Origin of the sequence: Micromonospora sp. NPDC004551, assembly GCF_040609975.1 — a bacterium.
In the GTDB taxonomy this organism is placed as follows: domain Bacteria; phylum Actinomycetota; class Actinomycetes; order Mycobacteriales; family Micromonosporaceae; genus Micromonospora.
On sequence record NZ_JBEXLM010000044.1, the window covers coordinates 1 to 46,453 of the forward strand.

Annotated in this window: 40 protein-coding genes; 11 read left to right on the plus strand and 29 right to left on the minus strand. The window is 73.7% G+C overall.

Features of this window, described 5'->3' with window-relative positions:
• Positions 1–116: 116 nt before the first annotated feature.
• Positions 117–2,633: an aminopeptidase N gene (gene pepN, locus ABZW14_RS31530; protein WP_355353925.1), complete on the minus strand. Its 2,517-nt coding sequence runs from the start codon at positions 2,631–2,633 to the stop codon at positions 117–119.
• 66 nt (positions 2,634–2,699) lie between these two features.
• On the opposite strand from pepN, the gene ABZW14_RS31535 reads away from it, so the two are divergent.
• Complete coding sequence (locus ABZW14_RS31535) at positions 2,700–2,918, plus strand: DUF397 domain-containing protein (protein ID WP_355353928.1); 219 nt, start codon at positions 2,700–2,702, stop codon at positions 2,916–2,918.
• 10 nt (positions 2,919–2,928) lie between these two features.
• Here the strand turns inward: ABZW14_RS31535 and ABZW14_RS31540 are convergent, their stop codons facing one another.
• Positions 2,929–3,318 (minus strand): hypothetical protein, encoded by a 390-nt coding sequence (locus tag ABZW14_RS31540; protein WP_355353931.1) that lies wholly within the window; start codon positions 3,316–3,318, stop codon positions 2,929–2,931.
• Positions 3,319–3,554: 236 nt separating this feature from the next.
• Here ABZW14_RS31540 and ABZW14_RS31545 point away from each other — a divergent pair, with 236 nt between their 5' ends.
• On the plus strand, positions 3,555–4,802 hold the full coding sequence (locus ABZW14_RS31545; protein WP_355353934.1) for a cytochrome P450: 1,248 nt from the start codon (positions 3,555–3,557) through the stop codon (positions 4,800–4,802).
• On the opposite strand, the gene ABZW14_RS31550 is transcribed toward ABZW14_RS31545, so the two are convergent.
• The 6 genes from ABZW14_RS31550 to ABZW14_RS31575 form a co-directional block, all read right to left on the minus strand.
• Positions 4,803–5,339, minus strand: coding sequence for a dihydrofolate reductase family protein (locus ABZW14_RS31550; protein ID WP_355353937.1), 537 nt, complete (start codon positions 5,337–5,339; stop codon positions 4,803–4,805).
• Positions 5,340–5,411: 72 nt separating this feature from the next.
• Positions 5,412–5,870 carry a hypothetical protein gene (locus tag ABZW14_RS31555; protein WP_355353940.1) on the minus strand — a complete coding sequence of 153 codons (459 nt, stop codon included), beginning with the start codon at positions 5,868–5,870 and terminating at the stop codon, positions 5,412–5,414.
• A gap of 2 nt (positions 5,871–5,872) precedes the next feature.
• On the minus strand, positions 5,873–8,320 hold the full coding sequence (locus tag ABZW14_RS31560) for a molybdopterin-dependent oxidoreductase (protein ID WP_355353943.1): 2,448 nt from the start codon (positions 8,318–8,320) through the stop codon (positions 5,873–5,875).
• Positions 8,321–8,323: 3 nt separating this feature from the next.
• The gene (locus tag ABZW14_RS31565; protein WP_355353945.1) at positions 8,324–8,854 is read right to left on the minus strand and encodes an HPP family protein; all 531 of its coding nucleotides are present in this window, start codon (positions 8,852–8,854) and stop codon (positions 8,324–8,326) included.
• Between the two features lie 62 nt (positions 8,855–8,916).
• On the minus strand, positions 8,917–10,095 hold the full coding sequence (locus tag ABZW14_RS31570; RefSeq protein WP_355353948.1) for a zinc-dependent alcohol dehydrogenase: 1,179 nt from the start codon (positions 10,093–10,095) through the stop codon (positions 8,917–8,919).
• A complete protein-coding gene (locus ABZW14_RS31575; RefSeq protein ID WP_355353951.1) occupies positions 10,092–10,733 on the minus strand; it encodes a cyclase in 642 nt (213 codons plus the stop codon). The genes ABZW14_RS31570 and ABZW14_RS31575 overlap by 4 nt, the downstream gene beginning before the upstream one ends.
• A gap of 140 nt (positions 10,734–10,873) precedes the next feature.
• Between ABZW14_RS31575 and ABZW14_RS31580 the strand changes: the two genes are divergently transcribed.
• Positions 10,874–11,992 carry a glycosyltransferase family 2 protein gene (locus ABZW14_RS31580; RefSeq protein WP_355353954.1) on the plus strand — a complete coding sequence of 373 codons (1,119 nt, stop codon included), beginning with the start codon at positions 10,874–10,876 and terminating at the stop codon, positions 11,990–11,992.
• An 88-nt stretch (positions 11,993–12,080) separates the two neighbouring features.
• Here the strand turns inward: ABZW14_RS31580 and ABZW14_RS31585 are convergent, their stop codons facing one another.
• From ABZW14_RS31585 to ABZW14_RS31595, 3 genes are read right to left on the minus strand one after another with little or no spacing between them, the layout of a single operon-like run.
• Positions 12,081–12,731 (minus strand): DUF3618 domain-containing protein, encoded by a 651-nt coding sequence (locus ABZW14_RS31585; RefSeq protein ID WP_355353957.1) that lies wholly within the window; start codon positions 12,729–12,731, stop codon positions 12,081–12,083.
• Positions 12,728–13,192, minus strand: a complete 465-nt coding sequence (locus ABZW14_RS31590; RefSeq protein WP_355353960.1) for a phage holin family protein — start codon at positions 13,190–13,192, stop codon at positions 12,728–12,730. The genes ABZW14_RS31585 and ABZW14_RS31590 overlap by 4 nt, the downstream gene beginning before the upstream one ends.
• A gap of 31 nt (positions 13,193–13,223) precedes the next feature.
• A complete protein-coding gene (locus ABZW14_RS31595) occupies positions 13,224–14,006 on the minus strand; it encodes a hypothetical protein (protein ID WP_355353963.1) in 783 nt (260 codons plus the stop codon).
• Between the two features lie 201 nt (positions 14,007–14,207).
• Between ABZW14_RS31595 and ABZW14_RS31600 the strand changes: the two genes are divergently transcribed.
• Entirely contained in the window at positions 14,208–14,690 is a 483-nt protein-coding gene (locus ABZW14_RS31600) for a DUF4383 domain-containing protein (protein ID WP_355353966.1), read from the plus strand.
• A gap of 124 nt (positions 14,691–14,814) precedes the next feature.
• A complete protein-coding gene (locus ABZW14_RS31605; RefSeq protein WP_355353969.1) occupies positions 14,815–15,474 on the plus strand; it encodes a DUF6766 family protein in 660 nt (219 codons plus the stop codon).
• A gap of 9 nt (positions 15,475–15,483) precedes the next feature.
• Here ABZW14_RS31605 and ABZW14_RS31610 read toward each other — a convergent pair whose 3' ends face one another.
• From ABZW14_RS31610 to ABZW14_RS31660, 11 genes are all read right to left on the minus strand, one after another.
• On the minus strand, positions 15,484–15,933 hold the full coding sequence (locus ABZW14_RS31610) for a GNAT family N-acetyltransferase (RefSeq protein ID WP_355353972.1): 450 nt from the start codon (positions 15,931–15,933) through the stop codon (positions 15,484–15,486).
• 70 nt (positions 15,934–16,003) lie between these two features.
• Entirely contained in the window at positions 16,004–17,464 is a 1,461-nt protein-coding gene (gene obgE, locus ABZW14_RS31615; protein ID WP_355353975.1) for a GTPase ObgE, read from the minus strand.
• Between the two features lie 89 nt (positions 17,465–17,553).
• Positions 17,554–17,808 carry a 50S ribosomal protein L27 gene (rpmA, locus tag ABZW14_RS31620; protein ID WP_013288010.1) on the minus strand — a complete coding sequence of 85 codons (255 nt, stop codon included), beginning with the start codon at positions 17,806–17,808 and terminating at the stop codon, positions 17,554–17,556.
• 11 nt (positions 17,809–17,819) lie between these two features.
• Entirely contained in the window at positions 17,820–18,134 is a 315-nt protein-coding gene (gene rplU, locus ABZW14_RS31625) for a 50S ribosomal protein L21 (RefSeq protein ID WP_018787289.1), read from the minus strand.
• 187 nt (positions 18,135–18,321) lie between these two features.
• Positions 18,322–18,795, minus strand: a complete 474-nt coding sequence (locus ABZW14_RS31630; RefSeq protein WP_355353978.1) for a hypothetical protein — start codon at positions 18,793–18,795, stop codon at positions 18,322–18,324.
• A gap of 117 nt (positions 18,796–18,912) precedes the next feature.
• Complete coding sequence (locus ABZW14_RS31635) at positions 18,913–21,984, minus strand: Rne/Rng family ribonuclease (RefSeq protein ID WP_355353981.1); 3,072 nt, start codon at positions 21,982–21,984, stop codon at positions 18,913–18,915.
• A gap of 132 nt (positions 21,985–22,116) precedes the next feature.
• Positions 22,117–22,836 (minus strand): TIGR03936 family radical SAM-associated protein, encoded by a 720-nt coding sequence (locus ABZW14_RS31640; protein ID WP_355354030.1) that lies wholly within the window; start codon positions 22,834–22,836, stop codon positions 22,117–22,119.
• Between the two features lie 245 nt (positions 22,837–23,081).
• A complete protein-coding gene (gene mycP, locus ABZW14_RS31645) occupies positions 23,082–24,446 on the minus strand; it encodes a type VII secretion-associated serine protease mycosin (protein ID WP_355353984.1) in 1,365 nt (454 codons plus the stop codon).
• A gap of 10 nt (positions 24,447–24,456) precedes the next feature.
• Complete coding sequence (locus ABZW14_RS31650; RefSeq protein WP_355353987.1) at positions 24,457–25,896, minus strand: hypothetical protein; 1,440 nt, start codon at positions 25,894–25,896, stop codon at positions 24,457–24,459.
• Between the two features lie 14 nt (positions 25,897–25,910).
• A complete protein-coding gene (locus ABZW14_RS31655; RefSeq protein WP_262282015.1) occupies positions 25,911–26,351 on the minus strand; it encodes a hypothetical protein in 441 nt (146 codons plus the stop codon).
• A 179-nt stretch (positions 26,352–26,530) separates the two neighbouring features.
• Positions 26,531–28,516, minus strand: coding sequence for a TIGR03960 family B12-binding radical SAM protein (locus ABZW14_RS31660; RefSeq protein ID WP_355353990.1), 1,986 nt, complete (start codon positions 28,514–28,516; stop codon positions 26,531–26,533).
• Positions 28,517–28,735: 219 nt separating this feature from the next.
• Here ABZW14_RS31660 and ABZW14_RS31665 point away from each other — a divergent pair, with 219 nt between their 5' ends.
• Both ABZW14_RS31665 and ABZW14_RS31670 read left to right on the plus strand, forming a co-directional pair.
• Positions 28,736–30,337, plus strand: a complete 1,602-nt coding sequence (locus ABZW14_RS31665) for a hypothetical protein (protein ID WP_355353993.1) — start codon at positions 28,736–28,738, stop codon at positions 30,335–30,337.
• An 88-nt stretch (positions 30,338–30,425) separates the two neighbouring features.
• Positions 30,426–31,895 carry a cryptochrome/photolyase family protein gene (locus tag ABZW14_RS31670; RefSeq protein ID WP_355353996.1) on the plus strand — a complete coding sequence of 490 codons (1,470 nt, stop codon included), beginning with the start codon at positions 30,426–30,428 and terminating at the stop codon, positions 31,893–31,895.
• 4 nt (positions 31,896–31,899) lie between these two features.
• Here ABZW14_RS31670 and ABZW14_RS31675 read toward each other — a convergent pair whose 3' ends face one another.
• The 3 genes from ABZW14_RS31675 to ABZW14_RS31685 form a co-directional block, all read right to left on the minus strand.
• A complete protein-coding gene (locus ABZW14_RS31675; protein ID WP_355353999.1) occupies positions 31,900–32,589 on the minus strand; it encodes a lysophospholipid acyltransferase family protein in 690 nt (229 codons plus the stop codon).
• Positions 32,590–32,718: 129 nt separating this feature from the next.
• Entirely contained in the window at positions 32,719–35,865 is a 3,147-nt protein-coding gene (gene ileS, locus ABZW14_RS31680) for an isoleucine--tRNA ligase (RefSeq protein WP_355354002.1), read from the minus strand.
• Positions 35,866–36,237: 372 nt separating this feature from the next.
• A complete protein-coding gene (locus tag ABZW14_RS31685) occupies positions 36,238–37,794 on the minus strand; it encodes an alkaline phosphatase D family protein (RefSeq protein WP_355354004.1) in 1,557 nt (518 codons plus the stop codon).
• A gap of 200 nt (positions 37,795–37,994) precedes the next feature.
• On the opposite strand from ABZW14_RS31685, the gene ABZW14_RS31690 reads away from it, so the two are divergent.
• Positions 37,995–38,435 (plus strand): carboxymuconolactone decarboxylase family protein, encoded by a 441-nt coding sequence (locus ABZW14_RS31690; RefSeq protein WP_355354006.1) that lies wholly within the window; start codon positions 37,995–37,997, stop codon positions 38,433–38,435.
• Positions 38,432–39,319 carry an RNA polymerase sigma factor SigJ gene (gene sigJ / locus ABZW14_RS31695; RefSeq protein WP_355354009.1) on the plus strand — a complete coding sequence of 296 codons (888 nt, stop codon included), beginning with the start codon at positions 38,432–38,434 and terminating at the stop codon, positions 39,317–39,319. Before ABZW14_RS31690 ends, sigJ begins: the two co-directional genes overlap by 4 nt.
• A gap of 58 nt (positions 39,320–39,377) precedes the next feature.
• Here the strand turns inward: sigJ and ndk are convergent, their stop codons facing one another.
• Complete coding sequence (gene ndk / locus ABZW14_RS31700) at positions 39,378–39,803, minus strand: nucleoside-diphosphate kinase (RefSeq protein WP_355354012.1); 426 nt, start codon at positions 39,801–39,803, stop codon at positions 39,378–39,380.
• Between the two features lie 144 nt (positions 39,804–39,947).
• On the opposite strand from ndk, the gene ABZW14_RS31705 reads away from it, so the two are divergent.
• Entirely contained in the window at positions 39,948–41,189 is a 1,242-nt protein-coding gene (locus ABZW14_RS31705) for a VOC family protein (protein WP_355354015.1), read from the plus strand.
• Between the two features lie 4 nt (positions 41,190–41,193).
• Here ABZW14_RS31705 and ABZW14_RS31710 read toward each other — a convergent pair whose 3' ends face one another.
• The 3 genes from ABZW14_RS31710 to ABZW14_RS31720 are packed head-to-tail and all read right to left on the minus strand — an operon-like array spanning position 41,194 to position 45,598.
• Complete coding sequence (locus ABZW14_RS31710; RefSeq protein WP_355354018.1) at positions 41,194–41,652, minus strand: DUF4233 domain-containing protein; 459 nt, start codon at positions 41,650–41,652, stop codon at positions 41,194–41,196.
• Positions 41,649–42,983, minus strand: coding sequence for a folylpolyglutamate synthase/dihydrofolate synthase family protein (locus ABZW14_RS31715; RefSeq protein WP_355354021.1), 1,335 nt, complete (start codon positions 42,981–42,983; stop codon positions 41,649–41,651). Before ABZW14_RS31715 ends, ABZW14_RS31710 begins: the two co-directional genes overlap by 4 nt.
• Positions 42,980–45,598, minus strand: a complete 2,619-nt coding sequence (locus ABZW14_RS31720) for a valine--tRNA ligase (protein ID WP_355354024.1) — start codon at positions 45,596–45,598, stop codon at positions 42,980–42,982. Before ABZW14_RS31720 ends, ABZW14_RS31715 begins: the two co-directional genes overlap by 4 nt.
• A gap of 70 nt (positions 45,599–45,668) precedes the next feature.
• Between ABZW14_RS31720 and ABZW14_RS31725 the strand changes: the two genes are divergently transcribed.
• A complete protein-coding gene (locus ABZW14_RS31725) occupies positions 45,669–46,346 on the plus strand; it encodes a hypothetical protein (protein WP_355354027.1) in 678 nt (225 codons plus the stop codon).
• The last annotated feature ends 107 nt before the right edge of the window (positions 46,347–46,453 follow it).

Sequence of the window (46,453 nt, forward strand, 5' to 3'; positions counted from 1 at the left end):
GTATGTCTTCCGCCACCCCGCGATCGTCGGCCGGGGCCCCCCGGCGGTCGGGGGGGGCCGCCGGCCGTCCCCCGGGCCGCGCCGGGCGGGGCACCCCGCCCGGCGCGGTCACCGGGTCAGGCGCCCGCGGCGGCCCCCGCGGTCCGGGCGACCAGGGCGCGACGCAGGTCGTCGTCCAGGTCGACGACCCTCCGGCGCAGCCCCGGCGTGAGGTCGTCGCGGGCCAGCAGCGCCGCGGCCAGCTCCCGGGTGGTCTGGGCCACGGCGAAGCGGGGGAAGGCCAGGGCGGCGACCCGGTCCGCCGTCCAGGGGGTACGCAGCCGCGCGGCGGCCGGCATGTCGGCGAAGTACCGCTCGACGTAGCCGGCGGTCAGCTCGGCCTGCTCGGGCTGCCAGAAGCCCTCCGCGGTCGCCTCGACGAGGCGGTTGGAGAGCTCGGTGTTGTGGATGACGATCTCCCAGGCGGCCCGCTTGGCGTCGGGGTCGGGCAGCGCGGCCCGGCAGCTCGCGGCCCGCTCGGCGCCGGTGGCGCTGCGGTCGGTGGCCGCCTCGGCGGCGATCTCGGGCTCGCCGGCCGCGCCGAGCACCACGAGCCGGTGCAGCAGCGCCCAGCGCAGGTCGGCGTCGACCGCGAGCCCCTCCGGCACGCCCTCGCCGGCCAGCCAGCCGGCGAGCAGCCCGGTGTCGGTGGTGGCGTCGATGAGCCCGCGGGCCGCGGCGAGTTGCAGCGAGCCGCCGGCCGGGGCGCCGGCCAGCAGGGTGGCGCACGCCCCGGCGATGCGGAGCAGGGCCGCATCGCGGGCCAGCGGGTCCAGGTAGCGGTCGACCAGGTTGCGGCTGAGGGTGAGCACGTCCTCCGCGATGATCACCTCGGTCTCGGCGGGCAGTGCCGCCGCGATCAGCGCGACCACCGAGGTCACCGGCCGTTCGCCGTCGGTGGCCGCGTCCAGTGACTCGCCCCAGAGCAGCGCCCGGGCCAGCGGGTCGGCCAGCCCGGGGAGCACCATCGGCACGGCATCCGCCGAGGCGGGATCGAGCCGGATCTTGGCGAAGGTGAGGTCGCCGGCGTTGGGCAGCAGCAGGCCGGTGGCCGGCTGCCCGACCAGCTCGGCGAGCACGGTGCGGCCCCGGTCGGCGGCCGGGTCGATGTCCACCTCGAAGTGGTGCACCGGGGCGCCGGCGACGTGCCGGGCCACGCCGATGCGGTGCGGGCGCAGCACCGGATGGGCCTCCGGCGCGGTCTGCACCACCGCCGCCTCGGTCCACCGGCCGTCGGCGTTCACCGCGGTCTCCATGCGCAGCGTGTTGACCTGGGGCCGGCGCAGCCAGCGCTCGGCCCAGTCGGCCAGGTCGCGCCCACTGGCGGCGCTCAGACTCTCCAGCAGGTCGGCGAGGGTGGCGTTGCCGAACCGGTGCTTGGCGAAGTGCGCGTTGAGGCCGGCCAGGAACGGCTCGTCGCCGACCCAGGCGACCAGCTGGCGCAGCACACTGGCGCCCTTGGCGTAGGAGATGCCGTCGAAGTTGAGCAACGCCTGGGCGGCGTCGGCCACCTCCTCGGGGGCCACCGGGTGGGTGGAGGGGCGCTGGTCGGCCGCGTAGCCCCAGGCCTTGCGGCGCATGGCGAAGGTGGTCCACGCCTGGGTGAAGCGGGTGGCCTCGGCCGTGACCCGGGTGCCCAGGTATTCGGCGAAGGACTCGTTGAGCCACAGGTCGTCCCACCAGCGCATGGTGACCAGGTCGCCGAACCACATGTGCGCCATCTCGTGCGCGATGGTGGTGGCCCGCAGCTCCCGCTGGCTGTCGGTGACCGCGGAGCGGAAGATGTAGTCGTCGCGCAGGGTCACCAGGCCCGGGTTCTCCATGGCGCCGGCGTTGAACTCCGGGCAGAACGCCTGGTCGTACTTGCCGAACGGGTAGCGCTCGCCGAAGAGCTGGTGGAACCGGTCGAGGCACTGCCGGGTGACCGTGAAGATCTCGTCGGCGTCGGCGTCCAGGTGCGCGGCGAGGGACCGGCGGCAGTAGAGGGCGAGCGGGATGCCGTCGTGCTCGTCCTGCCGGACGTGCCAGGGGCCGGCGATCAGCGTGACGAAGTACGTCGCCAGCGGCGGGGTGGGCGCGAACTCCCAGCGCCCGGGCGCCGGACGGTCGGCGACCTGGCCGTTGGCGGCCACCGTCCACTCCGGCGGGGCGGTCACCGCGAGGGTCACCGGGGCCTTGAGGTCGGGCTGGTCGAAGGCCGCGAAGATGCGCTGCACGTCGTCGAGAAAGGACATGGCGTAGAGGTAGGTCTCGCCGTCGGCCGGGTCGACGAAGCGGTGCATCCCCTCGCCCGTGTTCGAGTAGGCCATCTCGGCGCTGACGGTCAGCGTGTTGCTCGCCGCCAGCCCGGTCAGCGGCAGCCGGTTGTCGGCGAGCAGGGCCGGGTCAAGATCCTGGTCGTTGAGGCGTACGCCCAGCAGGCGCAGGGGTTTCACCTCGGCGAAGGTGTCGGCGCCGGGGGCCGCCCGGAACCGGATGGTGACGGTGGAGCGGAACCGCTCGGCGTCGCCGGTCAGGTCGAGGTCCACCTGGTAGGACTCGACGGTAATCAACGCGCCACGCGCGGTCGCCTCTACACGGGTCAGGCTCGGCATCCGCTTATCCTGCCCGATGGGGCCCGAGCGGGCTCCCCCGATACGCGTGGCGATGGAGGAACAACGATGGGTCAGCACCCCAAGGGCGATTTCGACCTGTCTCGCGCGGTCTGGCAGCGGGCCGAGGGCGACACGTCGGACAGTGCGGTCGAGGTGGCCTTCGTCGGCGACCTGATCGGGATGCGCAACTCGGCCGAGCCGGACGGGCCGGTGCTCGTCTTCACCCAGGACGAGTGGGACGCCTTCGTGTCGGGCGCCCAGGACGGCGAGTTCGACCTGGACTGAGCCCGCCCGCTCAGTCACCGTCGCCCCAGCCGAGCCCGCCGGGGCCGGGGGCGTGGTGGAAGCCGGGGTGGCCGGCCACGTCCGCGCAGCGCTCGCCGTCGGGGCCGACCGCCCCGCAGAACAGCCGCTCCGCGCGGTGCCACGCGTCGGCCGGGGACAGCGCCGCGGCGCCGAGCGCCAGCTCCGGGCGGAGCAGGCCGAGCGCCTCGGCGTACGCGACCGCCAGCTCCCGCGCGACGGTCGGGTCGGCCGCCTCGAAACCTAGGTGAACGGTGAAGTGCCGGCGCGGCCGGGCCGCGGCACGCCGGGGCGGCCCGACCAGCGGCTCCTCCCGGTCGCCCCGCCGCAGCCCGGTCACCGCCCGCCGGTGCCGCCGGTGTGCCGTCCTGTTGTCCCGCATCCGTCCTCCCCGTTGCCGGTGGCCGCCCCGCCGGAGTGGCGCCGGCGGGGGCGGGGCCGGCCGCCGCCGGCCCCGCACCGAAGCGAACCAGCTTTTCCGCGCCCTGGGAGGGGCCAGCTTCCGCACTCGGCGCTGGCCCCCTCCCCCGGCGTCACCGGGCGAGGATTCGCCGGTGCCGGCCCGGGTAGGTACCGCAGCGACCGCGCAGGGTCGCCGAGCCGCGTCAGGAGCAGCCGATGAGCACCATCCCGAGCGACCGCAGCCCGGAGAGCACGCTGGCGTTCCTCCGCGAGGGCTACCGGTTCGTCGGCGCGCGGTGCGACCGCCTCGGCACCGACGTCTTCCAGACCCGGCTGCTGCTGGAACCGACGATCTGCCTGCGCGGCCGCCCGGCGGCGGAGCTGTTCTACGACAACGAGCGCTTCGTCCGGCGCGGCGCCATGCCGATGCGGGCGCAGCGCACCCTGACCGGCGTGGGCGGCGTCCAGGGCCTCGACGGCGCCGAGCACCGGAGCCGCAAGGCGATGTTCATGTCGATCATGACGCCGTCGGCGATCCGCCACCTCGGGCAACTCTTCGACGACGAGTGGCGGGCCCGGATCCCGGCGTGGGCGGAGGCCGGGCCGGTCGTGCTCTACGACGAGGTCGGCCGGATGCTGACCCGGGCGGTCTGGGCCTGGGCCGGGGTGCCGCTGGCCGACGCCGACGTGCCCCGCCGGACCGCCGAGATGCACGCGATGATCGACGGACCGGCCGTGGTCGGCCCGGCGCACTGGCGGGGGCGGCTCGGCCGCCGCCGCGCCGAGCGGTGGGCCGGCGAGGTGATCGAGCGGGTGCGCTCCGGCGCCCTGCCGGCGCCGGAGGGCAGCGCGCTGCGGGTCGTCGCCGAGCACCGGGACGACCAGGGCGACCTGCTGGCCCGCCGGATCGCCGCGGTCGAGCTGCTCAACGTGCTCCGCCCGACGGTCGCCGTGGACCGCTTCGTGGTCTTCGCCGCGCTGGCGCTGCACGACCACCCGCACTGGTGCGACCGGATCCGCGGCGACGACGCGGCGGCCGAGAGCTTCGTGCAGGAGGTACGGCGCTACTACCCGTTCTTCCCGGTGGCCGCGGCCCGGGTCCGGCGCCCGTTCGAGTGGCAGGGGTACGCCTTCCCGCAGGGCCGGCGGGTGCTGCTCGACCTCTACGGCACCAACCACCACCCGCAGCTCTGGCCGGAGCCCGAGCGGTTCCGGCCGGAGCGGTTCGACGGCTGGCGGGGTGACCCGTTCCGGCTGGTGCCGCAGGGCGGTGGCGACCACCTCACGGGCCACCGCTGCGCCGGCGAGTGGGTGACGATCGAGCTGATGAAGCGGGCGGTCGGCAACCTCACCGGGTCGATGAGCTACCGGCTGCCGCCGCAGGACCTCGCCCTGGCCCTCGGCCGGATGCCCGCCCTGCCGCCCAGCCGCCTGGTCGTCGACGGCGTACGCCGAACCGCGTGATCACCGCCCCACCTCGAACCGGAGGTCGGTGATCTGCCCGGAATCGTCGCAGCGGATCTTGTGGAGCGCCACCGCACCGAGGTCGGGGCTGTCGAAGAGGCGTACGCCGCCGCCGAGCAGCACCGGCACGAGGTGCACGACCAACTCGTCGAGGAGCCCGGCCCGGATGCACTGCCGCGCCACGTCAGCGCCGAACACGCCCACGTCCCGGTCACCGGCCGCTTCCCGGGCGAGGTCGGCGGCCTTCGCGACGTCGCCGGAGAGGTAGGTGACCCCGTCGAGGGGCTCGGCGGGCCGGTGCGTCAGCACGAAGACCGGCCCGGACCAGGCGCCGCCGTAGATGGCCCGGGCCCCGGCGCCCGGTCGGTTGCCGAGCTCCAGGCCGCGCCGGCCGGAGAGGATCGCGCCGGTGCGGCGCATGGTCTCCGCCCCGAGCGGGCCGGCGGAGCCGTAGCCGAACATCCACTCCGCCGAGTCGTCCGGCGGTGCGATGAACCCGTCCAGCGACATGGTGACGTGCCAGATCATCCGCGCCATCGCGCCTCCTCGCGCTGGCCGCCCCCGGCGGGCGGGGCCGGCGCCAGTGTCACCCGGGGGTGCGACAGGCGGTCACTCCGCGACCACCAGCGCCTGCGGGGCGGCCTGCTTCATCCGGGTACGCAGCCACTTGAGCTGCATCGCGGTCTCCTGCTCGCACGCCTTGACCACGCCGAGCAGGTCCTCGTCGCGGGCCCCGTACGCGGCCTGCCCGACCACGGTCCAGCAGATGTCGCACTCGGCGGCCATGAGATAGAGGTCCTGGAGGTCGCGGAGCAGCCCGATCGGCCCGGTACGCGTGCCGGAGAACAGCTCGGAGTGCAGCCGGTCCGGCTCGGCCGGTGCCTCCTCGGCGTACCGGCGGGCGAAGGGGGCCAGCCTCTCCGCGTGGGTACGGCACTGGATGGCCAGCTTCTCGCAGGTGTGGAAGACGTCCGGCTCCTCCGCGTGCGCCTCGCCCACCTCGGTGAACGCGTCGCCGAGCCGTTCCTGGGCCTTGTGCAGCAGGCCGAGATAGTGCGCCAGGTGCATGGTCACTCCCCCCTCGACGGCGCCTCGGCGGCCGGCCCGCCGACCGTGGCCGGGATTCCGGAGCCCTCCGGCGGGGCGGAGCCGCCCACGGTGGGGGCGGGCGAGGGCCGGCCGCCCGAGTCGGCCTCCTTCACCACCCGCACCGCCGCCACCTTGAAGATCGGTTGTTTGGAGACCGGGTCCCAGGCCGTGATGGTCAGCTCGTTGGCCGCCCGGTCGTGCCGCCCCTCGCCCGGGGCGGTGCCGTCGGCCGCGTCCCAGTAGCCGTAGTGGAAGGGCAGGAAGACGACGCCGGGGCGTACCCCGCAGATCCGGGCCCGGGCGCGGACGACGCCGCGCGGCGACTCGATCCGGAGCAGGTCCCCCTCGGCGACGCCGAGCCGGACGGCGTCGGCCGGGTTGACCTCCACCCACGACTCCGGGGCGGCGTGCACGAGCTGGGTGGCCCGGCCGGTCTTGGTCCGGGTGTGGAACTGGTAGACCGTACGGCCGGTGGTGAGCAGCAGCGGGAACTCCCCGCTCGGCACCTCGGGCGACGGCTGGTAGGGCGTGGCGTGCAGGAACGCCCGCCCGCCGGGCTGCTTGGCCCGGTACTCCCCGGGCAGCAGCTCGGCCCCGGTGGCCAGGTCGTGACCGTACGACTCGCAGTAGTCGGGGTCGGTGTTGAACACCCCGTCGGTGTAGAGCCGCTCGGTGCCTTCCGGGTGCTCGGCGGTGCACGGCCACTGGATGCCGCCGGTGCGCAGCCTGTCGTAGGTCATGGCGGTGTAGTCGCAGGGCCGGCCGCGGGAGCACTCCTTCCAGGCCTCGAAGACCTCCTCCGGCCCGGTCCAGGTGATCAGCGGGTTCCCGTCCTTGTCGCGGAAGTCCATCCGGTGGGCGTAGTCGAGGAAGATGTCCAGGTCGGGGCGGGCCTCGCCGGGCGGCTCGACCGCCTTGTCGGAGATGTGCACGGTCCGGTCGACGCTGGTGAACGTGCCGGTCTTCTCGCCCCAGGTGGCGGCCGGCAGCACCACGTCGGCCAGCTCGGCGGTCTCGGTCAGGAAGAGGTCCTGCACCACCACGAGCAACTCCGGGTTCGCCAGGATCCGGCGGATCCGGGCCAGGTCGGGCAGGGAGACCGCCGGATTGGTGGCCGAGATCCACAGCAGCTTGATCGAGCCCTGCTCGGCGTACCGGAAGATCTGCATGGCGTGCGTCGGCGGCGCCCAGTGCGGGATCTTGTCGACCTCGACGTTCCACAGCCGGGCCAGCTGCGCGATGTGCTCCTCGTTGGCCCAGTTGCGCAGGCCGGGAAGGTCGCCGTCGGCGCCGCACTCCCGGTTGTTCTGCGCGGTGGGCTGGCCGTTCATCTGGTAGAGCCCGGCACCCGGCCGCCCGAGCATGCCGCGGATCAGGTGCAGGTTGTTCACCTGGCAGGAGGCCGCGGTGGCCTGGTTGGACTGGTAGAAGCCCTGGAGGACGGTGGAGAGCAGCCGTTCCGACCGCCCGAGCAGCTCGGCGGCGCGCTCGATGTCGGCGGCCCGCAGGTCGCAGATCTCGGCGACCTTCGCGACCGGGTAGTCCTCCACCACCTGGCACAGCTTCTCGAAGCCGAGCGTGTGCGCCTCGACGTAGTCCTTGTCGTACCAGCCGCGGTGGATCAGCTCGCGGAGCAGGCCGTTGAGCAGCGCCTGGTTGGTGCCGTTGCGCAGCGCCAGGTGCACATCGGCCTCCCGGGCCACCGGGGTGGCGCGCGGGTCGACCGCGAGCATGGCCGGCGGATTCGGCCCGCGCCGCCGGTCCAGCATCCGCATCCAGAGCACCGTCTGGGTCTCCGCGACGTTGTGCCCCCACAGCGCGATGGCGTCGCAGTGGTCGACGTCGGTGTACGACCCGGGCTGCCCGTCGGTGCCGAAGGACGCCTTGAGCGCCGCGGCGGCGGTGGCGGTGCAGAGCCGGGTGTTGCCGTCCATGTGCGGGGTGCCGATACCGGCCTTCCCGATCACCCCGAGCGTGTAGTACTCCTCCAGGAAGAGCTGACCGCTGGTGTAGAAGCCGAAGTGCCCCCAGCCGCCCGGGCCGTCCAGCAGTTCCTTCGACCGGGCCACGATCCGCCCCATGGCGGTGTCCCAGTCGGTCTCGACCAGCCGGTCCCCCTCCCGCACGAGCGGCCGGCGCAGCCGGTCCGGGCTGTGGTTGGCCTGCCAGCCGTAGAGGTCCTTCGGGTCGACCCGGCCGTGGTTGATCCGGTCCCCGGCGCGGCCGCGGACCCCGACGATCCGGTCGTCGCGCACGGCGATGTCCATGGCGTCGCCGTTGGAGTGCAGGATCGAGGCGCTGGGCACCCAGCGCTGCACGTCGGCCTCGGTGTGCCCGTCGGCGAGGAAGGTGTCCACCCGCACCGGCCAGCGCTCGCCCGGCCCGTACGGCGTGCGCGGCCCCCAGGGGTCCGCGATCCGGTCCACCACGGTTCATCCCTCCTTCGGCGCCGCCCACAGCGGCATCGGCCGGCCGGTCGCCCGGTTGAACAGCAGATCCACCACGGTCATCAGCAGCACGGCGCCGAACGCGACGACGAGCTGGCCCGGGGTGTGCAACAGCCCGAGGCTGACGATCAGTGTGGTCGCGCCGGCCGGTGGGTGCGCGGCCTTCAGCAGCACCAGCACCGCGGCGGTCACGGCGAGCGAGCCGGCCGCGGCCACGATCCGCGCCCCGGACACCCCCTCCTGAAGGGCGGACGGCCGGTCGGCCAGCCCGGTGACCACCAGGAACGCGTACCCGGCGAGCAGCGCCACCAGGTGCCCGACGACCGTGTTGCGGGGCGAGGACTCCGGCTTGCCGGGCTGCTCGACGTGCAGCATGATCGCCGGCCCGAGGCTGGGGAACAGCCACGGCTGCCGGGTCAGCAGGGCGACCGCGCCGGCCACCACCACGGCGACCGCGCTGCCGGCGAAGGCCCGCGCGGCGGGCCGGGACGGCGTCTCATCGATCTCGGGGGGCATGGCTGGTGCTGTACCCTGCCGCGGGATTTCGAATCGACGCACGTCCCGGCGATCGCGCCCGGTCAGGCCGCCTGCGGGTGCAGCACGGTCCGCAGGCAGCCGTCCTCCTTCTTCTGGAAGATCTCGTAACCCCGCGCCCCCTCCTCCAGGGACATGGGGTGGGTGGCCAGGTAGCCGGGATCGATCTCGCCGATCGCGATCCGGTCCAGCAGCATCGGGATGTAGCGCTGGGCGTGCATCTGCCCCATCCGCAGCACCAGCGCCTTGTTCATGGCCGCACCGAGCGGGAACTTGTCCACCAGGCCGCCGTACACCCCCACGATGCTCACCGTGCCGCCCTTGCGGCAGGCCATGATCGCCTGCCGGACCGAGGTGGGCCGGTCGGTCTGGAGCCTTGCGCTCTGCTTCGCCTTGTCGTAGGCGTAGGTCGGCCCGACGTCGTGGGCCTCCATGCCGACCGCCTCGATGCAGGCGTCGGGCCCGCGCCCGGCGGTCAGCTCGCGCAGCGCCTCCAGCACGTCGGTCTCCGCATAGTTGATCGTCTCGACGCCGAGTCGCTGCGCGGCCGTGGCCAGCCGTTCCGGCAGCCGGTCGATGACGATCACCCGCTCGGCGCCGAGGATCTGCGCGGACCGGGCGGCCATCTGGCCCACCCCGCCGGCGCCCCACACGGCCACCACCTCGCCGCCCTTGAGGCCGCAGAAGTCGGCCGCCATCCAACCGGTCGGCATGGCGTCGGAGGCGAACACCACCGAGTCGTCCGGCACCCCGTACGGCACGGTGAACGCGCCGACGTCGCCGAACGGCACCCGGATGTACTCCGCGTGGCTGCCCGAGTAGCCGCCGGCCGCGTGCGAGTAGCCGAGGATGCCGGCCGGCGAGTGGCCCCAGAGCTTCTCGGTGAAGACGGGCTGCGGGTTGGAGTTGTCGCACAGCGAGTACTGCTCGGTGCGGCAGTACCAGCAGCCGCCGCAGGCCACCACGGAGCCGACCACCACCCGGTCGCCGACCTTGATCCGTTGCACGTCGGGGCCGGTCTCCACCACCTCGCCCATGAACTCGTGGCCGAGGATGTCCCCCTCCCGCATGGCCGGCAGGTATCCGTTGATGAGGTGCAGGTCGGAGCCGCAGACGCTGCTGGCCCGCACCTTGACGATGATGTCGCCGCCCGACCGCACGGCCGGGTCCGGCACGTCGCGGACGGCCAGCCGGCCGACGCCCTCCCAGCACAGCGCCCTCACGGCCGGCCTCCCGCCATCAGCTTCTCCCGGACCCGGTCGGTCGCCTGCTCCTGCTTCGGGCTGCGCCCCGACGGGTCGTGCCGGGTGTCCAGCACCTGCCCGGTCTCGATCAGGGACTTGATCCGGCGCAGGCCGCTGCGCAGCGCGAGGTCCGGGTCGTCCCCGCCGACCAGGCCGAGCGCCCGGCGTACCGGGCCGGACCGCCAGCGCAGCTCGGCACGGATCTCGGTGCCCCGGTCCTGCGGCGCGGGCACCAGCTCGACCCGCCCCTGCTGGGCCACCGGCCCGTCGGTGACCCGCCAGCTCAGCCGGCCCGGGCCGTCGACGGTGATCTCGGCCCGCCATTCGGTGCCGCCGCCGGCCGGGTCGCTCGCCACGCAGCGCCACCGGTTGTCGTCGAGCTGCTCCAGGGTCGCCCACTCGGCGAGACCCCGGTCCAGCCGTGCCCGGTCGGTCCAGAAGCCGATCACCGCGTCCACCGGGCGGTCCACCGTGATCCCCCGGTGGACGACGTACCAGCCGTCCGCCCGGTCGGGTTGGTGCCGGCGCCGTCGGCGGGCCACCACCCGGCCGACTCCGAGCGCGGTCACCGTGGCGGCGCCGGCCAGCGCCCACCTCGTCGCGTTGCTGCTGCTCATCACGTCTCCTCCACCGGGGGCGCCTCGGACCGCCCGCATGCCGGTGCGCTACCCGGCCCGGAGGCGTCGAAACGGTAAAACGGTTTGATCACCCAAATTTCGGGCACGCTGCCGTCCCGCCAGACCGAGAGGGGCGCGCCATGGCCTTCGACCCCAGCGAACCCGGCCGGCACCGGCCGCCCGGCGGCGACCCGGAGGCGCTCGCCCGCCTCGACCCCGGCGCGGCGGCCGCGCCGGACCGGCTCCCGCTGGCGTACGTCCTGCCGTTGCCCGCGGACTCCGACACCGGCGGCAGCGGGCTGACCGGGTACCTGCGCGAGCTGAGCCGCTGGGTGGACGTGATCGTCGTGGACGGGTCGCCGCCGGAGCGGTTCGCCCGGCACGCCGCCGCGTGGCGCGGGCTGGTGCGGCACGTCCCGCCCGATCCCGCGCTGCGCGGGCGTAACCCCACGGTGCTCGGCGTGCTGACCGGCGTGGCTCTGGCCCGTCACGAGCACGTGGTGATCGCCGACGACGACGTCCGCTACGACCTGGCGGGGCTGCGCGCCGTGCACGGCCTGCTCGAACGGGTGGACCTGGTCCGGCCGCAGAACCACGTCGACCCGCTGCCCTGGCGCGCGTGGCGGGACACCGGCGGGACGCTGCTGCGCCGGGCGGTCGGCGGGGACTCGCCGGGCACCCTCGCGGTGCGCCGGAGCACCTTCCTGGCGATGGGCGGCTACGACCCGGACGTGCTCGCCGAGAACCTGGAGCTGGTCCGGACGGTCCGCGCGTACGGCGGCGCCACGGCGACCCCGGCCTGGCTGTACGTGCGCCGGCTCCCGCCGACCGCCGCGCGACGGGCCCGGCGGGCGTACGACGAGTCGGCCCGGCCGGGATGGCGGCTGGCCGCGCTGGCGGTGCTGCCGGCCGCGGCGGCCGTGCTCGCCGCCCGCCGGCCGGGGCTGCTGGTGCGGGCCGGCGCCGCGACGGTGGCCGTGGCGGAGCTGGGCCGGCGACGGGCCGGCGGCGCCCGGATCTTCCCGGCGCACACCACGCTCGCGGCGCCGCTCTGGCTGGTGGCACGCGGGGCCGGCGCCTGGCTCGCCGTGGGCCGGCGGCTACGCGGCCGCGGGCGCGCCGGGGACTCCGGTCAGGCCGCGAACTCCACCCGGGCGCTGCGCCGGCGGCTCGCCGAGCGCCGCCCCGACGACCTGGTGCTCTGGGTGGAGACCGGCGTCCCGCCGGCCCCGGTCCGGGCGGAGCGGCTGCCGCGCTGAGCGGGCGACCCCGCACGCGACAGCTCGCGGCCACTTCCCGGCGTGCTGCCGGGCGTGGCCGCGAGCTGCGGCGTGCGGGTGTCGGTGATCAGTACCGCACCTGGTCGCGGGACTGCTGCGCGGTGTCCCTGACGTCCTGCGCGGCCGACCTGGTGTCGTCCTTGACGGCGTGCACGGCGTCCTGCGCGGTGGCCTTCACCGACTCGGTGGCGTGCTGCGCGGGCTCGCGCAGCTCCTCCTTCAGCTCCCCGGCGACCTCGGTGAGCTTCTCCTTCACCACGCCGCCGTGCTCGGCCGCCTTCTCCTTGACCTGCGCGGCGACCTGCTGCTCGCGGCGGGTGGCCGGGATCAGCGAGGAGACCAGCATGCCGACGCCGAAGGCGATCACGCCGGCCGCGATCGGGTTGCCCTCGGACTTCTCCCGCAGCACCTGCGGAGCCCGGTGGGCGGCGTCGCCGACGGTCGAGGCGGCGGCGTGCGCCTTGTCGCCGACGGTGGACGCCGCCGAGGAGGCGTGGTCGCCCACCGAGTGGGCTGCGTGGCCGGTGCTGTGGCCGAGATCCGAAGCGGTTCCCATCACCTTGTCCTTCACGTTCGTCAGCGCGCTGCGGACGCGCTGCTTGCGGTCGTCGACGATGCGGCTCGGGCTGACCTTGTACGCCAGGGCGTCCACGTCCGAGCTCAGGTTGCTGCGAGTGGCTTCGATCTCCCGGCGGATCTGGTCGGGGTCGGTGCTCATCGGTTGACTCCCTCCGGGTGCGGCTTGAGCGCGTCGGGGATGCGCTGCACGCTGTCGTTGGTCTGCTTGAGGCCGCGGATCCGCTCGGCGTTCTTCTTGGCCATCGAGTAGAGGACCGCGGCGACCACGGCCCAGATCACGGCCACGATCAGCGCGGCCAGACCGGAGTCCATCACGTTGTCCAGGAACTGCCAGATCGCGATGGAGACGAAGAGCGCCACCATGTAGCCGCCGAAGCCGGCGCCGCCGAAGAGGCCGGCGGCCTTGCCCGCCTTCTTCCCCTCCTGGCGGATCTCCGCCTTGGCCAGCTCGACCTCCTGGCGCATCAGCGTGGAGAGGTCCGTGGTGACCTGGCGCATCAGCTCGCCGATGGAGCTGCCCCGGACCTCGTCCGCGGTGTGCGGCGCGCCCGCCGCGGTATAACCGGAGTCCAGTCCGGACCCCTGCGTCGGCATGCTCATGCCGTCGCCTCCCTTCTGCCGGTCAGGCCGTTCACGGACGGTTGACGCCGCTCGACGGCACACCCGGCAGCGGGTCGGTCCGGCTCGGCGGGGGCAGCGGCTGGCCGGTGCCACCCTCCGGGTCGGCCCAGGTGTTCGGGGCGCCGCCGGCCGGGTAGGTCGCGCCCGGCGCGGAGTAGCCCGGGTCCGGCTCGGCGTACGTGCCGGGGGTCGGGTCGAGGTAGCCGCCCGGCGGCACCTGCTCCGGCACCGCCCGCGAGGTCGGGATGACCGCGGTCCGGTCCGGGTCGTACGACGGCTGCACGCCGTTGCCGTCGCCGACGGCCGCGATGTTCCGGGTCAGCCGGCCGGCGACCACGCCCAGCAGGGCGGCGCCGACCAGGAACGTGCCCGGGTTGCGGCGGGCGTAGTTCTTCACCTCGTTGAGGAGGTCGCCCGGCTCGCGCTGCTCCAGCCAGCCGGCCACGCCGTGCACGCGATCGGCGGCCTGGTGGGCCAGCTCGGTGACCGGGCCCGCGCCGCCGCCGTTCTGCGCCATCGAGCGCATCTCCTCGGCCAGCGAACGCAGCCCGCTCGCCGCGCGCTGCTGCTGCTGGCTGGTCTGGGCGGTCACCTGGTTCCGGGCCTCACCGTAGAGGTTGCGGGCCTGGCGCTTGGCCTCGCCCACCACCTCCTGGCCCTGCTCCTTGGCGGTCTGGGCGACCGCGCCGCCCGCGTTGGCGGCCTCGTTGCCGACCTGGCGGGCCTGGTCACGGACCCCGCCGCCGTTGGTCGACTCGTAGGTGCCGGACGAAGATGAGAGATCGTAAGTCATGATGTCCCTTCCGCTCGGAATTCGTAGCGGTTGTGCTCGGGGGATCACACCGGCGTTGCTTGCCGGCGTGTCGGAATCCCTACCCCCGGTCGCCGGGTCCATGCCTGATTCGTCATTTCTCTGCGGCGACGCCCCGCCCTGGTCACACAATGGAGGGTCTGCCCGCTCCGGGCGTCGGTGAGCTCCACGGAGGTGACAGCGATGGCACGTGACGTGCGCGGACGCGCCGCGGCCCGGTCCCGGCCGCCGATCCAGAAGGTCGCCCTCGCGGTGGCCGCCGTCTTCGTGCTGATCGGTGTGCTCGGCTTCGTCCCCGGCTTCACCACCCACTACGGCGACCTGAAGTTCGCCGGCCACCACTCGGAGGCCAAGCTCATCGGCCTGTTCCAGGTGTCGATCCTGCACAACCTGCTGCACCTGCTCTTCGGCCTGGTCGGCCTCGTGCTGGCCCGCCGGGTCGCCGGGGCGCGGCTGTTCCTGGCCGGCGGGGGCGCCGCCTACCTGGGCCTCTGGCTGTACGGCTTCGCCATCGACCGGGAGACCGCCGCGAACTTCGTGCCGTTCAACGACGCCGACAACTGGCTGCACCTCTTCCTCGGCTTCGGCATGCTGGCGGTGGGCCTGCTGCTCAACAACGAGGTGGGCACCGGCGGGCGCCCGGACACCCCCCTCGACCGGCCCTGACCAGTACCGTCACCCGTTCGGACGGCATCGGCCGCGACGCACCGGGCCCACGTTTGCCCGTTCACCGGTGGGGGCACCAGGACCACCACGGGGAGTGACCCCGGTGGGACGAGGAGGTCCGGCGATGCCACGTTGGTTGCGGGACAACGCGCTCACGGTCGCCATGCTCGGCGCGTTCGTGATCTTCCTGCTGTTGCAGAGCGTGTTCGGCTGGCAGGTGCACAACGAGGAACTGGCCGAGTACGGGTCCGCGCCGCTGAGCTGGTGGACGTACCTGGGCACCGGGCACTTCGCCGAGGCGGTCTTCGAGAACTGGGAGTCGGAGTTCCTCCAGATGGGCGGCTACGTGCTGCTCACCGCGTACCTGGTGCAGAAGGGCTCGGCCGAGTCGAAGCCGGAGGGTCAGACGGATCGGCCCGAAGACGACCCGCGGCGCGCGACCCCGGACTCCCCCTGGCCGGTGCGGGCCGGCGGCCTGCCGCTGGCGGTCTACCGGAACAGCCTCTCCATCGCGCTGTTCATGATCTTCGCGGGCTCGTTCCTGGGCCACCTGTTCGGCGGCGTGGCCAACTACAACGAGGAGCAGGCGTTGCAGAGCGGGGCCGCCCCGATCAGCGCGTGGCAGTTCCTCGGCACCAGCGACTTCTGGTTCCAGTCGATGCAGAACTGGCAGAGCGAGTTCCTCGCCGTGGGCGTGCTCATCCTGCTCAGCATCGTGCTGCGCCAGCACGCCAGCCCCGAGTCCAAGCCGGTCACCGCGGCCCACGCCGAGACCGGCGCGTAGGGATCCGCCTCAGGCGGCGACCGGGAGCCGCTTGGCGAAGCACACGCTGTACGGGTTGTCGACGTACTCGCCGTAGACCGGGATCGGCTGGTAGCCGCAGGACCGGTAGAGGCCGACGGCGGCGGGGAGGTAGGTGCCGGTCTCCAGGCACACGGTGGTGTGCCCCTGCCGGAAGGCCAGCTCCTCCAGGGCGGCCAGCAGCTGCCGGGCGATCCCCCGCCCCCGGTACGCCGGCCGGACGTACATCCGCTTCAGCTCGCCGGTGCCGGCGTCGAGGGCCTGGAGGCCGCCGCAGGCGACCGCCCGGCCACCCTCGACCACCGCCAGGTAGTGGATGTCGTCGTGGGTGACCGTCACCTGCCCGTCCAGGCCGCCGTCGGCCTCGCGCAGCTCGCGCTGCTGGGCGGTGACCAGGGCGGCGATCTCGGGATCGGTGGCGGGACGGGATTCGATCAGCATCCCGCCACGGTAGGTCGACCGGATTTCACGGAGGTTTCCGGCCAACGTCCCGAACACGGACGGAGCGGAACTAATCCCAGTCCTCGTCGTCGGCGTCGTCCTGCGGGGCGGCCTCCACCTCGTCCTCCCGGCGCACCCGGCGCGCCTTGCGGGCGGCCAGCCGCTCCGCGGCGGAGGCGCGGGTCGACTTGTCCTCCAGCCGGACGTCGGTACCCCGGTTGCCGGGAACGAAGTCGACCCCGGCGTAGAGGGTCGGCTGCCAGTCGAACTCCCGGTCGCCGATCCGGACCAGGTCGCCCGCCTGCGCGCCGGCCTTGGCCAGCTTCTCCTCCACGCCGAGGCGGGCCAGCCGGTCGGCCAGGTAGCCCACGGCCTCGTCGTTGTCGAAGTTCGTCTGCTTGACCCAGCGCTCCGGGCGGTTGCCCACGACCGTGAAGGACCCGTCCTCCTCGGCCTGGATGGTGAAGCCGGTGTCGTCGACCGCCTTGGGGCGGATCACGATCCGGGTCGGCTCGGCCGGCGGCGCGGCGCGGCGGGACTGGTCGACCAGCTCGGCCATCGCGTACGTCAGCTCCCGCAGCCCCTCCCGGGTCGCGGTGGAGACGTCGAACACCCGGAAGCCGCGGGCCTCCAGGTCGGGCCGGACGATGTCGGCGAGGTCCCGCCCGTCCGGCACGTCGATCTTGTTGAGCGCCACCAGGCGGGGGCGGTCGGCCAGACCGCCGTACTGGGTCAGCTCCGACTCGATGGCGTCGATGTCGGCCAGCGGGTCCCGGCCCGGCTCCAGCGTCGCCGTGTCGACCACGTGCACCAGCACGGCGCACCGCTCGACGTGGCGGAGGAACTCCAGGCCCAGGCCCTTGCCGGTGGCCGCGCCCGGGATGAGCCCCGGCACGTCGGCGACCGTGAAGGTGTGGTTGTCCACCCGGACGACACCCAGGTTGGGCACGAGCGTGGTGAACGGGTAGTCGGCGATCTTCGGCTTGGCCGCGGAGATCACCGAGATCAGCGACGACTTGCCGGCGGAGGGGAAGCCCACCAGGCCGACGTCGGCGACGCTCTTCAGCTCGAGCACCACGTCGAGCCGGTCGCCGGGCTCACCCAGCTCGGCGAAGCCGGGGGCCTTGCGCCGGGCGTTGGCCAGCGAGGCGTTGCCCCGGCCGCCGCGGCCGCCCCGGGCCGCCTCGAACGTGGTGCCGACGCCGACCAGGTCGGCCAGCACCTCGCCGTCGAGGGTCTGCACCACGGTGCCGTTCGGCACCTTGATGACCAGGTCGTGCCCGTTGGCGCCGTCCCGGTTCGAGCCGGCACCGCCCTTGCCGTTCTCGGCCTTCATGTGCGGCCGGAAGTGGAAGTCGAGCAGCGTGGTCACCTGCGGGTCGACGACCAACGAGACGCTGCCGCCGTGCCCGCCGTTGCCCCCGTCGGGCCCGCCGAAGGGCTTGAACTTCTCCCGGTGGATGGAGACACAGCCGTGCCCGCCGTCGCCGGCCTGCATGTGCAGGACGACCCGGTCAACGAACGTCGTCACGATGCGATCCTTCCAGCGGGACACCGCCCCGCATCTGAAAAAGCGAAGCGGGCCGGGACCCGAGGTCCACGGCCCGCAACGCCTGCGAATTACTGCTGCGGCACGATGCTGACGGTCTTGCGACCGCGCTTGGTGCCGAACTGGACCGAGCCGGCGGCCAGCGCGAACAGCGTGTCGTCGCCGCCACGGCCGACCAGGTCACCGGGGTGGAACTTGGTGCCACGCTGACGGATGAGGATCTCACCCGCGCTGACGACCTGACCACCGAAGCGCTTCACGCCGAGCCGCTGGGCCGCGGAGTCGCGACCGTTACGCGAGCTGGACGCACCCTTTTTGTGAGCCATTGGAGGACGACCTACTTCCCGCTGGAGATGCCGGTCACCTTGACCTGGGTCAGCGGCTGGCGGTGACCCTGGCGCTTGTGGTAGCCGGTCTTGTTCTTGAACTTGTGGATCCGGATCTTCGGGCCCTTGGTGTGCGCGGCGATCTCGCCGGACACCGCGACCTTGGCAAGCTTCGCCGCGTCGGTCACCAGGTCGTCACCGTCGACGAGGAGCACCGCGGTGAGCTTCACCGCGTCGCCGGGGGCACCGGCGAGCTTCTCGACCTCGATCACGTCGCCCTCGGCGACCTTGTACTGCTTGCCGCCGGTCTTGACGATCGCGTACATCGGAGGCGGACTCCCTGTCGTTGAGGCTGCTAGCGTCTTTACCCACCGTTACCGGTCGGTCGTTCCCACGGCGTCTCGCCGGGAGCCGTGACACCGGCGGCGCGGGCACGCGGGAACTCGGCACACCAAAGTGCGCCGCAGGCAAGCGTACGCCATACCCGGCCCGCCACCCAAACCGGGCCGCCGGTCAGGCCGGACAGAGCTCGTCGAGCCGGCCCTGGAGCCGGTCGAACTCCGTCTCGTCGATCGCCTGCACGTCGGTGCCGAGCCCGCCCACCTCGGCGGCGAGGTCCGCCAGCAGCGTACGCAGCCGCGGGTCGCTCGCCTGCCCGGACTGCTCCCGCAGCGCGTCCCGCCAGCCGGCTAGGGCCGTCTCCGCGTCCTTCCGGGCGGCGTCCGCGGTCTTGCGGTCGCCGCGGCCGGTGGCGCGCAGCATCTCGGCCAGCTTGAACACGTACGTCTGCACGGCTGCGGAGCCGGCCTGTTTGGCGCGGGCGCAGACACCCGGATCGCCGGTGACGGTCGGGGCCGGGGTGGTGGCGGTGGGCGGTGGGGCCGGTGAGGCGAAGCCCACCGCGAAGGGGTCCTCGCCCCGGTCGGCGCAGCCCGCGCCGGCCAGCAGCACCCCGGTCAGCGCGGTGACCGCGAACACCCGACGCATGTCTCCTCCCTCCGGGGCCGGCCGTCCCGACCGGGGGTCGACGGAGACGGCAGGGCCCCTGCCCCGGACTCTGTTGCCGGTGCAGGGGCCCTGTCAAACGCCGTGCAGGTCAGCGGCTCACGGCCGGGTACGCCGCCGGGCGCCGCCGCGCCGGGAACGCCGGCGGGCGGTGCCGCTCTCGGCGCCCTCCTCGTCCCCGTCGCCGATGGCGTCCGGGTCGTCCGCGGCGGCCAGCCGGGCCGAGTCGCCCTGCTGGCTGTCCGCCACCGCCGGGGCGGCCGCAGTGTCCGCCTCGTACCGGGACAGGTCGTAGCCCTGGGTGTCGTAGTAGTCGTCCGTGGTGTCGACCACCTCGGCGACGGCCTTCTCCGGCGCGGCCGGTGCGGGCTGCTCCGCGGCCTCCGCGGCAGGCTTCTCCGCGGCCTCCGCGGCGGGCTTCTCCGCGGCGCCCTTGCGGCCCCGGCGCCGGCCCTTCTCCTCGGTGGCGGGGCTGGTGACGGCCGAGGCCACGGCCTTGACCTTCTCCCCCGCGCCGCCGCGCGGCTTCTCCGGCACCGGCTCGGTGTGGATGATGACGCCCCGGCCCTTGCAGCACTCGCAGGTCTCGCTGAACGCCTCCAGCAGGCCCGCGCCGATCCGCTTGCGGGTCATCTGCACCAGGCCGAGCGAGGTGATCTCGGTGACCTGGTGCTTGGTGCGGTCCCGGCCGAGGCACTCGGTGAGCCGGCGCAGCACCAGCTCCCGGTTCGACTCCAGCACCATGTCGATGAAGTCGATCACCACGATGCCGCCGAGGTCGCGCAGCCGGAGCTGACGCACGATCTCCTCGGCCGCCTCCAGGTTGTTACGGGTGACCGTCTCCTCCAGGTTGCCCCCGGAGCCGGTGTACTTGCCGGTGTTGACGTCGATGACGGTCATCGCCTCGGTGCGGTCGATCACCAGCGAGCCGCCGGAGGGGAGGAAGACCTTCCGGTCCAGGCCCTTGAGGATCTGCTCGTCGATCCGGTACTCGGCGAAGACGTCGGTGGTGCCGGCGTGCCGGCGCAGCCGGGCCACCAGGTCCGGCGAGACGTGCGACAGGTAGGACTCGACCAGGTCGTACGCCGACTCGCCCTCGATGACCAGCTCGCGGAAGTCCTCGTTGAACAGGTCCCGGACCACCCGGATGACCAGGTCGGGCTCCTCGTAGAGCAGCACCGGGGCGCCGCCCTCGGCCGCCTTGGCCTGGATCTCCTCCCACTGCGCCTGGAGCCGCTTGACATCCCGGGCCAGCTCGTCCTCGCTGGCGCCCTCGGCGGCCGTCCGGACGATCACCCCGGCACCGTCCGGCACCAGCTTCTTGAGGATGTCCCGCAGCCGCTTGCGCTCGGTGTCCGGCAGCTTCCGGCTGATGCCCGAGGCGTTGCCGTTCGGCACGTAGACCAGGTGCCGGCCGGAGAGCGCGATGTGGCTGGTCAGCCGGGCGCCCTTGTGCCCGATCGGGTCCTTGGTGACCTGCACCAGCACCGAGTCGCCGGACCGGAGCGCCTGCTCGATCGAGCGGGCCCGGCCCTCCAGGCCGGTGGTGTCCCAGTTGACCTCGCCGGCGTAGAGCACGGCGTTGCGGCCGCGCCCGATGTCGACGAAGGCCGCCTCCATGCTGGGCAGGACGTTCTGCACCTTGCCCAGGTAGACGTTGCCGGCCATGGTGCCGGACGAGTTGCGGGTCACGTAGTGCTCGACCAGCACGCCGTCCTCGAGGACCGCGATCTGGGTCCGGTCGCCCCGCTGGCGGACCGCCATCACCCGGTCGACCGCCTCCCGCCGGGCCAGGAACTCCGACTCGCTGAGGATCGGCGGGCGGGTACGCCGCTGCTCCCGGCCGTCCCGGCGGCGCTGGCGCTTGGCCTCCAGGCGGGTCGAGCCGGAGACGCCCTGCACCTCGTCGACGGCCTTGCGCGGCTCGCGGATCTTGACGACGGTGGGTACGCCGTCCTCGGCGGCGGTCTCCGCCTCACCAGCGCCCCGGCGGCGGCGCCGACGGCGACGACGGGTCATCCCCTCGCCCTCGGCCTCCTCCTCCTCGTCCTCGCTCTCCTCGGCCTCCGCCTCGGCGGACTCGGCGCGGACGGCCTCCTCGGCCTCCTCGTCCTCGGCCTCCTCGACGCCCCGGCCACGGCCCCGGCCCCGGCGGCCGCGGCGACGACGGCGCCGGTTGGCCGCCTCGTCCTCGTCCTCCTCCGCCTCGGCGACCTCCTCGGCCTCCGTGGTCGGCTCCTCCTCGACCTCCACCTCCACCGGCTCGGCCTCGCGGCGACCGCGCCGGCGACGCCGGCCGGTCTCCGCCGGCTCCTCGACCGGCTCCTCGGCGGGCGGGTAGGTGACCCGGACGACCGGGGCCTCCTCGGGCTGGGGAGGCATGAACAGGACGGTCGGCGCGGAGAGCGCGGCCCGGCGGCGACGGCCGGTGGGCGCGGGCTCCTCGGCCGGCTCCTCGGCGGGACCCGGCACGGCGGCGCCCGGCGACACCTCACCGGTCCGGTCCTCCGGACCGCCGGCGCGGGCCAGGACGGCCTCGTCGGCGCGCCGCTCGCCGGGGGTCGGCTCGTCCTCGGCGTCCTCGCCGACGGCGTCCTCGTCCTCCGGCTCGCCCTCGGCGGACGCCGAGGGCTCCGGGGCGGTGGACGGCTCCGGAGCGGCGGGCGGTTCGGTGTCGGCCTGCGGCTCGGCGATCGCGTGCGGCTCGACCGCCGGTCCGGCGGTCTCGGCGGGCTCCTCGCCCAGCGACTCCTCCGTGGCGACCTCGACGGGCGGCGGGGTGCTCTTGCGGCGGCGGGTGCGGGTCACCTTGACCGGCGGCACCACCTCGTCGGAGGCGGCCTCCACGCCGGCCGCGGCCACCGGTTCCTCGGCCGCCTTGGCGGGGGTCGCCTTGCGCCGCCGCCGGGTCTTCGGCGCGGCCTCCAACTCCCCGGCGACCGGGGCGAACACCTCGGCCTGCGGCGACTCGCCGCTCCCCGTCGCCGCGGTCGACGCCTCGACGGGCGCGTCGGTCTGCTCCGGCTGGTTCAGCGGCGCCGCCTTGCGGCGGCTGGCCCGCTTACGGGCCGGCGGCTTGACCTCGGCGGTGCTGTCGGTGCTGCTGGCGGCGGTTGCCTCGGCCGGCTCTGCGCCGGTCCGTTCGCCGCCCTCGGGCTCGTTCTCGAGCATGGACGTTCTCCAGTTCTGGCTGCCCCGGGCGCGGGTGAGCGCTGCCACGCAGGGTCGCCGCAAAAGGTGTTTCCGCCGGGCGCGCAGGTGCGCGACCGCCGAAGTCTGCCTGCCAGAACGCTGACCGTCCGGTCAGCGTTCTCCGATGGCTGCCCCGTCGCGATCCGCGTCCAACGGATCGACGATCTCGCCCTGCGCGGTCAGCGTGCCCTGCGCCAGCCGGATCACCCTCGGGGAGACCGGCGGCTCCAGGTCGGCCACCACGCGGAGGCCGGAAAGGACGTCATCGGGTCGTACGGAGGGGGTGACCTGCCGCACGACCAGTTCGAGTATCGCACACGGTACGGCCGTCGCCCCGGAAGGCGTCTCGGACGGCGGCAGCGCATCGATCGACATGACGGCGGCGCGGGCGTCGAACGTGCGCCGCCCCTGCTTGGTCATCCGCTCGACCTGGATCTCCTCGGCGGCGGTGAACGCGCTCACGGCCTGCTCCAGCACGGCCGGGTCGACCTCGGGCAGCTCGATCCGCCACCGGGAGGCCTCGATCCGGTCGGCCAGGCTGCCGCCGGTGGCCTCCACGGCGTCCAGCACGTCGAGCCCGGGCGACAGGGCGGCGTCCAGGGCCGCGCGCAGCTGCGCCGGCTCGACCGGCTCGCGCAGGCCGATCTCCAGGTACTCCGCCTCGCTGGCCACGCCGGTCGGCGCCGCGGAGGCGTACGAGATCTTCGGGTGCGGGGTGAAACCCTGGGAGAAGGCGATCGGTACGCCGGCCCGGCGCAACGCGCGCTCGAAGGCCCGGGCGAAGTCCCGGTGCGAGGTGAACCGCAGAGGTCCACGCTTGGCGTACCGGATCCGGACCCGCTGGACGACCGGCGCCTGGCCGCCCTCGGGTTGAGGCTTTCTGGCGATCGTGAACTCCTCGGCTGTGCCTGCGTGTCGGTCCCATCCTGGCGCAGCGGCCGGTACGGCCCGCAGCCGGGGCGGCGGAAGCGGCCGGACGAACCGGCCGGAACCGGTCAGCGAGGGGCTGTCCGGCCCGCCGGGAGACGACGGTGGCCGGCCGGCGACGCGCAGGTCGCCCGGCCGGCCACCACGGGTCAGGACCGGTTGCCGCCCGGTGGCGGGTACGTCCCCGGCGGCGGCGGAACGTGGCCGGGCGGCGGAGCGTACGGGTTCGCGCCCGGCGGGACCTGGCCGCCCGGCGGGGCGTGGTAGCCGGCCGGGACGGGTGGCGTGCCGTAGCCGGCCCCGGCGCTCCGGTCGAGCCGGTCGTCGGGGACGGCGGCGGCCCGGCCCGCCTCGCGGCGGTAGCGGCGCCGGTTCCAGATCAGGAAGACCACCAGCGCCACCAGCACCAGCAACACCGCGGCGATGCCGATGCCGATGACCATCACCTGCTGGTCGGTGGGGCCGCCCCGGTCGCCGTACTCGGTGACGTCGAAGTCGTCGTCCTCGGCCGCCTGCGGCGGAGCCGAGCCGGCCGGGGCCGCGCCCAGCAGCGGGTTCGCCGAGACCGCCGGCACCCTGGCGGTCAGCGCCGCCACCGGATCGATCCGGCCGAACCCGTACTGCGGGTCGCGACCGGGCGGGCCCGCGTCCCGGGCGGTGCGGATGATCCGGTTGATCACGTTGGGCGCGGAGAGATCCGGATACTTCGCGCGGATCAGCGCCGCGATGCCGGAGACGATCGCCGTGGCGTCGGAGGTGCCGTCGCCCCAGCCGTAGCCGTGGTCCGGGCCGGCGTTGTAGATGCTGTCGGCGGGGGCGGCCACCACGGCCTCCGGCCCCTGCGCGGAGCCGGACCAGAAACGCCCGCCCCGGGTGGTGCCGGTCACCGCGATCACCCCGGGAACGTTGGCCGGGTTGATCACCTCAGTGTGCCCCTTGGCGGTGTTGCCGGCACCGGCCACCACCACCACGTCCCGTTCCAGGGCGTACTTGATCGCGGCCTGCTCGTCGTCGGAGGCCACGCCCATGGCGCCGTAGGACAGGTTGATGACCTTGGCGCCGCCGTCCACGGCCATCCGGATGCCCTGGGCCGACGCCGCGTCGCTGACGTCCCCGTCGCCGGGCTTCGTCTTGATCGGCAGGATCCGCACGCCGGGCGCGATGCCGGTCACCCCGTCCGGACCGGCGTCGCGCGCCGCGATGATGCCGGCCATATGGGTGCCGTGACCGTCCGCGTCGGAGCGTCCGTCTCCGGACGCGCCGTAGCTGCGACCGCCGGGAAGCACCTGGCCGGCCAACTCCGGGTGGGTGGCGTCGACACCGCTGTCCACCACGGCGACGGTGACCCCGCGCCCGGTGGACAGCTTGTGCGCCTGGTCGATGCGCAGCTCGTCCAGGTACCACTGCTCGGCCCGCCGCGGCGCGGCGACCGCCGGTTGGACGGCCCCCAGGACCATGAGCCCGGCCAGCAGGCCGGCCGCGACCGGCCGGAGCGCGCCCACGTGCAACCTCATCCGTCCGTCCTCAGCGCAGGATGCCCGGCGACGCGGCGTCACCGCTGCCCCACGGGTCGTCGTCCTCAGTCAACCACGACGAGTGCTCGCTGCCGGCGCCGCCGTGCCCGGCGCCGCCGTGCCCGCCCATCATGCCGCCGCGCGCGCCGCCCGCGCCCGCGCCGGCCGCGTTGCGCAGTGCGCTGGCCGCGCTGGTCATCGGGGGCACCTTGCCGTTGCCGCCACCGACCATGCCGGGGATGCCGCCCATGCCGATCCCGCCGGCCGCGCCGATCCCGCCGCCACCGATGCCGCCGGCCGAGCCGAGGCCGGCGCCGCCGCCCCCGAAGCCGCCGCCGAGCCCCCCGGAGTTGACGCTGCCACCGAGACCGCCGGTGCCGCCGTAGCCACCGCCGAGGGTCGGCGTGCCGGCGCCCGCGAGGCCGCTGCCGTAGTCGTGGTCGCCGGTCCCGGTGCCCGGGTAGCCCGCGCCCGTGGACGGCGGGGTGTAGGTGCCGGCGCCGCCGCCGCTGCCCCCGCCGCCGCCGAAGTCCGGGCCGCCCGTGGTGGGCGGAGGCGTGAACGACCCGCCGCCACCGCCGAAGGAGCCCCCACCGCCGATGCCGGTGCTGCCGAGGGAGGGCCCGCCTCCGCCGAAACCGCCGCCCCCACCCCCGGCGCCGCCGCCACCGCCACCGCCGTCCGGCAGGCCGACCGGCGGCTTCCGGTCATCGGGACGGTAGTCGTCGATGTCGGTCTTCGGGTTCGGCACGATCAGCTTGGGCCGCTCCGTCTCCACCGCGGCGGGCAGCGGCGACATGGCCGAGTTGGCCGCCTGCTGGTTGTCGCGGTACCAGTTGTCCAGGTGCGACTTGGTGTCCCACCAGCCGCCGCGCTTGTGATCCTCGGCGTTGCCGTCGACCTTCATGGTCGCCTCGAGGTCGTCGGCCTTGTCGCGGAACGCGCCGTCGGCGTACGAGGCCGGGTTGCTCTGGTAGTCCTTCCGCAGCGCGGCCAGGAAACCCGACGCGCTCTCGCCGTCGCGGGCGTCGTCGAGTTCGGTGCCGTTGGGCAGGCTCCACTCGTTCCAACCGAAGTCGTCCATGAGCGGGATCGGGATGCTCGCCACCGATTTGCGGATGTCACCCTCGATCCGCGACAGCGCCCCGCTGACGTTGCTGGCGTGGGTGATGAGCTCCTCGATCTCCTTGCCGATGTCGCCCAGGTGCTCGCGGTACGCGTCGCCGCCACTGCCCTTCCAGCCGCTGAGCAGACCGGGGAGGCCACCGCTGTGCGGGCGCTCCTGGCCGGGCGCGATCGGGCCCACGAAGGACCGGCCGACGAGCGCGTCCCGCAGGTAGCCCAGGCCGGTGGAGAGGTTGCTCCATCCCACCCCGACCGAGCCGACCGTCTCCGGATCCGCCGACAGCGTGACCTCGCGGACACACCGCTCCCAGGTTCCTCCAGCCATGACCTTCTCCCCCCTCAGGCCGTGTACGGGTAGGTGGGCTGCTCGCCCGTCGCCGGCGGCGGAGCGGCGGACTCCAGCATCCGCTCGATTTCCTTGCCGTTGGCGGCGTTGCGGGCCTCCGTGTCGCGGAACGCCTTGGCGATGTCCTCGGTGCCCTGCTTCAGGGTGGCGAGCTTCGTGGAGAGCGCCTTGAGGTGGCCCTCCATGTTCGCCGTCGACTTCGTCAGCGCCTGCCACTGCATCCGGGCGTCCTCGTACGCGCCGAACGGCGTGCCGTTGGGCACCGTCTGCGCGTTGTTGCTGTCGCCCTTCATCCGCTCCTTGATGCGTTCCATCTCGTAGCTGATGGTGTCGTCGACATACTGCTTGAGGCGCTCGACGTAGTCCGCCGCGGCGTCCAGGTCCTCGACGCTGACGTGCAGATCGCCGGTGTCCGGCGGCCTGATGTCACCCATGCTGCTGCCCTCCCCGCTGCCGGCCCCCGGCCGGTCCAATACGGACGCAGCGTATCGAGCGACGGCCAGTCGGGGCACCCCCACCCCGGGTGACGGGACATCGACGGGTGCGGAGTCCCGGAATGTGACGGAGCGCGGGACCCCCGTGGGGATCCCGCGCTCCGGTGCGCGTCGCGGTGTTACTGCTGGGCGCCGGTGGGCAGCTTCAGCCCGTTCACCGGGGTCAGCGGCAGCAGCTTCCGGCCGGTCGGGCCGATCTGGATCTCGGTGTCCATGGACGGGCAGACGCCGCAGTCGAAGCAGGGCGTCCAGCGGCAGTCGTCCTGCTCGTACTCGGCCAGCGAGTCCTGCCAGTCCTGCCAGAGCCAGTCCTTGTCCAGGCCCGAGTCGAGGTGGTCCCAGGGCAGGACCTCCAGCTCGTCACGCTCCCGGGTGGTGAACCAGTCCAGGTCCACCCCGAAGGACGGCAGCACCTCGGCCGCCGCGTCCACCCAGCGCCGGTAGGAGAAGTGCTCGCTCCAGCCGTCGAACCGGCCGCCGTCCTCCCAGACCTTGCGGATCACCGCGCCGACCCGGCGATCGCCCCGGGACAGCAGGCCCTCGATCAGCGACGGTTCGCCGTCGTGGTAGCGGAAGCCGATCGCCCGGCCCAGCGAGCGGTCGCTGTTGATGGCCTGCTTGAGCAGCTTCAGCCGGCCGTCGATGACCTCCGGGCGCTCCATGGCGGCCCACTGGAACGGGGTGTGCGGCTTCGGCACGAAGCCACCGATCGAGACGGTGCAGCGGATGTCCTTCGACCCGGTCGCCGCCCGGCCGGCCCGGATGACCTCGTGGGCCATGTCCGCGATCTCGAGGACGTCCTCGTCGGTCTCGGTGGGCAGCCCGCACATGAAGTAAAGCTTCACCTGCCGCCAGCCGTTGGTGTACGCGGTCACCACGGTGCGGATCAGGTCTTCCTTCGACACCATCTTGTTGATGACCTTGCGGATCCGCTCCGACCCGCCCTCGGGGGCGAAGGTCAGGCCGGTCCGCCGGCCGTTGCGGGACAGCTCCTGCGCCAGGTCGATGTTGAAGGCGTCCACCCGCGTCGACGGCAGCGAGAGCGACACGTTGGTGCCCTCGTACTGCTGCGCGAGGCCGGAGCACATGTCGCCGATCTCGGAGTGGTCGGCCGACGACAGCGACAGCAGGCCCACCTCGTGGAAGCCGGAGAACTCCAGCCCCTGCTGCACCATCTGGCCGACGGTGGTGATCGAGCGCTCCCGCACCGGCCGGGTGATCATCCCGGCCTGGCAGAACCGGCAGCCGCGGGTGCACCCGCGGAAGATTTCCACCGCGTAGCGCTCGTGGACCGTCTCGGCCAGCGGCACGAGGGGCTTCTTCGGGTACGGCCAGGCGTCCAGGTCCATCGTCGTGCGCTTGTGCACCCGGAACGGCACGTCGGGGCGGTTCGGCACGACCCGCTGGATCCGGCCGTCGGGCAGGTAGTCCACGTCGTAGAAGCGCGGCACGTAGATGCTCTCGGTGCGGGCCAGCCGCAGCAGCAGCTCGTCCCGGCCGCCCGGGCAGCCCTCGGCCTTCCAGTCCCGGACGATCGCGGTGATCTCCAGCACCGCCTCCTCGCCGTCGCCGAGCACGGCGGCGTCGACGAAGTCGGCGATCGGCTCCGGGTTGAACGCGGCGTGCCCGCCGGCCACGATCACCGGGTCGGCCTCGGTGCGGTCGGCCGCGAGCAGCGGGATGCCGGCCAGGTCGATCGCGGTGAGCAGGTTGGTGTAGCCCAGCTCGGTGGAGAAGGAGACGCCGAACACGTCGAAGTCGCGCACCGCGCGGTGGGCGTCGACGGTGAACTGCGGCACGCCGTGGGCGCGCATCAGCTTCTCCAGGTCGGGCCAGACCGCGTACGTCCGCTCGGCCAGCACGTCGGGCAGCTCGTTGAGCACCTCGTAGAGGATCTGCACGCCTTGGTTGGGCAGGCCCACCTCGTACGCGTCCGGGTACATCAGCGCCCAGCGCACGGTCGCCGCGTCCCAGTCCTTGACCACCGCACCCAGCTCGCCACCCACGTACTGGATGGGCTTGGTCACCTGCGGCAGCAGCGGCTCCAGGCGGGGCCACACGGAATTGGCCGCGACCGGGCGCGGCGTCGTCGACGGGGCACTCATGATGCCCAAGCGTACGCGGTCCTCCGCCACCCCCATCCTCACCTGCACCCCCAGCCGCGTTGATCAAGAATTTCGCGTCGGGATCCGGGCCGATCCCGACACAAACCTCTTGATCGACGAGCGGGGCGGGACGAGGGCGGCGTGGGGCGGTGCTGGGAATTCGTCGGGGGTGGCGGGGCGGTACTAACCTCGCTACGGGCGCGAGAGGAGATTGCCGCGATGTCGCAGCCGCAGCCGGGGGCGGACCGGCCGGCCGACGGGGGCACCCCGGCCGCCGGGCGGAACGGGGATCCGGTGATCGCCGGATTGCCTGCCGACGGTCCGCCGCAGGCCGACGCCGCGCTCCCCACCCCGCCGGAGCCGGAGTCCGCGCCGGAGTCCGGCGCGCCGGATGCCGAGGCCCGGCCCGCCGCACCCGACCCGCAGCCGCCCGCACCAGGTGCGGCCGTCTCGGAGGGCGAGCCCATCCCGCCGGCCGACACCGCCGCGCAGGCGGAAGCCGTCGCGCAGAGCGAGCCCACCCCGCACGCCGCAGAGACAGCGCAGCCGGAACCTGCGGCGCGGGCCGACCGAGTCCAACCGGCCGCACCCGACGCCCAGGCGGCGCCGGAGGCCGACACCGCGGCCCGGCCCCACCCCGCGGACCCCGACTCCACCCCGGTCTCACCGGCGGGTCCCGCCCGTGGTTCCGCCGCGGTGCCCGGCCCGGCACGCGCCGCCGGCTCCGCCCGAGTCGTCCCCCGCCCCGACGCCGCCCCCGTGGCCCAGCGACCGGACCCCACCCGGGTGGAACAGCGGCCGGACCCCACCCGGGTCGATGACCACGCCGAGAGCCCGCCCGCGCCGCGCTGGAGCGGGTCCGCCGCGGTCCCGCCCCCGACGCCGCGCAAGCGCGCCTGGGGCGAGTCGGCCGAACCCACCCCGGTGCCGCCGGTCGACTCGCCGGAGCACCAGGTCCCGGTCGACCCGTGGGCGGGCGTGGACACCACCGGGTGGGACCTGCACTCCGCCGACTTCCCGGCGCTGCCGCCGACGCTCCCCTACACGGCGCCCTATCCGGTGCCGCACCCGCCGCCGGCGCACACCCCGCCCCACCCCGCCCCGCCGGTCGCCGCCGCGCCGCCTGCGGTCGTTCCGAACCCACCGGCGGCCCGGCCGGTCCCGCCGCCCGCGCCGCCGAAGCAGCGCCGCGCGAAGAAGACCTCGCCGCCGGTGACCGCGCCGCCCGGGTGGGGGCCGCCCAAGGGGTACGTGGCCGTGCCGGTCCGCCGCCGGCGCCGCTGGCCCTGGGTGCTGTTGCTGAGCGTCGCCTGCTGCTGCGGCGTGCCGCTCTGGTGGGCCCAGCCGCTGTCCGCCCAGTACCCGGCGACGGCGAGCCTGCCCGAACAGCTCGGCTCGCTGCGGCTGCGCCAGGACGAGGGCAGTCAGGCCGCCGCCGCGGAGCTGAAGCAGCAGGTACGCCAGGCGCACCTGCTCGCCGAGGACACCTTCGCCGGCATCTACACGACGAACGACGGCAAGCGGGTGACGCTGTTCGGCGGGACGGGGTTCCGGCTGAGCCCCGAGTCGGACGCGCAGGCCGAGCTGGACCGCCTCACCGACCGGTACACGCTCAAGCCGTCGGTGCCGGTGGAGACCGGTGTCCGGGGCCGGTACGAGCGCTGCGCGGTGGGCCGGTCCGACGGCGACACGGTGGTGGTGTGCACCTCGGTCGACCACGGCAGCCTGGCCACCGGCGTCTTCACCCGACTGTCCGTCGAGGACAGCGGCCGGCTGCTGGACGACCTGCGCCAGCAGGTGGTGACCCCCCAGCAGTCCTGAGCAACCGTCACCGTTCGCAACGTATCGAACACGTAAAGGTTCCGCCTTGCTTCCGGGCCGGATCGGCCCGAGGGGTGACAATCAGGACATGTCGCGGCGTTGGCTCTTCGCTGACCAGCTGGGGCCGCACTTCCTCGACGAGCGGACGCAGCCGGTTCTCCTCATCGAGTCCAAGGCGGTCTTCCGGCGGCGCGTCTACCACCGGCAGAAGGCCCACCTGGTCCTCTCCGCGCTCCGGCACCGCGCCGCCGAGCTGGGCGACCAGGCGATCTTCCTACGCGGCGAGACGTACGGGCAGGCGCTGAAGCAGGTTGGTGAGCCGCTGGAGGTGTGTCACCCCACCTCGCGGCGGGCGCTGGAGTTCGTCCGGAGCCTGGACGGGGTCACCGTGCTGCCGGCCCGGGGCTACGTGACCAGCCTGACGGACTTCGCCGACTGGGCCGACGGCCGGCGCGGCGCCCTGCGGATGGAGGCGTTCTACCGGTTCGCCCGGGAGCACCACGGGGTGCTGCTGGACGGCCGCGAGCCGGCCGGCGGCCGGTGGAGCTTCGACACCGAGAACCGCGAGCCGCCGCCGAAGGACGGGCGGCTCGGCATCCCGGCACCGCCGCTGCCGAAGGAGGACGACATCGACGCGGAGGTCCGGGCCGACCTGGACCGCTGGGAGGGGGAGGGCATCCGGTTCGCCGGGCGGGACGGGCCGCGCCGGTTCCCGGCCACCACTGGCGAGGCCCGGTCCCGGCTGTCGCACTTCCTCCGGCACCGGCTCACCGCGTTCGGCCGGTACGAGGACGCGATGCTCTCCACCGACCCGTGGCTGGCGCACAGCGCGCTGTCGTCCTCGTTCAACCTGGGCCTGCTGGACCCGATGGCGGCGGTCCGTGGCGCCGAGCGGGCGTACCGGCGGCAGGAGGCGCCGCTGGCCGCGGCGGAGGGCTTCGTCCGGCAGGTGATGGGCTGGCGGGACTACATCTGGCACACCTACTGGTACTTCGGGAGGGGCTGGCGGGACAGCAACGAGCTGGGCGCCCGCCGTTCCCTGCCGGACTGGTGGCGCGACCTCGACACGCGCGCGGTCGAGGCGCGCTGCCTCGAGGACGTGCTGACTGGCGTCCGGGACCGGGGCTGGGTGCACCACATCCCGCGGCTCATGGTGCTCGGCAACTACGCCCTCCAGCGCGGCTGGCGCCCGTCCGAGCTGGTCGAGTGGTTCCACACCCGGTTCGTGGACGGTCACGAGTGGGTGATGACCGGCAACGTGATCGGCATGAGCCAGTACGCCGACCTGGGCCGGATGACCACCAAGCCGTACGTGGCCGGCGGCGCGTACATCAACCGGATGAGCGACTACTGCGGCGGCTGCCGGTACGACCCACGCCGGCGGGTCGGCGAGGACGCCTGCCCGTTCACCGCCGGCTACTGGGCGTTCCTGGCCGACAACCGCGGGCGGATCCCGGCGAACGCACGGATGGCGCGGGCCATGAAGCAGCTGGCGCGCCTCGGCGACCTGGACGCGGTGCTCGCCCAGGAGCGGCGGCGCGGCAGCGACCCGCCGTGACGCCTCAGGCGGCCGGGTCGGCCGGGGGCTCGGCGCGCTTGGGGGCGTAGCGCGGCACGTACTCCTGGCCGGTGAGCTTCTGGATCTCGGCCATCATCTCGTCGGTCATCTCCCGCAGCGACGTGCGATCGTCCGACCGGCCGGTGAAGTCCAGCGGCTTGCCGAACCGGATGGTGATCTGCGCCCGGCCGGGCCGGGGCACCCGCGTGCCGATGGGCTGCGCCTTGTCGGTGCCGGTCACGCCCACCGGGATGATCGGCACGCCGGCCGCCACCGCCAGCCGGGCCGCCCCGGTCCGCCCCCGGTAGAGCCGGCCGTCCGGCGAGCGCGTGCCCTCCGGGTAGACGGCCACCAGGTCGCCGGCCTTGAGCACCGGGATGGCGGCGTCGAACGCGGACAGCGCGGCCCGCCCGCCGGCCCGCTCGACCGGGATGGCCCCCAGCCCGGTCAGCACGAACTTGGAGAAGGCGCCCTTCACGCCGGTGCCCTTGAAGTACTCCGACTTCGCCCAGAAGGCCAGGTGCCGGGGCACCACGGTGCCGAGCAGCAGCTCGTCGGCGACGGAGAGATGGTTGCCCGCGAAGATCGCGCCGCCGGTCGCCGGGATGTGCTCCAACCCCTCCACGTGCGGACGGAAGGCCAACCGCAGCGTGGGCGCCACGGTGAGCTTGCCGATGGTGTAGAGCAGGGGCACGGGTCCTCCGGCGGTCGTACGTGAACAGGCGCTGTCACGGTAGCGGACGGGTCCGCATCGGGCGGATCGGGTGGTCAGGCGTCCGCGGGGTGGTCCGGCGGCGCGGACGCCGCCGGACCTGCCCCGACGTCATACCCGCCGGACGGCCACCGTCACCCGCTCGCCCTCGCCGACCTCGCCGGCGAAGCCGGCGACGCCCTCGGCGAAGTCGACCGTGTCGGCCAGCACCTCCCGGGCCACGAAGTCGGTGTACGCGGCGACCGCCGCGCGCACCTCCTCCGAGGCGGAGACGGCCACCACGATCCGGTCCGAGACGTCCAGGTCGGCGTCCCGGCGGGCCTGCTGCACCACCCGGACCACGTCCCGGGCCAGCCCCTCGGCGGCCAGCTCCGGGGTTACCTCGGTGTCCAGCACGACCACGCCCTCGCCGCCGGGCAGCGGCGCGGAGTGCTCGGCGTCGGCGGCGACCAGGCGCAGCTCGTACTCGCCCTCGGCCAGGGTGATGCCGGCGGCGACCGGGGCGCCGTCCTGAAGCTCCCACTCCCCGGCCTTGACCGCCTTGATCACCTGCTGGACCGCCTTGCCGACCCGCGGGCCGAGCGCCCGGGGCACCACGGTCAGCACCTGCTGGCAGTACGCCGACACCGCGTCGGTGAACTCCACCGCCTTCACGTTGACCTCGTCGGCGACCAGGTCGGCGAAGGGCCGCAGCTGGGCCGCGACCGGGGAGGCCACGGTCAGCTTCGACAGCGGCAGCCGCACCCGCAGGCCCTTGGCCTTGCGCAGCGACAGCGCCGCCGAGGCGACCGCCCGCACGTTGTCCATGGCGGCGACCAGCTCGTGGTCGGCCGGGAACTCCTCAGCCGACGGGAAGTCGGTCAGGTGCACCGACCGCTCGCCGGTGAGCCCGCGCCAGATCTCCTCGGCGGTCAGCGGCGCCAGCGGCGCCACCACCCGGCAGAGCGTCTCCAGCACGGTCCAGAGCGTGTCGAACGCGTCGGCGTCGCCCGCCCAGAACCGGTCCCGCGACCGGCGCACGTACCAGTTGGTCAGCGCGTCCAGGTAGGACCGCACGCTGGCGCACGCGCCCGAGATGTCGTACGCGTCGAGCTGCCCCTGGACCGTCGACACCAGCTCGTTCGTCTTCGCCAGCACGTACCGGTCGAGCAGGTGCGTCGAGTCGGTGCGGCGCTTCGCCGTGTAGGAGTCGGCGTTGGCGTAGAGCGAGAAGAAGTACCAGACGTTCCAGAGCGGCAGCAGCACCTGACGCACCGCGTCCCGGATGAGCGTCTCGGTGACCGCCATGTCGCCGCCGCGCAGCACCGGCGAGGACATCAGCATCCAGCGCATCGCGTCCGACCCGTACGCGTCGAAGACGTGGTAGACGTCCGGGTAGTTGCGCAGGCTCTTGGACATCTTGCGCCCGTCGGAGCCGAGCAGGATGCCGTGGCTCAGGCAGTTGCGGAACGCCGGCCGGTCGAACAGCGCCGTGGCCAGCACGTGCATGGTGTAGAACCAGCCACGCGTCTGTCCGATGTACTCGACGATGAAGTCGCCCGGATAGTGGTGCTCGAACCACTCGCGGTTCTCGAACGGGTAGTGCACCTGGGCGAACGGCATCGAGCCGGACTCGAACCAGCAGTCCAGCACCTCGGGCACCCGGCGCATCATCGACTTGCCCGTCGGGTCGTCCGGGTTGGGCCGGACCAGGTCGTCCACCGCCGGCCGGTGCAGGTCGGTCAGGCGTACGCCGAAGTCCCGCTCCAGGTCGGCCAGCGAGCCGTACACGTCGACCCGCGGGTAGTTCGGGTCGTCGGACTTCCACACCGGGATCGGCGAGCCCCAGAACCGGTTCCGGCTGATCGACCAGTCCCGGGCGTTGGCCAGCCACTTGCCGAACGAGCCGTCCTTGATGTGCCCGGGCGTCCAGTTGATCTGCTGGTTGAGCTCGACCATCCGGTCCTTGAACCGGGTCACGGCGACGAACCAGGAGGACACCGCCTTGTAGACCAGCGGGGTGTCGCAGCGCCAGCAGTGCGGGTAGGAGTGGGTGTAGGTGTCCTGCCGGAGCACCACCCCCCGCTCCTTCAGCTCCCGGATCACCGGCTTGTTCACGTCGAAGACCTGCTCGCCCTGATACGGCGGGACCAGCCCGGTGAACCGGGTGTGGTCGTCCACGGTGACGATGGTCGGGATGCCGGCCGCGTTGCAGGTGTTCTGGTCGTCCTCACCGAAGGCCGGTGCCAGGTGGACGATCCCGGTGCCGTCCTCGGTGGTGACGAAGTCCGCGCCGAGCACCTGGTAGGCGTTCTCGCCGGCCTGCTCGACGAGGAAGTCGTAGAGCGGGGTGTAGCGGCGCCCGACCAGGTCCCGGCCGTACACGGTGCCGACCTGCTCGTAGCCCTCCAGCTCCTTGGCGTACGCGCCGAGCCGCGCGGCGCCGACCAGGTAGCGGCCGCCGTCGCGCTCCAGCACCGCGTACTCGATGTCGGGGCCGACGGCGAGCGCCAGGTTCGACGGCAGGGTCCACGGCGTGGTGGTCCAGACGCCGAGCCGCACCGGGCCGCGCACCGGCTCGGGGGCCGCGTCGTCGGCGGTCAGCTCGAACCAGACGGTCAGCGTCGGGTCGTGCCGGTCCTTGTAGACGTCGTCCATCCGGGTCTCGGTGTTCGACAGCGGGGTCTCGCACCGCCAGCAGTACGCCAGCACCCGGAAGCCCTCGTAGACCAGACCCTTGTCGTGCAGGGTCCGGAAGGCCCACATGACGCTTTCCATGTAGTCCAGGTCGAGCGTCTTGTAGTCGTTGGCGAAGTCGACCCAGCGGGCCTGCCGGGTGACGTACCGCTCCCAGTCCTGGGTGAACTCCAGCACCGAGGTGCGGCAGGCCTCGTTGAACCGGGCCACGCCGAGGTCGAGGATCTCGGCCTTGGTGGTGATGCCGAGCTGCTTCTCGGCCACCACCTCGGCCGGCAGGCCGTGGCAGTCCCAGCCGAACCGGCGCTCGACGTGGCGGCCGCGCATGGTCTGGTAGCGGGGCACCACGTCCTTGACGTACCCGGTGAAGAGGTGGCCGTAGTGCGGCAGGCCGTTGGCGAAGGGCGGGCCGTCGTAGAAGACGAACTCGTTCTTCCCGTCCTCCCCGGCGGGGCGGGCCTCCACGGACGCCTCGAAGGTCTTGTCGGCCGTCCAGTGCTCCAGGACCCGGCGCTCGACCGCGGGCAGGTCCGGGCTCGCCGGGACGCCGCCGGCGGTCGGGTCGTGCAACGGATAGGCCATCGGGGGTCGCTCTCCTCAGCAGCTCACATGTCCGTGTGGGTCTGCGAGGACGAACCCGTTCCCGGTACGCCGTGCCGGCGCCCGGGGCTGGGCCCGCGGTACCACCCCGCTTGGCGGCCGATGGTGCGACCGCCCGCTCGTTGGCCGGCTGTGACGGGCCGGTCCCGTCCGGTTCTACTGAGCCGGTCACCCGGCCGTTCTTCCGGAGGCTCACCGGTGATGGCCGGGTCGTCGCCTGTGTGCCCACAAGCGTACTCGACCCACCCCCCGTCCCGCCCCCGACTATCACCCCACCCCGGCGATCATGAGGTTGACGGCGACATCCGAGATCGTCATCGCCGCCAACCTCATGATCGAATCAGCGGGTCCGGGTCAGTGGGTGGGGGCCGGGAGGGTGGTGGTCCAGAGAGCGGTGCCGGCGCGGTCGCGGAGGTGGACCGTCAGCGCGGCCGACTCCCCGTCGATCGTGACCTCGCCGAAGTGCTGGAAGCCCTCGGCCGGGGAAGTGTTGGCGCGGGGCGGGGCGTGCACGAAGACGGCCTGCGGGCCGAAGGTGCCGTCCAGGGCGTTCGGGCCGAACGCGCCGGCGTGCGCCGGGCCGGAGACGAACTCCCAGAACGGGCTGAAGTCGCCGACCGCCGCGCGGGCCGGGTCGTAGTGGAGGGCGGCGCTGTAGTGCACGTCGGCCGTGAGGAAGACCAGGCCCGTCACGCCGGCCCGGTGGGTGGCCCGGAGCACCTCGGCGAACTCCAGCTCCCGGCCCGCGGGCGCGCCCGGGTCGCCCTGCGCGACGCCTTCCTGGGCCGTGGGACCGTCCGGGACCACCACGCCGATCGGCAGGTCGTTGGCGATGACCTTCCAGGTCGCCCGGGACCGGGTCAGCTCGCGGATCAGCCACTCCCGCTGCTCCTGCCCCAGCAGGCCCCGGTGCGGGTCGGCGTACGTGTTGCCGTCGTTCGGGTCCTTGTAGGTGCGCATGTCGAGGACGAACACGTCCAGCAGCGGCCCGTACGACAGCTTGCGGTGGAGCGGCCCGTCCGCGGGGGCCGGCACCCACTCGTGGAACGCCTGGCGGGCCCGGGCGGCGAGCACGTCCACCCGCCGCTCGGTGTACCGGGCGTCGTCGAGGATCTCCCCCGGGTACCAGTTGTTCAGCACCTCGTGGTCGTCCCACTGGTTGACCTGGGGCACCTCGGCGGCGAACGCCCGCAGGTGCTCGTCCAGCAGGTTGTACGCGAACTGCCCGCGGTACTCGGCCAGAGTCTCGGCCACCTTGCTCTTCTCCGGCGTGACCAGGTTGCGCCAGATCCGCCCGTCGGGCAGCGTGACGCTCTCGGTGAGCGGGCCGTCGGCGTAGACGGTGTCGCCGCTGCACAGGAAGAAGTCGGGGCGGCGCTCGCGCATCGACCGGAAGATGGCCAGGCCGTCGAAGTCGGGGCTGATACCCCAGCCCTGCCCGACGATGTCCCCGGTCCAGACGAAGCGCACGTCCCGGCGCTGGTGCCGCCCGGGGGCCGTGGCGAACGAGCCGGCCAGCGGCTCGCTGGCCAGGCCGGGCCGGTCCAGGCTCTCCACCCGGACCCGGTAGTACAGCCGCTCGCCCGCCGGCAGGCCGCGCAGCCGGACCCGGCCGGTGAAGTCGCCCGTCGGATCGAGCACCGGGCCCCGCACCACACGCGCCCCGCGCAGGTCGGGCCGGCGGCTCAGCTCCACCAGCATCCGGCCGGGCCGGTCCGCCCGGGTCCAGACCAGCGCCGAGTCGGCGGTCACGTCGCCGCTCTGCACGCCGTGGGTGAGCAGCGGCCGCCCGGCCGGCCGCCAGGCGGGGGCGGCCAGCGCGCCGGGCGCGCCGAGCAGCGCGCCGCCGGCGACACCGGCGCCGGCGACCAGGCTGGCGCGGAGCAGCGTACGTCGATCGAGTTGCGTCATGGATCCTCCCGGTTCGAAAGTCGCCAGGCCGGTCTACCGGGCGGACGTGACCGGGGGTGCCGAGCGAGGTGACGCGCACCCCAACGACGGCTGTCGAACCCGGCACCGTTCCCCATGACCACCGTCACACCCCCGCACCGTCACACCGGCCCCGCCCCGATCCGTCGTGTGGGCGTACGGACGAGACGAAGGAGGCGGCGATGAGCCGGATGGACACGGCAGCGGTGGCGCCGGAGGCGTACCGGGCGGTGCTCGGGTTGGAGAAGTACGTCCAGAAGAACGTCGACCACACCGTGCTGGAGCTGGTCAAGCTGCGGGCGTCGATGTTGAACGGCTGCTCGTTCTGCGTCGACATGCACAGCCGGGACGCGCTGGGGGCGGGTGAGTCCAGCCGGCGGCTGTTCGCCGTCGCGGCGTGGCGGGAGGCGCCCTTCTTCACCGAGCGGGAGCGGGCCGCGCTGGCGCTGACCGACGCGGTGACCCGGCTCGGCGAGCACGGCGTGCCGGACGACGTCTGGGACGCCGCCGCGAAGGTCTGGTCGGAGAAGGAACTGGCCGATCTGCTGGTCGCGATCGCCACAATCAACGTGTGGAACCGGATCTCGGTGAGCACCCGTACCGAGCCGCCGGTCGAGGTGTGACCTCACCCTCGGCGGCGGCGCAGGCGGCCGGTGCGCTCACCGCGCACCGGCCGATGCTGCTCGGGCTGGCGTACCGGCTGCTGGGCAGCCTGCACGACGCCGAGGACGTGCTCCAGGAGGCGTACCTGCGCTGGCTGGCCGTCGACCGGGACAGCGTGGCCGAGCCGCGCCGCTACCTGTCCCGGGTGGTCACCCGGCTGGCCCTCGACCGGCTGCGGGCCCGGCAGGCGGCCCGGGAGACGTACGTGGGGCCGTGGCTGCCCGAGCAGGTGGCGACCGACCCGTCCCCGTTCGGCCCGCTGGACACGGTCGAGCAGCGCGAGACGCTCTCCACGGCGCTGCTGCACCTGCTCGAACGGCTCACCCCGCCGGAACGCGCCGTGTACGTGCTGCACACCGCGTTCGCCCTGCCGTACGCCGAGATCGGCGACCTGCTGGACCGGTCCGCGGCGGACTGCCGGCAACTGCACCACCGCGCGGTGGCCCGGATCGCCGACGGCCGGCGGCGGTTCACCGCCGGGCCGGCCGAGCAGCGGCGGCTGCTCGACGCCTTCCTGGCCGCGGCGCGCGACGGCGACCTGGCCCGGCTGACCGGCCTGGTCGCGGCCGACGCGACCGCGTGGAACGACGGCGGCGGCCGGGTCTCCGCGGCCCGCAACCCGGTTCACGGCGCGGAGCGGATCGCGCGATTCTTCGCCGGTCTGTACCACCACCGCCACCCCGAGGTGCAGAGCACCGTGGTCGAGCTCAACGGCGCGCCCGCGCTGCTGCTGACCTGGCCGTCCGGCGGCCGCTACACGCTCTCCGTGGCCGCCGCCGACGGCCGGATCACCGGCGTCTACCTGGTCGGCAACCCGGACAAACTGCCCGCCGTGCCGGGCTGAGGACGCGCGACGGCCCCGGCCCGCACGTGCGGAACCGGGGCCGTGGCGAGAGGCCGGGTCAGCCCAGCTCGGGGAACCAGAGGGCGATCTCGCGCTTGGCGCTGTCGACCGAGTCGGAGGCGTGCACCAGGTTCTCCCGGTTGGAGAGGGAGAGGTCGCCGCGGATGGTGCCGGCGGCGGCCTTGCGGCCGTCGGTGCTGCCGATCATCCCGCGCACCACCTCGATCACCTGGTCTCCGGAGAGCACCAGGGCCACCAGCGGGCCGCTCGTCATGAACGCCTTCAGCGGCGGGTAGAACGGCTTGTCCACGTGCTCGGCGTAGTGCTGGTCGGCGAAGTCGCCGTCCAGGGTGCGGGTCACCAGCGCGTCGATCCGCAGGCCCTTGCGCTCGAAACGGGTGAGGATCTCCCCCACCAGACCGCGGCGGACCGCGTCGGGCTTGATCAGTACGAGCGTGCGCTCGTCCGGGCTGCTGCTGGACACGCTGGTTTCCTCCTGTGCGCGGAACCGGGTCGGGCTGGGTACGGTCAGCGTAGCGACCCGGTCCCGGCGCCGGCGCGGCGGCTGCTCCTTCCCTGGGTCGCCGCGGCGGCCTAGCCTGGCCCTGGAACCCCTGGGAGGTCCACTGTGGCGAATGGCGGGAACCGACCCATCGCGCCGGTGCGCAAGCTGATCGGCGCGGTGCTGGGCACCCTGGCCACGTTCGTGACCCTGTTCGGGCTGGGCATGACGAGCTGGGCGATCGTGGCGCTGGGCGTCGCCCTGCTGGTCCTCGCGATCGCCCTGGCCACGGTGCGCGGCGGCGGCCGGACCTGGGTGGTCGGGCTGGGCCACGTGCACAGCGCCTCCGAGCCGCCCACCCAGTACGCCTTCGGCCGCTGCGAGCTGCAACTGGTGATCGACGCGCCCGGCCTGCCGCCCCGCTCCAAGAAGATCATCGAGCCGCGGGTGCCGGTCGCCAAGTGGCCGTCGCTGGGCCAGGCGCTGCCCGTCCGGGTCGCCCTGGACGACCAGCGGCACGTCCGCGTCCTCTGGGACGAGGTGCCCACCCACGCCGAGACGGCCGCCGCGGTCGCCGACCTCCCGCCCGAGTTCGCCGACCCGGACCCCGTCGACGACGTGCTCATCGGCCAGGAGGCCCCGCCGTGGGCCGACCGGGCCCCGGAGGACGACTTCCGCGACGACTTCCCGCCCGCACCCGACCCCCTCCTCGACGACCTCGCCGTGCTCCCGGAGGACCGCGAGCCGGTGGTCATGCACCAGCGCCCCGGCGGCGGGGTCGTGCTGGAGGGGCAGCTGGTCGAGCCGGCCACGGCCGGCCCGCTCCCCCGCCGCGCCCCGACGCCGCGTCCGCCCGCCGAGGAGCGGTTCGACACGGTGGACCCGATCGACGTCCCGCTGGACGAGCCGGCCGGGGAGGCGCCGCCCACCCCGGAGGAGCTGGACGAGGCCATCTTCGGCCCGGCCGGCGACGGCGGCCCGGCCGAGGCGGCGAGCCCGATCAGCGGCGTCGGCATCACCCTGCTCGTCACCGACCTGGACCGGTCGCTGGACTTCTACCGGAACCTCGGCTTCGCCGAGCTGGACCGCGGCGAGGGCAACGCCGTCCTCGCCTCCGGGCCGACCCGCCTGGTGCTGCGCCGGGTGACCGGGGCCGCCCCCATGAGCCGCCGGCTGGTCCACGTCAACCTCGAGGTCGCCGACATCGAGGCGGCCTACCAGCGGCTGCGCGACTCGGGCGTCCGGTTCACGTACGCCCCGCGGGTGGTCAACCGGGGCACCAAGCTGGAGGTGTGGGCGGCCGCCTTCCGGGACCCGGACGGGCACGGCGTGGCGCTCACCCAGTGGCGCACCCTCGCCGACGCCTGAGCGCTCAGCCGAGGATGACCCGCCGCACGTGCAGCGCGTACGCCCACACCAGGGCGAAGATGACGCCGAGCACGAACAGCGACCAGTGCAGCAGCCCGGAGAGCAGCAGCAGGCCCTGGAGGACCGTGCCGGCGTGCCAGGCCCACGGCCGCTTCATCTGACCGGCCAGCACCACGCAGGCGACGGCCAGCGCGACGACCGCGGCGACGGCCGCGCCACCGAAGTCGCCGCCCACCACCCGGATCGGCTGGATGGCCAGCAGCAGCACCAGCGCCTCCAGCGCGAGGGTGCCGGCGCCGAGGCCGCGGACGGCCCTGTCGGGGTTGCGCAGGCCGGAGCGCCGCGGCTCGCCGCCCTCCACCGGGACGCCCTCGGCCGGGACGCCCTCGGCCGGGACGCCCTCGGTCGGGACGCCCTCGGTCGGGACGCCCTGGCCGGGACGCTCGTCCACCGGGCCGGTCATCGCTTGAGCAGCCGGCGGGCGTCGGCCACGGTCACCACCGATCCGGTGATCAGCACGCCCACCCCGGCCAGCTCGCCCGGCACGTCGGACTCGGCCTCCGCGACGGCCGACTCGATGGCGTCCGGCATCTCATCGGTCACCTGCACCCGGTCCGGCCCGAAGACCTCCCGGGCCAGCGCGGCCAGCTCCTCGACGGGCATCGCCCGGGGCGAGCTGTTCGCGGTGACCACGATCGAGTCGAGCACCGGTTCGAGCAGCTCCAGCAGGCTGGCCGCGTCCTTGTCGCCGAGCACGGCGAGCACGCCGACCAGCTTGCTGAACGCGAACTCCTCCTGGAGCGCGGTGACGGTGGCGGCCATCCCGTGGGGGTTGTGCGCCCCGTCGAGCAGGATCGTCGGCGCGGTGCGCACCTTCTCCAGCCGGCCCGGCGAGCTGGCCGCGGCGAAGCCCTCCCGGACCGCCTCGATGTCGAGCTGCCGCCGCGCGCCCGCGCCGAGGAACGCCTCGACCGCGGCCAGCGCCACGGCGGCGTTCTGCGCCTGGTGAGCGCCGTGCAGCGGGATGAAGATCTCCTCGTACACTCCGCCGAGGCCCTGGATGGTGAGCACCTGGCCGCCGACGGCCACCGCACGGCGCAGCACGCCGAACTCGGCGCCCTCCCGCGCGACCGTGGCGCCCACCTCGGCGCAGCGCTCCAGGATCGGCCGGGCGGCCTCCTCCTCCTGGGCCGCCGCGATCACGGTGGCGCCGGAGTGGATGATGCCCGCCTTGTGCAGCGCGATGTCCTCGATGGTGTCGCCGAGCCACTCGGTGTGGTCCAGCCCGATCGGGGTGATCACGGCCACCCCGGCCTGGATCACGTTGGTGGCGTCCTCGGCGCCGCCGAGCCCCACCTCCACCACGGCGACGTCCACCGGGGCGTCGGCGAACGTGGCGAAGGCCAGCGCGGTGGTCAGGTCGAAGTAGGTCAGCGGCTCGTCGAAGCGCTGGTCGACCAGCTCCGCCAGGGGCGCCACCTCGCGGTACGTGGCCACGAAGCGGTCCTCGCTCACCGGCTCGCCGTCCAGGCTGATCCGCTCCCGGACGGTCTCCAGATGCGGGCTCGTGTAGCGGCCGGTGTGCAGCCCGAACGCCCGCAGCAGCGAGTCGATCATCCGGGCCGTCGAGGTCTTGCCGTTGGTCCCGGTCAGGTGGATCGACGGGTACGCCCGCTGCGGGCTGCCGAGCAGGTCGAGCAGGCTCTCGATCTTCTCCAGCTCGAAGCGCATGCGGGTGAAGCCGCGCGCGTTCAGCGCGGCCTCCACCTCGGCGAATTCGCTGCGGTCGGTCACGAGGACAGCCCCTCCAGGGCGGCGTCGATCCGGACCAGGTCCGCCTCGGCCACCGCCAGCCGTTCGCGGATCTTGGCGACCACCGGCTCGGGCGCCTTGCCGACGAACGCCGGGTTGTCCAGCTTCGCCCGCGCCTGCGCGGCCTCCTTCTCGGCGGCCGCCCGGTCCTTGGTCAGGCGGGCCCGCTCGGCGGCCACGTCGATCGAACCCCGGGTGTCCAGCGCCACGCTGACCTCGCCCGGCATGGCGAGGGTGGCGCTGGCCTGGAAGTCGTCGCCCGGAGCGTCGAGCCGGACCAGCGAGCGGACCAGCGGCTCGTGCGCCGCGATGCCCGCGCCGGCCAGGCCGTCGAGCCGCGCGGCCACCCGCTGCGTCGGCCGCAGCCCCTGGTCGGATCGGAACCGCCGGATCTCGGTCACCACCCGCTGGAGGGTGCCGACCTCGACCTCCGCGGCGTCGTCGACTCCGGTACGGTCGGCCGCCGGCCACGCGGCGGTCATCACCGTCTCGCCGCCGGTCAGCGCCGTCCACAGCTCGTCGGTGACGAACGGGATCACCGGGTGCAGCAGCCGCAGCAGCTGATCCAGCACGTGCCCGAGCACCCGTCGGGTGGCGTCGGCACCCGGCCCGCCCTCGGCGAGCACCGGCTTGCTCAGCTCCACGTACCAGTCGCAGACGTCGTCCCAGGCGAAGTGGTAGAGCAGGTCGCAGACCTTGGCGAACTCGTACGCCTCGAACTGCTCGTCCACCTCGGCCGTGACGTGCGCCAGCCGGGACAGGATCCACCGGTCGACGGTCGACAGCTCGGCCGAGGCCGGCAGCGGCCCGTCGGTGTGGGCGCCGTTCAGCAGCGCGAAACGGGTGGCGTTCCAGAGCTTGTTGCAGAAGTTGCGGGAGCCCTGGCACCACTCCTCGCTGACCGGCACGTCCTGACCGGGGTTGGCGCCCCGGGCCAGGGTGAACCGGGTGGCGTCGGCGCCGAACCGCTCGATCCAGTCCAGCGGGTCGACCACGTTGCCGAACGACTTCGACATCTTCTTGCCGTGCTCGTCGCGCACCATGCCGTGCAGGGCGACCACGTCGAACGGCTGCACGCCGTCCATGGCGTAGAGGCCGAACATCATCATCCGGGCGACCCAGAAGAAGAGGATGTCGTAGCCCGTGACCAGCACGCTGGTCGGGTAGAACTTGGCCAGGTCCGGCGTGCGCTCGGGCCAGCCCAGGGTGGAGAACGGCCAGAGGCCGCTGGAGAACCAGGTGTCGAGGACGTCCTCGTCCTGCCGCCAGCCCTCGCCGGTCGGCGGCTCCTCGTCCGGGCCCACGCAGACGATCTCGCCGGCCGGGCCGTACCAGACCGGGATGCGGTGCCCCCACCAGAGCTGCCGGGAGATGCACCAGTCGTGCATGTTGTCGACCCAGGCGAAGTAACGCTTGGCCAGCTCGGCCGGCTCGATCTTCACCCGGCCGTCGCGCACCGCGTCGCCGGCCGCCTTGGCCAGCGGGGAGGTGTTGACGAACCACTGGAGCGACAGCCGCGGCTCGACCGTGGTCTTGCACCGGGAGCAGTGCCCCACGGCGTGCACGTACGGCCGCTTCTCGGCGACGATCAGGCCCTGCTCGCGCAGCGCCGCCACGATCGCCGGGCGGGCCTCGTAGCGGTCCAGGCCCTGGAACGGGCCGGGCGCCGTGATGATGCCGCGCTCGTCCATGATCGTGAGCTGCGGCAGGTCGTGCCGCTGGCCGATCTCGAAGTCGTTCGGGTCGTGCGCCGGCGTCACCTTGACCATGCCCGTGCCGAAGCTCGGGTCGACGTGCTCGTCGGCCACGATCGGGATCCGCCGGTCGGTGAGCGGCAGGGCCACCTCGGTGCCGATCAGGTGCCGGTAGCGCTCGTCGTCCGGGTGCACCGCGACCGCGGTGTCGCCGAGCATGGTCTCGGCCCGGGTGGTGGCCACCACGACCTCGTCGCTGTAGCGGATCGAGATCAGCTCACCCTCGTCGTCGGTGTGCTCGACCTCGATGTCGGACAGCGCCGTGAGGCAGCGGGGGCACCAGTTGATGATCCGGTTCGCCCGGTAGATGAGCCCGTCGTCGAAGAGCTTCTTGAACATGGTCTGGACGGCCCGGGACAGGCCCTCGTCCATGGTGAAGCGCTCGCGGTCCCAGTCGACGGCGTCGCCGAGGCGGCGCATCTGGCCCAGGATGGCGCCGCCGGACTCGGCCTTCCACTGCCAGACGCGCTCGACGAACTTCTCACGGCCCAGGTCGTGCCGGGACAGCCCCTCGCCGGCGAGCTGCCGCTCGACCAGGTTCTGGGTGGCGATGCCGGCGTGGTCCATGCCCGGCAGCCAGAGCGCCTCGAAGCCCTGCATCCGCTTGCGCCGGTTGAGCGCGTCCATGAGGGTGTGCTCGAACGCGTGGCCCATGTGCAGCGAGCCGGTGACGTTCGGCGGCGGGATGACGATGGTGAAGGGCGGCTTCTCGCTGTCCGCCGACGCCCGGAAGTGCCCGGCGGCTACCCACTGCTCGTACCGTCGCTGCTCTACCTCGCCGGGCTGGTACTGGCCGGCAAGGGTCGGGGCGTCGGGGCGTCGGGCATCCAGTCTCTCGGTCACCCTGAAAGTCTACGGAGCGCTTTCGGGGACCCGACGTGCGCCACCTGTTAGTTCGCGTACGGTGGCGGACATGTCCGACGCGCACCTCACCGAGCGGCCGTTCGACGGCGGTCCCGAGCCGGTCGACCTGACCGACGAGCCGATCCGGCTGAGCCGCCGGGACCCCGCCCTGGAGCCCGAGCGACGCCCGGTCTCCCGGCGACGGAAGATCGCCCTGGCGGCCGCGCTGGTGGTGGGGCTGGGCGGCGCCGCGGCGCTCGGCTTCGGCGGCTGGCGGGTGCTGGCGGAGAAGGACACCGAGCTGAGCACGCCGGCCACCGTGGCCGGGCTGACCCGGGACGACAGTGACCGGGCCCGAAGCACCGCCGACTACCTGCGCGACGGCTTCGCCGCCGACATCGAGCTGGACCGCAGCTTCGGCAGCGTCTACACCGACCCGGCGGACGCCAAGCGGTCGGTGCTCCTCTTCGGCGGCACCACCCTGCTCTGGCAGCCGGAGCGCGATCTGGACAGCCTCTTCGGGTTGATGGCCGACGAGACCGGCCGGGTCACCGGCCTGCACAAGGTGGACGCCGGCCGCCTCGGCGGTGTCATGAAGTGCGGCACGACCAGCGGCGACGGCGGCGACTTCGCGGTCTGCGGCTGGGCCGACCACGGCAGCGTGGTGATGGGGATGTTCCCGGGCCGCTCCGCGGACGACTCCGCGGTGCTGTTCCGCAAGCTCCGCGACGGCATCCAGCACCGCTGAGAACGGCGGCACAACGCAGTCAGGGCCACCCCGAAGGGTGGCCCTGACTGGAAGATTGTCCGGCGGTGTCCTACTCTCCCACACCCTCCCGAGTGCAGTACCATCGG

Excerpts from the sequence above, each read along its gene's own strand:
- mycP (WP_355353984.1), bottom strand. The coding sequence starts at position 24,446 with ATGAGGTTGCACGTGGGCGCGCTCCGGCCGGTCGCGGCCGGCCTGCTG.
- ABZW14_RS31565 (WP_355353945.1), bottom strand. The coding sequence starts at position 8,854 with ATGCCCCCCGAGATCGATGAGACGCCGTCCCGGCCCGCCGCGCGGGCC.
- ABZW14_RS31605 (WP_355353969.1), top strand. The coding sequence starts at position 14,815 with ATGCCACGTTGGTTGCGGGACAACGCGCTCACGGTCGCCATGCTCGGC.
- ABZW14_RS31665 (WP_355353993.1), top strand. The coding sequence starts at position 28,736 with ATGTCGCAGCCGCAGCCGGGGGCGGACCGGCCGGCCGACGGGGGCACC.
- ileS (WP_355354002.1), bottom strand. The coding sequence starts at position 35,865 with ATGGCCTATCCGTTGCACGACCCGACCGCCGGCGGCGTCCCGGCGAGC.
- ABZW14_RS31610 (WP_355353972.1), bottom strand. The coding sequence starts at position 15,933 with ATGCTGATCGAATCCCGTCCCGCCACCGATCCCGAGATCGCCGCCCTG.
- ABZW14_RS31600 (WP_355353966.1), top strand. The coding sequence starts at position 14,208 with ATGGCACGTGACGTGCGCGGACGCGCCGCGGCCCGGTCCCGGCCGCCG.
- pepN (WP_355353925.1), bottom strand. The coding sequence starts at position 2,633 with ATGCCGAGCCTGACCCGTGTAGAGGCGACCGCGCGTGGCGCGTTGATT.
- ABZW14_RS31545 (WP_355353934.1), top strand. The coding sequence starts at position 3,555 with ATGAGCACCATCCCGAGCGACCGCAGCCCGGAGAGCACGCTGGCGTTC.
- ABZW14_RS31650 (WP_355353987.1), bottom strand. The coding sequence starts at position 25,896 with ATGGCTGGAGGAACCTGGGAGCGGTGTGTCCGCGAGGTCACGCTGTCG.
- ABZW14_RS31590 (WP_355353960.1), bottom strand. The coding sequence starts at position 13,192 with ATGAGCATGCCGACGCAGGGGTCCGGACTGGACTCCGGTTATACCGCG.
- ABZW14_RS31535 (WP_355353928.1), top strand. The coding sequence starts at position 2,700 with ATGGGTCAGCACCCCAAGGGCGATTTCGACCTGTCTCGCGCGGTCTGG.
- ABZW14_RS31580 (WP_355353954.1), top strand. The coding sequence starts at position 10,874 with ATGGCCTTCGACCCCAGCGAACCCGGCCGGCACCGGCCGCCCGGCGGC.
- ABZW14_RS31660 (WP_355353990.1), bottom strand. The coding sequence starts at position 28,516 with ATGAGTGCCCCGTCGACGACGCCGCGCCCGGTCGCGGCCAATTCCGTG.
- ABZW14_RS31710 (WP_355354018.1), bottom strand. The coding sequence starts at position 41,652 with ATGACCGGCCCGGTGGACGAGCGTCCCGGCCAGGGCGTCCCGACCGAG.
- ABZW14_RS31655 (WP_262282015.1), bottom strand. The coding sequence starts at position 26,351 with ATGGGTGACATCAGGCCGCCGGACACCGGCGATCTGCACGTCAGCGTC.
- ABZW14_RS31630 (WP_355353978.1), bottom strand. The coding sequence starts at position 18,795 with ATGCGTCGGGTGTTCGCGGTCACCGCGCTGACCGGGGTGCTGCTGGCC.
- rpmA (WP_013288010.1), bottom strand. The coding sequence starts at position 17,808 with ATGGCTCACAAAAAGGGTGCGTCCAGCTCGCGTAACGGTCGCGACTCC.
- ABZW14_RS31725 (WP_355354027.1), top strand. The coding sequence starts at position 45,669 with ATGTCCGACGCGCACCTCACCGAGCGGCCGTTCGACGGCGGTCCCGAG.
- ABZW14_RS31585 (WP_355353957.1), bottom strand. The coding sequence starts at position 12,731 with ATGAGCACCGACCCCGACCAGATCCGCCGGGAGATCGAAGCCACTCGC.
- ABZW14_RS31550 (WP_355353937.1), bottom strand. The coding sequence starts at position 5,339 with ATGGCGCGGATGATCTGGCACGTCACCATGTCGCTGGACGGGTTCATC.
- ABZW14_RS31690 (WP_355354006.1), top strand. The coding sequence starts at position 37,995 with ATGAGCCGGATGGACACGGCAGCGGTGGCGCCGGAGGCGTACCGGGCG.
- ABZW14_RS31635 (WP_355353981.1), bottom strand. The coding sequence starts at position 21,984 with ATGCTCGAGAACGAGCCCGAGGGCGGCGAACGGACCGGCGCAGAGCCG.
- ABZW14_RS31555 (WP_355353940.1), bottom strand. The coding sequence starts at position 5,870 with ATGCACCTGGCGCACTATCTCGGCCTGCTGCACAAGGCCCAGGAACGG.
- ABZW14_RS31540 (WP_355353931.1), bottom strand. The coding sequence starts at position 3,318 with ATGCGGGACAACAGGACGGCACACCGGCGGCACCGGCGGGCGGTGACC.
- rplU (WP_018787289.1), bottom strand. The coding sequence starts at position 18,134 with ATGTACGCGATCGTCAAGACCGGCGGCAAGCAGTACAAGGTCGCCGAG.
- ABZW14_RS31575 (WP_355353951.1), bottom strand. The coding sequence starts at position 10,733 with ATGAGCAGCAGCAACGCGACGAGGTGGGCGCTGGCCGGCGCCGCCACG.
- ABZW14_RS31670 (WP_355353996.1), top strand. The coding sequence starts at position 30,426 with ATGTCGCGGCGTTGGCTCTTCGCTGACCAGCTGGGGCCGCACTTCCTC.
- ABZW14_RS31685 (WP_355354004.1), bottom strand. The coding sequence starts at position 37,794 with ATGACGCAACTCGATCGACGTACGCTGCTCCGCGCCAGCCTGGTCGCC.
- ABZW14_RS31595 (WP_355353963.1), bottom strand. The coding sequence starts at position 14,006 with ATGACTTACGATCTCTCATCTTCGTCCGGCACCTACGAGTCGACCAAC.